The following is a 57,671-nucleotide window of genomic DNA, read 5'->3' as shown; positions in this document are numbered from 1 at the left end:
AGGTCAAATGATTTGCTACATGCCACGTCCTATGCGGCATGTAGCATAAGAATTGTTTACTTTGAACTAACGACCTTAAAAGATTCAACCGGTTCTTGTAACGCAATATCCAGCACATCATCGATCCATTTCACCGGATGGATGGCTAAGTCTTTTTTGACGTTTTCCGGAATTTCTTCCAAATCACGTTCGTTATCTTTTGGAATAACTACCGTCTTTATTCCGCCGCGATGAGCAGCCAATAGCTTCTCTTTTAGTCCACCTATTGCCAGTACTTCCCCTCGTAAGGTGATTTCACCGGTCATTGCCACTTCACAACGAACAGGATTACCTGTCAGCGAGGAAACCAGTGCTGTACACATAGCAATACCAGCACTTGGACCATCTTTAGGTGTAGCACCTTCCGGAACATGTACGTGGATATCACGTTTTTCGTAAAAATCTTCGTTAATGCGAAGCTTCTCTGAACGACTTCGTACCACCGTCATGGCAGTTTGAATAGACTCTTGCATGACATCGCCAAGAGACCCGGTAAAAGTAGTTTTACCTTTTCCGGGTACGGCGGTGGTTTCGATAGTCAATAGATCACCGCCAACCTGCGTCCACGCCAGTCCAGTCACTTGACCGATTTGATTATCTTTGTCTGCCTTGCCGTAGTCGTAGCGCTGCACGCCAAGAAAGTCTTTAAGATTTTCCTGTTTAACCACAACTTTTTCTTTACTCTTATTAATAAGAATATCTTTTACTGCGCGACGACAAATTTTCGAAATTTCTCGTTCTAAACTTCGAACACCTGCTTCTCTGGTGTAGTAACGAATAATACCGATGATAGCTGAATCTGTTATGTCGAGTTCTTTCTTCTTCAGGCCGTTGCGTTCCATCTGCTTGCTAATTAAATGACGGCTAGCAATATTCAACTTTTCATCTTCGGTATAACCAGAAAGACGGATAACCTCCATTCTATCCATTAACGGACCGGGCATGTTCATGCTATTGGAAGTAGCAACAAACATAACGTCTGATAAATCGTAATCTACTTCAAGATAGTGATCGCTAAAGGTGCTATTTTGCTCGGGATCTAACACTTCCAGCAATGCAGACGCCGGATCTCCACGCATATCTGCCGACATTTTGTCTATTTCATCGAGCAAAAAGAGGGGATTCTTTACGCCAACTTTTGCCATCTTTTGAATCAACTTACCTGGCAACGACCCAATATAAGTTCGGCGGTGACCACGGATTTCGGCTTCATCGCGTACACCACCTAGTGCCATACGAACATATTGTCGCCCTGTAGCTTTAGCAATCGACTGACCCAATGAGGTCTTACCTACCCCAGGAGGACCTACTAAACAAAGTATTGGCCCTTTTAATTTTCTCACCCGTTGCTGAACAGCTAAATATTCAATAATGCGTTCTTTTACTTTTTCCAGCCCATAATGATCGGCATCCAGGACTTTTTCTGCTCGGCCCAAATCTCGCTTAACCGCACTACGCTTATTCCAGGGTACATTGGTCAACCATTCAATATAGCTTCGCACAACTGTGGCTTCGGCTGACATTGGAGACATCATTTTCAGCTTTTGAAGCTCTGCTTTTGCTTTGCTTTCGGCTTCTTCAGGCATTTTCGCATCGGCAATCTTTTTACTTAATGCTTCAAACTCATCAGGCGCATCATCTAGTTCACCAAGCTCCTTTTGGATGGCTTTCATCTGTTCATTCAGGTAATACTCGCGCTGGCTTTTTTCCATTTGTTTTTTAACCCGAGTACGAATTTTTTTCTCAACCTGAAGTAAATCGATTTCCCCTTCCATTAACGCCATAAGATACTCAAGCCGTTCATTTATGCTTTTCATCTCGAGCACTTTCTGTTTTTCTTGTAACTTTAATGGCATATGCGCAGCCATTGTGTCAGCGAGACGGGCGGCGTCATCTATCCCATTAAGTGAGGTAAGTACTTCTGGGGGGATTTTTTTATTTAATTTTACGTAGCCTTCAAATTGAGAAACGGCTGAACGAATAAGTACTTCCTGTTCATTTTCTGGAATTTCTTGGTCAACGATTCGTTCCACATCAGCAGAAAAATAGGGTTCGGACTGGGAAAATTCACCGACCTCCCCTCTTACGTTACCTTCAACCAGCACTTTGACTGTCCCGTCTGGGAGCTTCAGCAGTTGCAGAATAGTCGCAATAGTGCCTATCGAAAATAAGTCTTTATCTTCAGGCTCGTCAACACTCGCATCTTTTTGTGCAACCAAAAATATTTGTTTGTCATTTTCCATCGCGGCATCTAAACAACGGATAGATTTTTCGCGACCAACAAATAGGGGTATGACCATATGGGGATACACCACGACGTCTCGTAATGCGAGCACCGGGATTTCACTGCGATTTTCACGCTCAGTTGTCATACGAATTCTCTTCTTGTTAATTGTGACTTTTTATATGGGGATAATGACACAAAGTTCAATTAAAACGAGTTTACTTTTTGTTTAAAAAACTACGTAAATACAATGCATAACCCGTTTTTATTTAGTTGTGAAAGTTTACTATTTTAGCAGTCAGGCCTTTTCAGCATAGCAGCTATTAATAAATAGCGAGGTCGGTGGGCGTAGTTCAAGGTAAGTTTAATTTTGTTTATCTGTGCAGTACATGTATCTATTCGGAATATGTATTCGCGGTTAGGTTAAGGTATTAAACGCCATCTTCGACCAGGGAAGCGCTAATGTGGTCATCTATCCCCCCGCGAAATCAGCATTTATTGCGGAGCCGCTCTATCCACGAGCCTTAAAACTGACCCGCATTAATGATCTTCGGTTCAACGAGTGTGGAATATCGTTAATCGGGGCCCGTCGATAAAGGAGTGCCGTTACCTTACGTAACTTTAACGTAGAGCGGGGACATACTTCGCTTTACTTTAAAGACAGCGTTTCCTTTTTTATCAATACCGACTTATTTTATTAACGCCTACTAAATTTTCCTGAAGTTCGCTTATCAAAAGCAAAAACACGTTGAACAGGAGGCCAATAATATTGCGGACTGGGATTAGAGCATATGGTTATTGTCTGAAAGTTGAGCATTAAAAAAGGCCGGTCGCTTGACCAGCCTTTTTAGCTCAGAAGTTTACTTACTCGGAGGCCGCTTTTTTATCGCTTTTCCCATAGATCAGTATAGGCTTCGACTCTCCTCGAATAACTGTTTCGTCTATGACTACTTTATCTACATTCTCCATCGAAGGTAAATCATACATAGTATCAAGTAAAACAGCCTCAACAATTGACCTTAAGCCACGAGCACCGGTTTTACGCTGCATTGCTTTCTTAGCAATCGCATTTAGCGCATCATCACGGAATTCCAGTTCAGTACCTTCAATAGAAAATAATGCACCGTATTGTTTCGTAATAGCGTTTTTAGGCTCCCGTAAAATTTGGATAAGCGCCTCTTCGTTTAACTCTTCAAGGCTGGTTACAACAGGTAATCGCCCAATAAACTCAGGGATCAATCCGTATTTTACCAGATCTTCCGGTTCAACCTGCTTAAATAACTCACTAATCTGCGTCTTGTTTTCTTTTGACTTAACGTTTGCGCCAAAACCAATTCCCATACCAGTGTGAGCTCGTTGCTCTATTACCTTATCCAGCCCGGCAAATGCACCACCGCATATAAACAAGATTTTAGATGTATCAACCTGTAAAAATTCTTGTTGTGGATGTTTGCGTCCACCTTGGGGCGGCACCGAAGCGACCGTACCTTCAATCAGTTTGAGTAATGCTTGCTGCACGCCTTCCCCGCTTACGTCACGGGTAATCGAAGGATTATCAGACTTGCGCGATATTTTATCGATTTCATCAATGTATACGATACCGCGTTGCGCTTTTTCAACATCATAGTCACATTTCTGGAGAAGTTTTTGAATGATATTTTCAACATCTTCACCCACGTAACCCGCTTCAGTCAGTGTGGTTGCATCTGCCATTGTGAAAGGCACGTCCAGCAATCTTGCAAGCGTTTCTGCCAGCAACGTTTTACCACTACCTGTAGGACCGATAAGCAAAATATTACTTTTACCTAGTTCAACCCCTTCATGCATATCACCACTGCGTAACCGTTTGTAATGGTTATATACAGCCACAGAAAGTACTTTCTTTGCATGTTCCTGACCGATGACGTAATCGTTCAAGTGATCATGGATTTCCTGGGGTTTAGGTAAAGCGTCCTGCTTCTGTTTCGGTGCAATCTCCTTGATTTCTTCGCGGATGATGTCATTACATAACTCGACACATTCGTCACAAATAAAAACCGAAGGACCAGCGATTAGTTTCTTTACTTCGTGTTGGCTTTTACCGCAAAACGAACAGTATAAGAGTTTACTATCACCATCACCGTTCTTTTTGTCACTCATTACTCATTGCCTCTGCCTTTCTCGAACGCTAAAAAAATAAACTACACGCGTTCAGAACTTTTATAACTATACTACTTAGTTGTCGCTGCGTCAGTTCGATTTGTCAAAACCTGATCGATAATACCGTATTCTTTTGCTTCTGTAGCGCTTAAGAAATTATCTCTATCGGTATCACGCGCAATCGTTTCATAATCCTGGTCAGTATGTTGTGCTAGTAAACGATTCAGCTTCTCTTTGGTCGACAAAATTTCTTTTGCATGAATTTCAAAATCGGAAGCCTGCCCTTGAAAACCACCTAAAGGCTGATGAATCATGACGCGGGCGTTAGGAAGACAATAGCGCTTGCCTTTCGCTCCACCCGAAAGCAAGAATGCTCCCATGCTAGCCGCCTGCCCAACACACACTGTGCTGACGTCTGGCTTAATAAAGTTCATCGTATCGTATATCGCCATACCCGCGGTGACCGAGCCGCCAGGGGAATTAATATACAGGAAAATATCTTTCTCTGGGTTTTCAGCTTCAAGAAATAACATCTGAGCGACAATTAAATTCGCCATGTGATCTTCTACTTGACCCACCATAAAGATGACATTCTCTTTTAGTAGCCGAGAGTAAATATCGTAAGAGCGCTCGCCTTTTGAAGTCTGCTCTACCACCATTGGAACTAACGCGTTTTTTATATCAAAATTATTTGTCATAGCGACTCTGGATTCTTCTCTTTAAAAAACAAAAATGCTCGGAAGTATCCGAGCATTTAAGCAGTTGCCGACAGGCAAAGTCAATGAGTGGTTACAAACTTTAAGCTTGTTTGTTCATAACCTCGTCAAAATCTTTATTAACATCGGTGGTTTTCGCATTTTCCAATACCCACTCGATAGCCTGTTCTTCAAGGGCTACATTGCGCATTTGCTGCATAAGCTCTTGATTGTTTTTGTAGTAGTCGATCACTTCTTGTGGATCTTCATACGCTGAAGCAGAAGATTCGATTAATGCTTCAACTTTACTATCATCAACTTTAAGCTCGTTTTGCTTAATAATTTCGCCTAATAGTAAACCAATTGTGACGCGACGCTTAGCATTGTCTTTAAACAAATCAGCTGGTAATTCAGGCATGTTTTGACCACCGCCTTGCTGACTGAAACGCTGTTTAGCTTGATCACGCAATACATCGATCTCTTGATCAATCAATGCTTGAGGTAGATCCATTTCGTTCTTTTCTACCAATTTAGCGATAACATCTTCTTTCACTTTTGCTCGTAGAGTGTGATCGAGTTCACGTTGCATGTTCTTGCGAACTTCAGCTTTAAGCGCTTCTACACCGCCTTCTTCAACACCGAACAGTTTTGCAAATTCGTCATCAACTTTCGGTAGTTTTTGACCTTCTACTTTCTTCACGGTAACCGCAAATACAGCATCTTTACCTTTCAGCGCTTCTGCATGGTAGTCCTCAGGGAAAGTTACTTCGACCTTCACGTCGTCACCTGCTTTAGCACCAACCAATGGATCTTCAAAGCCTGGAATCATGCGGCCTTTACCAAGCTCCAGAGTGAAATCTTCAGCTTTACCACCGTCGAACTCTTCGCCGTCTATCGTGCCAACGAAATCAATTACTAAGCGATCATCTTTCTTTGCTTTACGCTTAACTTCTTTCCATTCAGCATGTTGCTTTTGCAATGTTTCCATCATGTTATCTAAATCAGCATCTGTGATTTCAACCACAGGTTTTTCGATTTCGATTTCATCAATGCCTTGAACTTCAACTTCCGGATATACTTCAAAAGCTGCGACGAACTCAAGATCTTCACCATGCGCATCTTTGGTTAATTCAAACTTTGGCATCCCAGCAGGGTTGATTTTTTCCTGCACGATAGCTTGATAGAAGTTTTGTTGCATAACGTCACCAGCGACTTCCTGGCGAACAGCTTGACCATAACGTTTTTGAATAACGCTGACTGGCACCTTGCCAGGACGGAAACCGTTTATACGCTGCGTTTTTGCTAATTGCTGTAGGCGTGCCTTAACTGCAGAATCCACTGTATCTGCCGGAACAGTAATAGTAAGACGACGTTCTAAACCCTGGGGCGTCTCGACTGTAACTTGCATTATTTTACCTCAACTGTACGCCTATGATGACGTTTACTTTCCACCCTCTCACCCGAATCGTCAGTACACTATAACTCACGTTTTGAGACAGGCCAGAGGTCTCGATAGAGCAGCGAAATAATCAACCGCCCATACTCATTGGTTAAAAAAAGACGCGGTAGTATACAGCCAGGTGTAATGAGAGTCGAGAGTAAATGCAGGATTTGTATTAAAACAAAACTGGGTAAACGAGGAATCAATGGTTTATCCCACTTATACGCCCTTAAATTACAATCAGCGCATGGGGTTAATCGGATATTCTTAGCTTTTTGGTTGAAATAGCACAGCTCCTATTATTTTCAGTAGGAGGCGTAATGCTTACTATCGTTTACCTTTCCGTTCGCTATTAAGCGATACCCTTTCATACTGCCTTAGCGGTATCACAATTGACTATTATTTTGTTGATGAAATCTTCATCAACCTGATAGTGATTCTCCCACTTCCCCTTGACGACGGGTAAGTTATATCAAAGAGAAGCCAGACAATATTGAGTATTACCACGCGATGAACAAAGCATACAATGCCTATGCAATTGGACCAGAAAATTTTTTACGTTATACGAGGATAAGCTTATACGCTGGTCAATCTCGGGAAAAAGGCTGGGATCAACCGTTTTGCGTTTCCAAAAATATAAGGCTGGAATGGTCGGTGAGACAGGATTTGAACCTGCGACCCCTTGTACCCAAAACAAGTGCGCTACCAAGCTGCGCCACTCACCGAAGAGAAATCCAGAAAATAATGGTGCGGAAGGAGAGACTTGAACTCTCACGCCGTGAAGCACTGGAACCTAAATCCAGCGTGTCTACCAATTCCACCACTTCCGCATAAAGTGGGGTGGACGATGGGACTTGAACCCACGACAACCGGAATCACAATCCGGGGCTCTACCAACTGAGCTACGCCCACCATAGAGGTGCTGTGAAGTATACATTAATGTATCTCTTTCACAATTACTATCTCGCAATCACATCCGGTTGCTTTTGCCATTTAGAATGGCGCGTCCGGCAGGATTCGAACCTGCGACCCACGGCTTAGAAGGCCGTTGCTCTATCCAGCTGAGCTACGGACGCCCGGCGAATCTTCGCGTGCGAAATAGTGGTCGGTGAGACAGGATTTGAACCTGCGACCCCTTGTACCCAAAACAAGTGCGCTACCAAGCTGCGCCACTCACCGATTGTAGGGGTGTGAACTTCACTACCGCTACGGGGGGCGCATATTACCGACTTGACCTACCCTCGTCAAACACTTTTTTAAACAAAAAAACCATCCGCTCATTTCGTCGTCAAATTGATGTTTTTTTGACTGCCGTAGCCAGCCTTTTTTTTACAGATTTATTCAGGGAGTTTTGGCATGATAACGAAAGTTATGAAACAATAAGGACTGACTCCTTTCCATTTGAATTCAAAAAAAATCAACTATGACTGCCCATTTAATTGACGGTAAATTAATTGCCAAACAAGTTCGGGAAGATGTTGCTTCCTACGTAGATTCATTAAAAAAAGCCAATAAACGACAACCCGGCCTGGCAGTAGTTTTAGTGGGGCGGGATGCCGCCTCGCAAGTTTATGTTGCGAACAAACGTAAGGCCTGCGAGGAAGTAGGCTTTGTTTCCCGTTCATTTGACTTGCCTTCGGATACGTCGCAACAAGCGCTACTTTCACTCATAGACGATTTAAACGCAGACAAAGAGATTGATGGGATTCTGGTTCAGTTACCCTTACCTGCTGGTTTTAATGCCGAGCAGGTTTTAGAACGTATTCAGCCACATAAAGACGTGGATGGTTTCCACCCCTATAATATTGGCCGACTTGCTCAGCGTATACCCGCGCTTAGACCTTGTACCCCCAAAGGCATTATGACCATGATAGAAGCCACGAAACGTCCTATCAAAGGATTGGATGCAGTTATCGTTGGCGCTTCTAATATTGTTGGTCGTCCTATGGGGCTAGAATTACTTTTGGCGGGCTGTACCGTGACCACATGCCATAAGTTTACCCAGGATTTGCGCAGCCATGTATCGCGCGCAGATCTATTGGTCGTTGCCGTCGGTAAGCCTAACTTTATTCCCGGAGATTGGATTAAACCGGGTGCCATCGTCATAGATGTGGGTATCAACAGACTTACAGATGGGTCCTTAGTTGGGGATGTTGAGTTTGAAAAAGCCAAAGACAACGCAGGTTGGATCACTCCGGTTCCCGGGGGCGTAGGCCCCATGACGGTAGCCAGTTTGATTGAAAATACATTGGAAGCTTACGTCAAATATCACTCATGAGTATTAATGCCGTAAAGCAATGGCTTGACGAAATTGTGATAGGGCAAAATTTTTGCCCTTTTGCCCGTTTTGTTCGCGACAACGAACAAATCCGTTTCATTGAAAGTTCTTCTAACGTAATAGAAGATGCGCTGTTAACGTTGCATAAAGAAATTCACTTTTTGGAGAATAATCCCCATAGCGCTACGACACTTATCGTGTTTGCGAATGGCTTTGATGATTTTGATGACTATCTCGACCTTCTGGACCTGTCAAACGCATTAATAGAACAGTGGGGGTATGCCGGTCAGTACCAGCTCGCCAGTTTCCATCCTGACTATGAGTTTGAAGGCGAACCAGCCCACTCTGCCAGTCACTTTACTAATCGTGCTCCCTATCCAATTTTACATCTATTAAGAGAAAGGGATATTGAATCTGTCTTAGCGCACTACCCTCATCCGGAATCAATCTATGAAAATAATAAACTAAGAAGCCAGGAATTGGGGATATTATGGTTTAAGCAAAAGCTAGCTTCCTATCGAAAATAGACAACGCTTCATTTTTGTATCACTTTCCATAAATATGCAGCTAGCTTTGCGGGAGTCGAATGTGTCTACGTAAGGCATGCCAATGAAGGGATGCCGTGGCCTTACATATCGATGTACCGGTGAGTGAAAGTGTTCTTTATTCTATCGGGGAACGCTGCTTTTTAAACCTTTACACAGCTTCAATCCAGCCCGGTCTAACCTTATCAAATCTATGCCACCAGTATTGTCAAAAGTCGAAAATCTCTCGTGCGGAATGCACACATTACTGATTTTGGGCATTACGAAGGCAGATCTATTCGTTTTATCTATATGCGCTCTTTCCAAATACATTCGAGCCAAATTAAAACACATGAAACTGAACAACCGAGGTAAATTACGAACAGGAGTGGCGTGAAAGCCCACCACAAAAACCCATTAGTTTGGCTCTAACATAAAACGTTGATCACCAATTTTTTGCTACGTCAAAAAACTGTTCGAGCCATTAATGCGGTCTTTTTACAATAGTTCCTACCCTGCATACATGCATAACAACCCGCTGCAAATCACACAACGAAGGTAAACCTTTGCTATTTAACGCCAAATTTAGTCGTCACCAGATTCGGCGGGTTTGACGATATCGGTTCTACCCGTCATGTAACTTTTGGTCGTAAATTCAGATAATAAAAATACCCAATCACTTACCCAGCTAGGGTTATCAGGCATGCTAAACCATACCTTGTGACTGCCTTGATCATTTGCCTGGGTCATATAAGCAAAGACCTGGCTATGATCCGCTAGGGTAAAAGTAATATCGCCGATCAAGCGTTCCTCTTCCCACTGATTCTCTACATATGGAATAACACTATCATATTTTAACGAAGTCAGATCTGCTACTGTCTGGCTTATCACGCCGGGATAAATAAGCTTTTCATTGTCTTGCAAATCAGTTAACTGCCAGGTTACTTCTTCCGGACCAGGCCCTTTTACAAACTGAACGGGTTGATTATCTCGATACCTTACGACCACTTTTACCACATCCTCTTTTGTGAAGGGCAATATCCGTTTAGATAACCAGTCGGTTGGACCTGATGGTAAATTGAAGGTTTGATCAACTAGCAAGCTAGTTTTATTTCCGGCAGTCCGAACGTATGTTCCTAATCCATTAGACGCTTCGTTGCCGATAATCACTCTCCAGCTATGCTTGCCACCCTTTAGTAAAAGGCGAGTTGACTGGGCATCTTGTTTGGTTATCTCTTCCACGCCAAGACGGTGATAGTACTCTGGATTAGCGGTTTTCCTTTCTACCACTTTGGCCTGACTTAGTGACATCATAAGTGCCGCTAAGGCGTCTTTGTCAACTGGAAAACCAAGCCTCGGATCTAAATGCGTCGCCAGCCATTTTTCCTTTTTTTGATGCGCTTTGAATACGGTGCCAGTAGAATTTACGACTTCGATTTCGTCAACAGATCCCCCCTGCTCACCAAGGTTATCTAACCACAATGACTGCACTGTTTGATCTGGTTGTTCTGAGTAAAAGTGAAGCCAATATACCGTAGCCGATGTTACCACGACCAAAGAAATCAATATTACCAGGCGAATATTCATTGGCGACCCGCCGTCCACTGTTTACCTGCGCGTCGGCGCAATGCGGAGGCTGCAAGATATAGCAAGCAAACCAACACAACTGGTGCGGCGGCGGTATTAGTAAACTTTAAGAAATTACCCAAGGCATCAATATCTCGTTCAAGCTCATAGCGCACCTCTCTTAATTTTTTTCGAATTTCTACCCGTTGTTGGACAAACTCATCTATGGTGTCTTGCTGCTCACTGGTCATCACCAGAGATCCAGACTGATCTTGCTGCCCTTGCAACTGTGCAAGTCTTTCTTCCGTTTGCAGTAATTGCTGTTGTAAAAGTTCTTCCTGCTCCCTAAACCGCTTTTCAGCTTTAAGCTCTAAATCATTAACAGTAGTAAATGGTCTAACAAATGAACCACGGCTACGGATACTAATTAGGGCGTTACTGCCTGCCATGTTTTCTACCAGATTAGTAATAAAATCACCATTATTTGCAAAAGGTGTGTAAACAGGCTGGCCAAAAAAGTTGCTTTGCTGAACCCAGTAGCGATCCGCTAACAAGTCAGAATCTGCCACTACTACCAGCTTCATTCCGTTAGTGTTGGCAATGTGTTTGTGTTCGGTTTCTTCCGGCGCGAGGGAATAAGCAGAATTAGCTTTACCTGTTATCTTACCGGCGACTATATAGGTGTTCGAAGCGTTTCCTGTCAATCTTTGTAGTGCTTCTGGTGAAGCTTGTTCTAAATACAATAGCGCATCAACTTCAGTGGCATTTGTAGACGTCTTAATTATGGGTTGCAACGATAATTCTGTCTCATTTGACAACGAAATTGCGCCCACTGAAGCGCCATTTATTACTTCTAGGTTTGCCGTTGTGACATCTTCGCGATCAAGATTACCCGCACCCAATCCAAGGATACCTGGGTGCTTAACAACTCCTCCCGATTGTGAGCGAATGTCTAAGCCAATCTTAGGATCTAAAATAATATTATTCGACACCCTCACGCCCCATTTCTGGAGTAACGCCGTCGACGAACGATTAGGCTCTATTGCCCCCATCATTGCCATAGGATCTGACTCATAATGGGGATCGACAAAGGCGATAATTCTGCCGTTATTCATAGCAAATTGGTCTACTGCATAGGAAAGTGAGGGTGACAAGTCTTTGGCGTGGGCTAGTATCACCACATCGGTTTGTTCTGGTAGGGTTGTAGCGCTTCCAGCAATCACCTCTGTATAAAATAACTGCGATAGCTGCTCATAAAAGACCATTGGCCCGGTATACTCACCAGTCATTGGATTCTGACCACCACTTACAGGTAAGTCTGTGATCAGAGAAACCTTAACCGGCTCGGGATCACTAAGCTGATAGATGAGTTTGGCAATGTCGTATTCGAGAAACTGTTCTTTTAGAGGGTCAAAGAAACTGATGGAAAACTGGTCATCAAATGCATTCGTACCGGCCAATCCAAAATAAACAGACTCGCCTACCGCACCTATGCTAGCAGCCGTCAGCCCGAATTTGCTGGCTTGATCTTCCGCTTCAGAAAACGGTTCAGGGTCTATGACTTTAAGTACCACCTTGCCATTCGCAGACTGAGCAAACTCCTTTAACAAGCTTTCCACTCGGTCCGCATAATTACGTAAGCTTGTCATGCCCTTACTGGTAGTATCTGAAAAAAAGAAGTACAAAGTCACGGGTTCATCTAAGTCTGAAAGCACAGCTTTGCTCCCTTCAGAGAGGGAATAAACTTGGTTTTCAGTTAAATCAACTCTGAATCGCCCCAATAGTTGATTATTGACTATGACCAAACCGACGAATAGAAAGGTCAACAAGGTTAAACTAGCAATTGCTGATACTCTGTTCATTTTGTTAGTCTGCCTTTTTCTGCTCAATAATAATTAGACAAGCGTACAACCACAGTACCGTCAAAATAGCAAAATACCCGACATCGTTTAATGCCAGCACACCTTTTGCCATAGCTTCGAAATGTGTTAAAAAGCTGAATGACGCGATAGTATCAATAATCAGATTTCCCGCCCAATGTTGAAAGGCGTCCAGCACGATACTGGAACCGCATACGACAAATAGGAAGCAAATGACAATCGCCAGAATAAATGCCACAACCTGGTTTTTCGTTATCGCTGACATGCACATGCTAATAGCTAAAAAAGCGCCAGACATGATCCAACTTCCAATATAGGCCGCAATGATAATACCGTTGTCTGGATCACCAAGGTAATTCACTGTTATCCATAAAGGAAACGTTAAACTTAGTGATAGCCCTAACACTCCCCATGCAGCCACAAACTTTCCAATCACAGCTTCAGTAGCGGTAATGGGTAGGGTCATTAACAATTCAATTGTGCCGGACCTGCGCTCTTCTGCCCAGCTTCTCATTCCTATTGCAGGCACTAAAAACAAGTACAACCAAGGATGAAAGTTAAAGAAGGGCAACAAATCTGCCTGACCGCGATCATAAAAATTACCTACAAAAAACGTAAAGACACTGCTCAGCATTAAAAAAATTGCAATAAATACATACGCAACGGGGGACGCAAAAAAACTACTGAATTCACGTTTAGCAACTAACCAACTGTTTCTCATGCTACTTCCCCACTGGTTATTCTTCTAAACACTTCATCTACCCTGCCCTGTTCTACAAATAATGCATCAACTGGCAACTTACGGTGATGAATGTAGTCAGTTACCGGCCCTAATATATATTTATCAGGTTCGGGAAAAAGTGTTACTTGCCCGGTAGTACGATTAACTTCCATATCTGCTACACCTTCAAGTTCTGCGAGCCCAGAAATATCGGCCGCATAACTTAATGTCAGGCTAATGGCGTGATAGTAACGAGATTTTTGTTGTAATTCTGTGGGCGTGCCATCGAAACGTAACTGACCTTTTGCAATAATCATCACCCTATTACAAACAGAGGTGACTTCTTCGAGAATATGTGTAGAAATGATAACCAGCTTTTCCTGGGACAGCCGTCTGATTAATTCTCTGACTTGATGTTTTTGATTAGGATCTAAACCATCTGTCGGTTCATCCAATATCAATATCTGGGGATCATGTATGATAGCCTGAGCAAGGCCCACTCTTCGTTTAAACCCCTTAGATAAATTATCCATTGAACGATTGAGAACCGTTTTTAACTCAAGTTGCTCAACCACTTCAACGATGCGTGATTTTTTTATTTTCCCTTTCAGCTCTCTGACATCAGCAATAAAATGCAAAAACTGGAAAACAGTCATATCTCCATAAACGGGGGATCCTTCTGGCAAATAGCCTATTTTCTTCTGCAATAACTTGGCATTTTGGTCCATTGGCAAGTTATCTATTTTCACCTGACCATTTGACGGGGATAGAAAACCTGTCAGCATTTTCATGGTGGTAGACTTGCCTGCACCATTTGGGCCTAAGAATCCCACTATATCACCTGGGGCAATCTCAAATGACAAATCATCAACTGCGGTGAAGTGATCAAACGTGCGAGTCAAATGCTTAACCGAAATCATAGGTAAACTTTTCCATTTATCTGTCGCAAAAACACTATGTTTTGTGTGAACTCGAGTACGACACTCAAGAACTGATAATTAAGTCGCATATTGTGGCATAGACGATAATTTCAATCATCTGAAATCCAATGTTTATTAATTGTGTGAAAAAATTGGCTAGGGGATGTAGATAACACGCTTCAAAAGTGGGTTGGTAAGTGTATTATTGGAACACAAAGCATATTGCAGCGTTAGTCTGATAAAGGTCTACAACTAACATACTTATATTTTCTGATAATAATATGACAAACTTTACTAATTGCTTTTTGATTTCCCATTGAATATGCACCATCACCACATTACGCCTATTGGCGAAATTCATACGCCTTTCCAACAGAAGTTTGCGATCCCCCGGCAGCCCAACCTGGCGAATGCGCTAGGCCAGATAACGTTTAACGCCGAGATTTTTCACCCCGAGATGTTAAGAGGAATAGAGCAGTTTTCGCATTTGTGGTTAGTGTTTATCTTTCATCAGACACTCGATAGAGGGTTTAAACCTTTGGTGAAAGCGCCTCGACTAGGGGGTAATAGGAAAACGGGTGTTTTTGCAAGCAGAAGTACACATCGACCAAACAACCTGGGGTTATCCGTCGTCAAAAATGCAGGTATAGCCACGATTAATGGTGAAACAGTCCTCCACGTTCGGGGGGTGGATATTTTGCATGGAACGCCTCTTGTTGATATCAAACCTTATCTTCCTTACGCAGATTGTATAAGTGAAGCTCGCGAACAATTGACATTAGCCGCCGATATCCCGAGTCGTAATGTCCAGTTTTCTGAAGGAGCCACAAATACATTAGCTAAATTCGTGGGTAGATATCCTGACTTACATGAGTTGATTGTGGACGTTTTAAAGCAAGACCCACGCCCGGCGTACAAGCAAAAAGAACATAGCGATCCGAAAATATACAAAGTTCAACTGTATCATTTTGATATTCACTGGATGGTAACTGATGCAGAAGTAGTCGTAACCGACATCGTTGAGTTATCTTCTCAACCATAAATCTATTTTTATGCTTATCTGATACTGCTAGAATAAATAAAACTACTATTACCAACAGGATGATACGCGGGAATGCGCACTAGCCAATATTTATTGTCAACGCAAAAAGAGACGCCGGCAGATGCTGAAGTCGTTAGTCACCAACTTATGCTTCGAGCGGGAATGGTAAGAAAACTAGCCTCTGGTTTGTACACCTGGTTACCCACTGGGCTTAGGGTGTTAAACAAAGTATCTGAAATTGTTCGCGACGAAATGAATAAGGCAGGCGCATTAGAAGTCTTAATGCCCGTAGTTCAACCTGCTGACTTATGGCAAGAGTCGGGGCGCTGGGACGAATACGGCCCTGAGTTATTGCGCATTCAGGATAGACAGCAACGGGATTTTGTACTTGGCCCGACTCATGAAGAAGTTATCACCGCATTGGTTCGTAACGAAGTTAGTAGCTACAAACAGTTGCCACTAAACCTGTATCAAATTCAGACTAAATTTCGCGATGAAATCCGTCCCCGTTTCGGTATTATGCGCGGACGTGAATTTACCATGAAAGATGCCTACAGCTTCCATCTAGAGGAAGAGTGTTTAGATAAAACTTATCAAAACATGTACCAGGCTTATTCAAATATATTCACTCGTATGGGTTTAGACTTTAGGGCAGTTATTGCTGACTCAGGCGCAATTGGTGGCAGTGTGTCCCACGAGTTTCATGTGCTGGCTAAATCGGGTGAAGATGCGATTGCATTTTCTAATGAATCCGATTATGCCGCTAACGTTGAAATGGCGCAGGCGATTAAACCACAGTCACCATCAAGCGGACAGATAGACGCGACTGAAACGGTGACAAAATCAAACCAGCAATCACTGGAAGAATTTTACCAAGCGCAGGGGAAAACGTCGGCCAATGCACTGAAAGTCTTAATTGTGAAAGCAGCATCTGAGTCCGATGAAGAAAACGACAATTGGATAATGTTGGTGCTGCGAGCCGACCATAAATTAAACGAAATCAAATTGGAAAAAACGGGTAAAGTTGCTATTCCTGTGACCTTTGCCAGTGAAGAAAAGGCCACAGCATTAGTGGGTTGTAGTCCCACGTCAGCTAACCCTATGTCAGCCAAACTACCGACTATTGTAGATCACAGTGCTGCTGCGTTACGCAATTTCATTTGTGGTAGCAACCAGCCGGACACGTATTTTACTAACGCTAACTGGGAAGCTGAACCTGATTCCGTTGACATCCGCGATGTAGTAAGTGGTGATCCCTCACCGGACGGAAAAGGAACACTAGAAATAAAACGGGGAATTGAAGTCGGTCATATTTTCCAATTGGGTACAAAGTATTCGGAAGCCATGAACTGTGGTGTGCTAAGTGAAACAGGAAAACACCAAACGTTAATGATGGGCTGTTATGGTATTGGTGTTTCTCGAATTGTCGCAGCAGCTATAGAACAAAACCATGATAAATTTGGCATTATGTGGCCAGACACTATCGCGCCGTTTAAACTCGCTATCATCCCAATGAACATGCACAAATCCCATCGGATTATGGAAGTAGCAGAATCACTTTACGAACAATTAAAGCTGCGTGGTATTGATGTTTTATTTGACGATCGTAAAGAGCGCCCAGGTGTAATGTTTAATGACATGGAATTAATTGGTATACCTCATTCCATTGTTATTGGTGAAAGAAATTTAGATAATCAGCAAGTTGAATATAAAAATCGTCGCACTGGCGAAAAGTCATTATTGGATTTGGATACCATCGAATCCTTTGTCGCGACATTGTAAAACATAAGTAGCAAATCAGCGCTTGAATTAAGCGACTGGGAGGACACATGCAGTTAACCTTTTATGGCGTAAGAGGTTCGATCCCAACTCCGGGTGGAGAGTATGTACGCTATGGAGGTAACACTGCATGTGTTCATATCTGTCTTGAAGATGAGACTGATCTCATCATTGACGCAGGGACAGGTATTAGAAAGTTGGGTAACGAACTAATTAAGAAGCAGTCACCAATTTATATTTTGTTAACCCACAACCATTGGGACCATATTCAAGGTTTTCCGTTTTTTTCACCTATCTATCAAAAAGGTCGTGAAATAAATATTACGCCGGGACAAACTTCTCCATACGAACCCGATCAGATTTTAAAGCAAATGCAGGGTTCTGTGTTCCCCGTGCCTTCAGATGCATTAGCGTCGAATATAACCCTTAAAGAATTACCTGAGAGTACAAATAGTTGGGTACTAGGCTCCGCTAAGATTTCTCGTCTAATGATTAATCATCCAGGTAAGGGCAATGCATTTAGTATTGTCGATAAGGGGAGAAAAATTGTTTATATGACTGACAATGAACTTTATCCGCCTTATAAAAAAGATACAGAATTTTTGACCTTTGTGAAATTTTGTGAGGATGCTGATCTGCTGATTCACGATGCGCAGTATATGCTTTCAGATATGCCTGCAAAATTGGGTTGGGGGCACTCGGTTGCAGAAGAAGCTGTTAAGCTTGCTATTGCCGCCAACGCAAAGCAACTAGCTCTTTACAGTCATGACCCTGACAGAACAGATGAAAAAATTGATGCTTTAGTTGAACACTGCAATCAATACATCAAAGTGGCAAAATCTGATCTAACACTGTTTGCTGCATATGAAGGACAGGTATTGAAGTTTTGAAGCTACGGCTATAGCTACACGAAAGACGGGGCCTCTAGGTGCCTGAAGCTGTATATCGACATCTTCTATCTATTCTACTTTTTACTACTTTTTACTACTTTTTTACTTTTTACCTCATCTGAAGCAGTCTATGCGGAATCAATTTAACGCAAAGGGAAATTGAAAAGTAAAACGTTAGATTCTCCATAGCTCTCGAGTCACCGGAATATTATTAAAACAATAATCGTAAACTTCAGAGTAATAATCTTTAACTAAAGAATCTTCTAAAGTCGCCTCAACTGAATTACGAGTTTTATTCACCCGTACTTGTGCATATTCATAATTTGGATCTATACCTAAAAACTCGGATAATCTTGCTATTTCTTGGGCCGTGAACATATTTTCATAAACACCCACGTAAATGTTAGTATCTGAGAACACTTTCTGCGCTTCTGAAATAATGTGATTGTAACGGGTTCGAAGTTCGCAGTGTTCACTATGATAGTACTCTTTTAAAGCCTGATTAAAATCAGTCACTCCAGAACTAATCCCCTCTTTATAATTAGATTTATCTAAATTAAAGCGGACCGCGCTTTTGGCTCTTGAAAGTGGCTCTCGTAACAGAATGACAACTTTCAGTTCGATTTCTCGTACGGCAAATCTTTCTTTTATCTGTGATAACCGTTCAGAAGTTAGACCACTGTAAGACGGTGTGATGTCTGCCGCCAACCACTTTTCTTTTGAATACAAAGATGCAAAATAATCAAAATAGTAATCGGGATTATGTTGCATGTTGTAGCGATAAGAGTCACGCGTTGCTGCTTTCTCAAAACCAAATGAAAAAAACGGTTTCTTCACTTTCCACTGGTCAAGCGCATCCAAATCGAGCGCATCCCAAATATGATATTCCTTCGTAAAACCTTCCTGAAAATAAGGAGATTCACTAAGGTACTTGTAAAGCCAGGTTGTCCCGCATTTCTGATGTCCTAATCCCAAAACGAATGTTTTTTTTCTATCTCTCATAAACCTACTCCCTATATGCAGTTTGAGAAACTGACACTTACGCTACTTTCTGTCTTTTTATAATCAACTTAGCAGAGGAATGTTAATGATTAAAGAACAACCCTTTAAAAATATGTTAATTTCGTGATTCTCTTAAACAGTCTATATGGGTCGAAGGGGATAAAATAACGTTATACCGACGATCGGGACGTACAAGCCATACTATGAACGCATAAATACTATACCCTCGTAAAACAACGCGTTTGTACAATTTTGCTTTTTCATGAACATCTTCAGGATAGTTCAAATCATTAACAGATTTATCGGCAATTCAGGCTACTATTGGCATTCGTTACCCATTTTCACACGCCAAAAATGCCATCTGCACCGATTTTTTCATTCTTAAATTTAAACTGTCACCATTGAGAGTGTTATTCAAAAAGCATTCAATAATGACCAAATACAATACTGAGGTATGAGCTAATAACCTTCAGAAAATAGAAATTTCCAATTTATACAATTTATTCAGTCCATCGACCTCTTCGAAGAAAAGCTTAAGCATATACTTACCATTATCAATTTCTAATATGTCATCGAAAAAGAAACCCCTGTTCTCTACTATCGTATTCACTTCTTCTTCAGACTGTCCTGAAGCGAATGGCCCCATTTCCCACCCTGATGATTCAGCGCTTTTAGAAAGACCTGGATCCACCACTATCTTCTTTATATATTCGCCAACTGATTCAACCAAAATAAGTGGACTGAGTAAGTAAACTTGTTCTTCTTTGTATTTACTCATTTGCGCTAAGGGATCGAAATCAAATTGCGATAATCCCAAGCTTTGCGGTTCATCTAGCGACGTAACCAAATTGAAAATAGACGCTAGTATTTTAGTGTTATTAGTCTCATCAGAACGTCCAACCTTTGAGGGAGAATAATCTGTCGAGAACAAACTAAAACCTGTTACTTGCGATTGCGAATATTTCTGATTATTTCTAAGGTAGGTTGTGGTGTGGATAGTTAACGCCCCTTTTTCACCTTTGTAATGGAGCTGGTTCTTATCCTCATCATGTATTTCGAGTAACGTATTTTTATAAAGTGACTCGGAAATTTTCCAACGCCTGTCGGTAAATCGGTCGTCAAACGGAATATAATTTTTGAGTGTATTTGATACTTGCGTGTTCGGGTACTCCACTTTTTTCAATTTACCATTTTGAAATGTTAACCAATGATTACGACCATAACTCAACAGCGTTGAGTCATCTGCTAACATCATTTCAAATGAGGGGGTACCAAATCGTTCTTTTACTTCGTTAATGCGGCTTTGCAATGGAATTCCGTATATTCCTTCATTCACACTGACGGTGAAATTGTCACCTAACTCGGGCTGTTCGAAGGACTTTTCATTCTCAATTTCGATAACTATTGGCTCTATTTCGAAACTAGACGTTAGCTCATTCTGTAACTTCCCCATTTTATTGAAAGGGGCGATTTTCTCATCCATCTGGTCAGAGAGGACACACTCATCCAAAGCCTCTGCTGTAAGATAAATATAATGCCTTCCGCTATTCTCCTCCTTAATTTTTTTGTCGGTAATTACAATGTATTTAGCATTTACGTCTCTACCCTGTCTATTGAGCTCTACGAGAAGTTCGTTCATGGATTCTGCATAGCGATTTCTCAAGCTTACTTTTAGATGAAGGTTAATATAGCTTTTAGCAGATAGATTTTTAATTATTGTGTAGTCACAGGCAGGGTAATAATCCACTATCAGGGAAGGTGATGTTGTCCTGGCATCAACGTGAAATATGATGAGTAATAGTGTGATAAAAAGGCTAAGTTTATGTTTCAATACCATTTGTTCATACAATTATTCCATTTGAAGAAACATTAAGCGAAAATAAACAACCAAGCAAATAGTTAATTGATATTTTTCCCCATACGCTTACTTCGAGAGTTCTTCTTTTATTAGTCGATATTCCTTAATTCAATAAAATGCGGCGTATTGCGTTGTATAAATCATCAGATCTTTCTTGGACAGGATCCTAGACGAACGGCACAAACGAACGTTTATTGTCACCTTTCCGTCTCGTAACTTTACTGTCAATTTCTGATGTATCGTAAGTTGCACTGATATTTTTTCAGTAAGAGGCTGTTGAGGGATGTAGTGCGCGGGCTAGCCACTAAACGACATTTTGAATATGTTGTATCACCATGCGGGTTTATTTCAGTCTTATAAGCCGTGTCGCGCTACAAATTGGTTCAATCGGTTCCAATAAAGCTCAAGCGATAAATTATGTCAGGCATGCTACTTTAAACTTACATGCGTCCACATTGATGCTTAAATAGTGCTCGGCCCTGCGTCGTATACCCAGGCGCCGTGAAAAACCTTCAGTTTTCCAACAAAGCACGTTACCAAACGTCATACATGCGTTTTACCATCACTAATTAAATGAGTCTGGAATAAATTCAAATTAAGTAGTGGGTCCTTTAATTTGATCATCAAACATTATTTCCTACTTCATCAAATTATAGGGTGGATCTACTCGTTAAATGTTGTTACTAACTAACTTATAACGTTAAACCCACCACAATTATAAGAAGGGCCGGAACTATTCCCATTCAATCGTTGCTGGTGGCTTACCGGATATATCGTAGACAACCCGAGAAATACCATCGATTTCATTAATAATTCGATTTGAAACCGTGCCTAAAAAGTCATAGGGTAAATGCGCCCAATGTGCAGTCATAAAATCGATTGTTTCTACTGCGCGTAACGAAACTACCCAATCATATTTGCGAGCATCCCCCATCACCCCTACAGAGCGTACAGGCAAAAACACAGTAAAAGCTTGTGATACCTTATGATAAAGATCGGCTTTGTGAAGTTCTTCGATAAAAATAGCATCGGCACGGCGAAGTAAATCGCAGTATTCTTTCTTTATTGCGCCTAACACGCGAACGCCTAACCCTGGCCCTGGAAATGGATGACGATAAAGCATATCGTAAGGTAAGCCCAACTCGAGGCCGATTTTACGCACTTCATCTTTAAACAATTCACGTAATGGCTCTACCAGCCCCATTTTCATTTCTTCCGGTAAACCGCCTACGTTGTGGTGCGATTTGATAACATGGGCTTTTCCTGTGGCCGAGCCAGCAGACTCGATTACATCAGGATAGATAGTGCCTTGAGCCAGCCATTTTGCGTTAGTCAGTTTGGATGCTTCTTCGTCAAAAACTTTTACGAATTCTCTACCAATGATCTTACGCTTGGCTTCTGGATCAGCTTCGTCGGCCAGCGCTGCCAGAAAGCGCTCTTCTGCATCAACTTTAATGATGTTGAGACCAAAGTGATCGCCAAACATATCCATGACTTGCTGACCTTCATCGAGCCGTAACAAGCCATTATCGACAAATACACAAGTAAGCTTATCGCCGATAGCCTGATGGATTAGCATCGCAGTCACGGACGAGTCTACCCCACCCGATAAACCTAAAATAACTTCATCGTCACCTACCTGCTCTTTAATACGGGTGATAGCATCATCAATTATGGCACCTGGGGTCCATAGTTTCTCACATCCACAAATTTCCATTACAAAGTGAGACAATATCCGCATACCCTGGCGAGTATGGGTCACTTCAGGATGGAATTGCACACCAAAGAACTGTTTCTCCAGATTTTGCATAACAGCGTGTGGACAAGAAGGTGTTTGTGCAACGGTTTCGAAGCCTTCAGGTATAGATTCCACCTTATCCCCATGGCTCATCCACACGTCCAAGGTGGCATTACCGTTTTCACCAATATGATCTTCTATATTAGTTAATAAAGGAGAGGGCTTAATCACTTCAACCTGAGCGTATCCAAATTCGCGTATATTTGACCCCAAAACACCTCCGCCAAGCTGTTCTGACATGGTTTGCATTCCATAACAGACTCCTAGCACGGGTACACCAGCTTTGAACACATATTCAGGAGCGCGAGGAGAGTCCAATACGGTTACCGACTCAGGCCCGCCAGAAAGAATAATGCCCTGGGGATTGAATTCTTTTATCTGCTCTTCGCTAACATCCCACGCCCACATTTCGCAATACACCCCAATTTCCCTTACGCGTCTAGCGATAAGCTGGCTGTATTGAGAACCAAAATCGAGAATTAAGATTCGCTGGTCATGAATATTTGCGGTCATGTTTTCTACCTGAAGTATGTAAAAGAGACAGGCTGGTGATATACCAGCCTGTTATTAGTTTAGTGTCGTTATAGTTACCCCAAACGATAGTTGGGTGCTTCTTTGGTTATGCTTACATCATGCACGTGGGATTCTCCCATACCCGCCGAAGTCACCTTCACGAACGTCGCTTTGGTGCGCAAATCGTCAATGGTAGGACACCCGGTTAATCCCATTGCCGAGCGCAAACCGCCCATTTGTTGATGTATAATATTTGCTATTGGACCTTTATACGCCACACGACCTTCAATGCCTTCGGGAACTAATTTTTCTGCACTATTCGGATCTTGAAAATAACGATCAGAAGAACCATGACTTTGGTTCATCGCCCCCAACGAACCCATACCACGATAAGATTTGTAATAACGACCTTGATAAAGTTCCACTTCGCCTGGGGCCTCTTCAGTTCCAGCCAGCATACTGCCAACCATGACCGAGCTGGCTCCCGCAGCTAATGCTTTGGCTATATCACCGGAGAAACGAATACCGCCATCAGCAATAACTGGAATGCCAGTGTCTTTTAGCGCCTCAACTGCATCTGCTACAGCAGTGATTTGTGGTACACCACATCCCGTCACAATCCGGGTAGTACAAATAGAACCAGGACCAATACCTACTTTCACTGCATCGACGCCAGCCTCTGCCAGTGCTTTAGCGCCGGCAGCAGTTGCTACGTTGCCAGCAATAAGCTGAAGGTCTGGATAAGATTTTCGCACTTTTTTAACTCGTTCGATCACCCCCTCAGAGTGACCATGGGACGTATCGATAAGCAATACATCAACACCTGCTTCGACCAATAATTTGATACGCTCGTCTGTTCCTGGGCCCACACCCACTGCTGCACCTACACGCAGGCGTCCTAGTGAATCCTTGCAGGCGTTGGGTTTGTTTTCAGCTTTCTGGAAATCTTTAACCGTGATTAGCCCTTTAAGTTTGAAGCCATCGTCCACTACGAGAATTTTTTCAATACGATTTGCATGCATTAATTCAAGAACCTGCTCAGAATCAGCACCTTCTTTAACCGTTACTAGCTTATCTTTTGGTGTCATTACATCGCTAATTGGTGCATCATGGCGTGTTTCGAAACGCAGATCACGTCCCGTCACTATGCCGATCAGGTTATTGCTATCGTCGGTAACAGGAAACCCAGAATAGCCTAGCCGTTTACTGAGTACATTGACCTCCCCTACTGTCGCATTTTGTTTAACAGTAACTGGGTCCGATACGACTCCGCTTTCGTATTTTTTTACCTCACGAACATGGTTTGCTTGCTGCTCAGGTGTCATATTCTTGTGTACGAAACCCAATCCACCTTCTTGTGCTAACGCTATAGCTAAATTGGCTTCGGTTACCGTATCCATGGCCGCTGAGACCAGGGGTATATTTAAATCAACACCACGCGTAAGTCGCGTTTTCAAATTGGCAGTATGAGGGAGAACGGAAGAGTGCCCTGGCACCAGTAACACATCATCAAATGTGAGAGCTTCTTGAACGATTCTGAGCATGCAACAACACCTATGCGGTAAAGGGTTAATTGCGGCGCAATTGTAGTGTTTTTTAATTATCAGGTAAACTCTATTTGTCTTTAATTATGTGGTTTTTTCTATGCAGCAGGCTAACACCCCAACTTCTCAGGGAATTTTGTCCGTTTCTCGCTTGAACAGAATGGCGAAACGTTTACTAGAAAGTGAAATCGGTACGGTTTGGCTTTCCGCCGAAGTGTCTAATTTTGTCAGCGCAGCTTCAGGACATTGGTATTTTACGTTAAAGGATGAACGCGCGCAGGTGAAAGCCGCAATGTTTAAAAGTACTAACCGCTATTTACGCCAGCGCCCTAAAGAAGGGGATAAAATTTTAGTCCGAGCGTCAGTGGGTTTGTATGAACCCCGCGGGGATTATCAGTTAATTGTTGAGCATATGGAGAGTGACGGTGAAGGTCAGCTCAAAAGGGCTTTTGATACGCTTAAGGAAAAACTTAACGCTTTGGGGTTGTTCGACAGCGCGGTTAAACGGCCTCTCCCCTCCAGTATAAGACGCGTGGGTATAATTACCTCGTCTTCAGGTGCGGCATTACACGATGCTTTAACGGTGTTCAAAAGAAGAAGCCCTGCCACTCACATAATTATTTACCCTACCATGGTTCAAGGTGTCGATGCCCCGAGGCAAATTATTAACGCCATTAAGTCTGCCAATAACAGAAAAGAAGTAGATGTGCTTTTACTTACCCGTGGTGGAGGGTCATTAGAGGATTTATGGTGTTTCAATGACGAACAATTAGCACACTGTATCCGAGACTCTTCCATCCCTATTGTTAGCGCGGTGGGACATGAAGTGGATTTCACCATCGCTGACTTTGTCGCAGATTTACGTGCCCCAACGCCCTCGGCGGGAGCCGAATTACTCAGTCAAGACATTAATGTAATGTTGGAGGCTTTACGTAGCTGTGAGACGCGAATGAAGCAATCGTTAACAGCGTTACAACATCGTTTAACTAATAAAATGCAGTTGTTACAACACCGCTTAGCATCACAACACCCAAAAGTGCGTATTCAAACACAGCAGCAATCGTTGGACAGATTACAGATACGATTGGTTCACTCTATTGAGCAAAGGGTCAGTCAACTTAATAAACAGCATGCGCAAAAGGTTCAGCGACTATGGCGACAAGACCCCAGTTCAAAGGTAGAACAAGCGAAACTGACCCTGAGTCAGTTTAAAAAAGGGCTCAATAGAAGTATGTTACTTTTACTTGAAGACAAAAAACGAACGCTGGCCTATCACAGTCAGTCATTGAACGCCGTCAGTCCGCTCGCCACCCTTGCGCGTGGATACAGTATTACTTTCGATGAAAACGAGCGAGCTCTCACAGAGGTAAGCAAAATCGAGATTGGACAGGCTATTAGAACAAAACTTAGAGATGGGGAGATTTTAAGCAAAGTTGACGCACTTTTGCCAGCAGATAACCCAAAAAAATGATTGTGTAGACAAGTGAGATCATTCAGACTTGGTGACGAATTGTTAACAGGTTGTTTTTATGAAGTTACTTAGTGCTTGGCTAGCTGTAATTTTATGCGTGAGTAGTTGTCAGATGAATGACAGCACTAAGCATACTGTAGCGCCTGCAAACGCACAAGAAACAGAACTCAGTAACGACTTTCACATTGCTGCACCCGTGAGTGTTTTTTCAACCTACGTTAGTGAGGAAAGCAGGGCGAAATGTAAATTGATTACTGCTGAAAGAAAAGCATGTATTGACGATGCTATTGAAGCCTCGTACTTCTTCAGGGCCTTAAAAAACAGCGGTGCATTTCCTAACGCGCTGGCCGCCTCAGAAGAATCCGATTATCAGATTTTAGTTGCGAATCAGGCAGCAACTATTGCTAGCCCTAGCTGGTGGAACAAAAGTTTTCACACGTTAACGGGGGCTACTGCGCCACTCACAGATGAGCGAGTGCACTTTACTGAATTAACGGTACAATGGAGAGGACTGGAAATTGATAGTCTACTCATTGAAACGCATTTGTCGATGACCGACGTTCACACTCCTAAGACAGTTGCGGAAACCGTAATCGCGAGTTGGTGGTCGCATGCCCTGAAAAAAGGGCTTTTCACTGCCCAGTACTTGTTTAAAGCCCTTAATGCCAGCGACTATCTTAATGAAATGAGAGTGCCGGAGACAATCGAAACATTTACTCGTTTTGATACACAACTATTTCATGATCCGTTTCAAGGTGCCATAACTCGCTACACCCATAATGAATTTGAAGATGCGCTTTTAGACATTAGTGTCTTTCCCCTTACAGGTAATCTTGATGCCTCAATTGAAGCAACATTGATTAGTGTGCTTGAAAAAGAGCAATCAGACGCTCAGATTGTAGCGCAAGCAAGAAACCTCTCATTATTGGTAGACCAACCAATTGCTGAATTTACAAAAGGGAAGGAACTGATTTCTGACAAAGTATATATGCTTGCGTTACACGCAGACGGTGAACGTACTGAGCCTATTTTTGCGACGACCTATGTGTTTCGCCAGCAGGATAAAATTGTAAAGGTTAGTACGACATTTCCCCCGCGTATAGCCGACCCTTTGGTAAAGCAAGCTCTTCCTTCAATTAAAGTACCGTCAGAATCACCATTAATGTCTGCACTAAGAGAAATGGCTAAAGCCCGCAATACGGTTAATTAGCCAAGACGCGGTCTATAAGCTCGATTATTTCACGGTTTCCAAAGTACGTAATCATAGGATAATGAGCAGCTAGTTCGAGGCAACGACGCCCCCTCGTCACCCCGAGCTCCCACTCGTCATCCCGTGCCTCCACTCGTCATCCCGTGCCCCCTCTCGTCATCCCGAGCCCCCCTCGTCATCCCGATGAAAATCGGGACCTCGTTACCTGTTACCGTGAACGCAAATAGTCAACACTCCCCAGGCAGGCAAGGAAATTTCAACCTTCGTCCTGTACACAGGAGATCGTGATTTTCATCACGATGACGAGTGTTCTTCGATGTGAAAACAGATTTTCATCACGATGACGAGTGTTCTTCGATGTGAAAACAGATTTTCATCACGATGAGGAAGTTACAAAATATGAAATCGACTTCAAGGCCATAAAAACTAGGCCCTATCAAACTTCCTATACCATCTATTGACTGACCAAATGCCCGCGCTGATGTAAGGTATCCCACCCAACACCCACATAATAAGGCCAGCAAGTTGCTGGTCAGTCAGCCCCCTCGCCTCACCGTAAAAAGGCTCATTGGCAAAGGTTAAGAGAGCGCCTAAAAAGCCTGTATGCATAAGGGTGAATAATAGTGCTAATAAAGCCAAATGAACTTTGTGGGAAAAAGTATGCAAGCAAGCCCACCAAAACCAAATAGCAGTAATCAGAAAACATGCGTGCTCCACAATATGCACCCAAGGATTATCAACTGCTAGCATGTAAAACGTCGGGACATGCCAGAACCAGATCATTACTGCATGTAAATAAGCGCATACCATAGGATACTGTGTAATTTGGAACGCCAATTGCCAAAAGCGCTTTCCATACTGCCCCCACACTTTGTAGTACTGGGGTAAGGGTCGAGCTAGCGCGAACGCTGGCGCAATAATCACCATCATAAACATATGTTGCGTCATGTGGGCTGCGGCGCTGTCTTCCGCCCACTTATCTAGGGGTCCAAGAATTGTGAACAATGTAAGTAAAGCAGTTATATGGAATAACCAACGTCGCCAGGGAGTGGGTGACGCACGGCGCGCACCTACTTCATAAAGTAACCATAAAAGCATGACGATAACTGCTGTAATACCGGCGGCTATGCCTTCTTCTCCTGGACTACTAAATGGGTCATGCGCTAAAGCCGTTGGTGACAAAACCACTAAAAACAAAGCAAAACATTGGGTTAAACGCATAGCACTACTTGAAACATTGATTAGCCTTTTACTATAGCTTCTACTATTACAAATGAACTACCTGGAACGCTCTAAATTAGGTTCAGCGTAATGGTTGATTGTGCACTATGTTGGAGACGTGCAAACTCAAACGTATTTGCGATTTCAAAACAACTCACTACCTTGTCAGTCAGATCGCGTTATTGTTTTTGCTCTTTTATCTGCAAAATTTGCGAAACCTCAGGCTTTTTGATGTCATAAAAAATAAATGGACTACCCCTCCTACCTATTTGGGTAACGATAGCCGCATTGGGAACAGCAAATTCATCAATAACTTCGCCTGAATTGATGGAAATCCGCGAAAGCATTAGTCCCTCGGTTAGTCTTCGAATGAAGTAAAGCCATCCGTCAATGATTTCTACAGCTCCTGGTGCCGGTATCGCCCCTGTTTGGCTGAGATCGACTATTTGCTCAATATCGCCATTTGCACTCTTTTGGGCCAGCGCCCCCTTTTCGAGGTCAATGAAATATACGCCATTACTTTGGGGATCATCAAACGCTGCCACACCAGCATTTTCGGCAACGAGAGATATAGTCTGTACCCCTGGTTTATAAGCTAATATCGAATATGACCCTGTATCATTGCTGCTTAAATACAAGGTACTATTATCTTTAGACCAATTAAGCGGAATGACGCGTGCAGAAAATGTATATTGTTCAATTACCTTCTTTTTCATCACATCAACGATGTAAAGGACATTTTCATTAACTTTCTTACTGATAATGGCAACTTTAGTTTGGTCGAACGAGATAAGTGGACGACCTAAACTTGTGGCGTTTAGCTGAGTGATTTGTTCACTGCTATCAGCTGACTGCCTCCACAGTTCAAAACCGCCAGTTCGGTTAGATACGAAATAGACAAAATCAGTTATCCCATTGGAAACGCTCGCGTTCAAATTGATGACGGTTTTGTTTACATTTTCCAACCAAGAAATTTCTGGAAGTCCAATTTTCTCAACATGACGAACGGCTCTCCATTTTTTCAAAATAAGCGCGGATTGCACGCCTGAGGTATTTAGTTCAGAGTGAATGTAATTACCCAGCTCACTTATGGTTATAACACTTTGTTTTGTAGCGACATTAAAGTCCCATATATGAAACTTACCGTTCTTTTTGGCTGAAACCCATAGCTTATTCTTGGCTTTATTCGCTACGCTTAAGATTGAGTAAAATTCGTCGGATAATAACATCGACTTACCTTCCTCAATCTCATACTGATAAAGTTTAGATGTTTTACCGATATCTCTTGCACTGTAAAAAATACGTTTATCGTCTACATCAAATATAGGTGATGAAACAATACTTTCGTTCAACGGTATTTCCTTCGCCACGTCTGACGTCAAATCGAACAAATACAGTGACCTACCTGCGCCCGTTTCCGACGTATAAATAAGTTGATTTTCTTTTGAAGACACATCGAAAGAAACTATGTAAGCATCGGTTTTATGCAAAACACTCAGCTTATTACTATCAATATCTACATATTTGAGCTCACATGCTAAATCAGTGCACGACGCAAAATACACTTGGTTTTCATTTCGACTCCAGTGCGGAAATCTGATTTCATTCCGGGATGAGAGTAAAATCTTTTTTCGATTAGACTCGATATCAAAGAGTATTAACTGGTAATCCCCATTTTCGTTAAGGGGGGAGTCGACCCACAACGCTTTATCCTGATTGAAATTAATCGCGGGCATACCGGAACGTGTATCTTCGAAGGTGAGTAATCGAGACGTATATTTATGCTCCACATCTATATGGGAAGCCTCATCTTTAGAATTTTTAAAAAAGAATATATAGAGCGTGAAAGTCGCAATCAGAGCCAAAAGAATGGCTGCGACTACGATGTAGACTGATCGAGTTATTCTAGAGGGTTTCGTATGACTCTCTAAGCTTGGCTTATTCACCAAAAGTACTGGGCAAATAAAGCAATAACCCTTTCTGGAAATGGTTTCAATAAATTCAGGTGTTTTTGCGGAATCTTTGAAAACTTTTCGAAGCTCAAAAATTGTTCTGGTGATTACATCGTAACTGACTACCGAATTAGGCCACAACGATTCAGCAATTAACTCTCTGCTGACGACCTGACCTCTGTTCTCCACCAGAAAACACAATACCTGCATAACTTTGGGTTCAATTGTGACAGTTTGCCCCTTCAGTTCAATTTTATTGTATGCCGGATACACGTAAAAATTCTGAATTTGAAATCCATTTTGCAATTCTTTAGCAGATATATAAGCCATTGTTTTATTTTAATAATTATTAAATTGAAGGCGCGGAATAAAAAAATCATATTTTCTATATCCCTCCATCATGGAGTTTACAACTCGTTGAGAGTAACAAATTAAGGGACAAAACTACTACAAAAAGGAATGAAAAATGGCGAAATGTTTTTCGGTATGTAAAGGGGGCTTTTTATTCACATTTACTCTTGTTTTTCATAATACATTAGCCTCAACAATAGATATTGATATTGAAGGAGACGGCAGCGTATTGGTTGTCGATGAAACCGAAACACTGTGTGATGAAAACTGTGTTGTGGAAACCGTTTCAGATTTTATTACCTTGCAACCTCAAGCAAGTTCTAATGCTACATTTAAGCAATGGGATGGTCAGCAGTGTGATTTTGGGTATAAAGTCATTCATGGTTCAGCGAGAACGGGAGTAAAAACGGTTGGTGGTGGCGCTAAAACGTTAAAAAGCGCAGATATAAATGGCGATGGTATTGCAGATTTAGCGGCTATTAGCTTGTTTGACGGCAAAGTATTCTCATTGATCAACGATGGCAATGGGAAATTTAGCGATACAGTAGTTGTCGACTCAATGCGCTATCCCTCTGCCTTGGATCTATATGACTGGGATGGAGATGCTGATCAAGACCTATTAGTAATCGATTATCCAAAAAGGGAAATTCAGCTATATACGAATGACGGCAATGGCAACTTTACCTTCAGTAAAGCTATTGTTATACCGGATATTGCGCCCTACGCTCTCAGTGTAATGGATGTGAACGCAGATGATGCACCCGATCTAATTATTTCTTCGTTTAATGCAGATATTAGCGGTGATTTATTCGACTTAGTGGAAAGTATTGCTAACGCGTCGACTGATATATACACCAACCTAAACGGCTCATTCGAGCTATATCAAAATCTATCGTCTTCAGCGGCAATAACCGTAGATGCTTATAAACCCAACTCTTCTGACGCTATAGTCATTGCGACGGCGGAAATAGCGGATAACAGAGTCGTTGTTTATAGCGACGGCGAAGCCACCACTGTGGATAGTGGCTCCAGGCCATATGGCGTCAATTTTAATGATATAGACGACAATGGAACACAAGATTTACTAGTCGCCTACTATCGACCATCACAATTGGCTATTTTATACCAATTACAAAGCAATTCGTTTACTGCCCCAAACCAGATATTGACGCCATCAGAGGGCTTAACCGCTACCTCTATGGAAGATTTCAACAATGACGACATAGTCGATATCGCTTCAGGTGAATTTAATGCCAATAGTTTTTTCTATGTCCCTTCGATAAGTTATGTTGATTGTGGCCTGAGTACTGATTCTGACCGTTCTATAATTGCCATATTTAGTGAGAGTGAGCAGGCCCCGGAGAATCCGGCAGTACCCGTTAGTCAGCCAGATAATAATAGCTCGTCTGGTGGCGGAAGCTTTGGAATGGGAATGCTCCTATTAAGTGCTGTAGCAGTCTTCCGAAAATATTTTAAGTTAACGCTAAAAGCATAGAAGATAGTACTTTAATACATTGATTCGTCATGTCCTTTTAGTATTAAAAAAGGATATGGCGTTCGCCCCACTATTATTAAATGCAAGGCACGATTAATAGCAACGACAGGCCAATAGCAAGCGTTCCTAGAGCGGCAAAAATATACACGGCAGTGGCTATTTGCAACGTAAATTTGGCTTCTAATGATGATACCCGCAACAAAGTCCAACTTTTCACCGCACACCAGACAAGATAACCGACAACTATCAGAGTAAGCGTTAGCGAGCTAACAGTTATCCAATTAATCAAACCTTGCTCTGGGTCAGGCGCAGCAATTTGACAAGCTACCGAAAGCCCCCCATAGGCAATGACAAACCAAACAGCCCAAATAACCCATCCAGCTACATACTGCCAAGGATGCTGATTAATTAGTTTCATGTCGTGTTACCATATTTTCGGCACGAGTAAAAAACTGCCAAAACTGACCCAAAAAATACTTAGTGTAAATAACCAGAAAGGGTTAAGTACTGCCGGTTCATAGGGAAGTATTTGACTGATATAGCCTTTGCGTACTCGCAATACCTGTAAGCCGGTAGTAATGGTGGCAATTGCACTATGAAAGATTTGAAATATCAACATCACGAACAGTGCAGCATCATGAGCATTTGCTTTAAATGAAAGGTCACTAGCAGTCGTTAGATAAAGTAGCGACGATAGGTGAAGTAAGCCGAGTGCGAAAACTAACGAGAATTGCCTGCTTAGGTTTTGTACTATTTGTGCCCTCAAGCGTTTAACAATTCTTCGATACAACAAGACTGCTGTAGTAAGGAATGCACCGCTTATCGCCATCATACTGATTGAAACGGATGAGACATCTGGCACTTTACCTGCAGGTGCCACCGTCCATAAATATAGCCAGCCAAATAACAATGACAAGTATAGTGACCCATCACTAAGCAACGTCACTACCATGCCCCAAACACCCGGCCCACTCATGGTGCGTGAATGGAGTTTTGGCTCTCCCCGTTGATCTTCTTCCTCAGTCACCGGGGCTATAATTTTGTGGGCACCGTTCACCCATACCCAGCGAAACAAAAATATGGTTGCAATAACGGTTATAGCGATAGCCACTTCATAGGCTCGAGACAACAAACTTATACATAGTCCCGCTAAAACAAGTGCAGATAATAATGGTAACCAAGAGTGGCTTGGAATATGAATTACTTCCAGTAATTTGCCGGTCACCGCATCTGTACCATATAACTCGCGTCGACCATGGTAGATACTTCGTAAACCATGTGCACCATCGCTGATGGTTGACCGTAACTCCGGCTCTTCCCACAGGGGATGACGTGTATTCACAGTAGGTAAACTCAAAAAATTGTATGATGTGGGAGGCGTACCAGTGGCCCACTCAAGTGTATCCGCCTGCCAGGGGTTAAACTTAGCCTTTTGCCCGTAACGAAAATGCAAAATGATATCCAGCATTAACATGCCAAAACCACATGCCATGATAAAACTACCAAATGACGAAAGCATATTAAGCCAGTCCCATCCAAGACCCGATTCATAGGTGACAATTCGGCGCGGCATACCTAACAATCCCGTTAGATGCATCATCAAAAATGTGGCATTAAAGCCAATAAAGATAAGCCAAAACGCCCACTTCCCCATATGCATAGTAGGCATACGACCAGAGAGATGCGGTAGCCAGTAATAAACTCCGCCAATTAAAGGGAACAGCATTCCGCCAATTAAAACATAGTGAAAATGTGCGACGACAAAATGTGTATCGTGCACCTGCCAATCAAACGGAACGAGTGCCAACATGACGCCCGTGAGACCGCCACATACAAATATAAACAAAAAACCAAACATCCATAACATAGGCAACTCGAAGCGTACCCGGCCCGTCCACAAAGTGGCTATCCATACGAAAACTTGAATCGAGGTCGGTATAGCTACTAACATGCTGGCAATAGAGAAGAAAGCCTGCGCCAGTTGTGGAATGCCTACTGTAAACATATGGTGAACCCACAGTCCAAAACTGATAAAACCCATGGTAATAATAGCCAGTACAATCCATCGATAACCTACCAACGGCCGTCCAGAAAAGACGGGGATAATGGTAGATACAATACCTGCCGCAGGTAGAAAGATAATATAGACCTCTGGATGACCGAACAACCAGAACAGGTGCTGCCAAAGAATAGGATCACCACCCGCTGCCGGGTTGAAAAATGGCATTCCTGCGGCGCGTTCGAGCTCAAGCAAAATACTGGCGAGAATGAGTGGAGGAAAACCAAAAACTATCATTAGCGCCATCGCTAAAATATACCAACAGAAAATTGGCATTTTACTTAACGACATACCTGGGGCGCGTGTGCGTAATATTGAAACGGTTAGTTCCACGCCAGCCGACACCGCGGATATTTCAACAAATGTGATACCAAGTAACCAGAAGTCTGAACCCGGGCCTGATGAGAATTCAGCGCTGGATAAAGGTGTATACATAAACCAGCCCGAATCAGGTGCAATCCCTAACAACAAGCTGGTCATGATAATTATGCCGCCAAATAAATAGCAGTAATATCCCAGCGCACTCAAGCGAGGAAATACCAAATCGCGCGTGCCAATCATTTTGGGGATAAGATACATGGCTGCGCCTTCCAAGATGGGTATGGCAAATAAAAACATCATTATCGTGCCATGCATAGTGAAAAGCTGTGCGTATAAGTCTGGAGAAATAAGCTCTTGCTCGGGTAACGCTAATTGGGTGCGGATGAGCATCCCCAATACACCACCTATGGTAAAAAAAACCGTCCCGGTTAACATAAAGCGACGGGCGATAGAGGTATGATTGACTGCTGCCAATTGCCCCCAACCGGGCAAGTTGTCCCATACTTTGGCAAATTGGGCGTGTAATGATAAATCGTTATTCATTATTCGCGCGCTCCCTTTTTCATTCCATGTTGGGTTACCCAATTTTCGTACTCGTTCTCAGGCATAACATTTACTTCAAATTTCATCTTAGTGTGAGCCAAACCACAATATTCCGCACACTGTCCGCCGTAGGAACCGGGCTTATCACCTTGTAGCCTCAATATATTTGTTCTACCAGGAATAGCATCTATTTTTCCGCTCAATCGTGGAACCCAAAAGCTGTGGATCACGTCTTCACTCGTAACATGAATATCAACAGGAACACCAGCAGGTATAAAAATTTCATCGGTAAGCTGTATTCCCTGGTTTGGGTAGCTGACTTCCCAAAACCATTGTCTAGCATGTACGTTAACAATAATAACTTTTTCATTTGGCCAAGGAAGCATGCTGTGTCCTGCCGGTATGCCGAAGGCTAGAAGCGCAGTTATACACACCACGGGCAACCCTATTCCACCGATGACGACGAGTCGGTTAGTCACACGCTTGCTTTCATTCTCGGTATAATTCTTATGCGATTTTCTAATTGCATACCACCATAGTGAACAGACACCTATAAGCACTATTGTGCCTACTGTAAACATGCCCCACCAAATCCACATAATCGCCTCTGCATGTGGGCCAGCAGGATCCAAAATCGAATATCGTCCGTTACAACCTACTAACGATAGGACGATCGCAAATAGCGATAACTTACGTAAGCGATTGACCATATCTGTTTCCATTTGTTTGAGGATGTAAGATTCTATGTTGCGTGAAGAGAAAATTGACAGCCGTTCGCTGATTAAGGGGCATCCTCTGCATCCCGCCTTGATACATTTTCCGGTGGCTACCCTCTTGTTGTTGGTTATTACCGATATTTGTTACGTTATCAGCATCGATCCGTTTTGGGGCAAAGCCGGATTTTACTTGTCGACAACAGGTTTGCTGTTCGGTGTGCTTGGCAGTTTGCCAGGTGCTATTGACGTGTTTACGGTTAAACGGATCCGTAGAATTGTCTCGGCTTGGGCTCACGGCTTGCTGGCAGTAATGACATTGTCGCTGGCGACGCTTAATGTCATGTTGCGTTTGGGTGATGATCCGGCCGAGCAAATCATGCCGTGGGGGCTGTACGTTAGTGTGCTCACAGGCGTAATGATTAATATAACAGGTTCGTTGGGGGCAAGACTGGTGTATGAATACGGTATCGGAGTAGATGTGGTGCAAAAAGATGAACATCTCGTTGACCCTTAAAGTGTCCATGGCAATATCGAAGGCTCGGCAGGCTTCATTAACACCACACCAAGGATAATCAACATACATACCGCTAAAGCAGCAAATAACATCCAGCTATACATAATCAAATTACAGGTTTCATTCTTTTCCATGCGCGTTATAAGCAGGCCCAGACATGCATGAAAAACAACCAGAAAGCTAACAAGCGTTAACTTAACCAGCAGCCAGAAAATAAGAATATCACCCACCACGAACGTCAACGTACCGGCTATTATTGATATGACAGCAGCGGGAGAGGAAATATGAGTAAACACCAACCGTGCCACCGACCCCATTCCGGCAGGATGCTGCATAAATTGACTATTTTTTTGCATTTGCACAGCAACTAATACTGGAACATATAGCGCTGACGCAGTCCAGATAATAAGAGAGACAATATGCAACGCGAGTAACCAAAGCACGACGACTTTCACAAACCAATTGAATTATAAACGAATAGTTTATACTGCAGCGAATAATCAGTTGATCAGCATTGCTTTCAGATAATTACAGAAATATATTTTGCACCATTCGCAATTAAACCATTAACAGTACTCTAACAGTTCGTTACAATTGAGTCGTAAACGTAAGCATTTTTCACGTTATTATGTGAAGTAAATGCACCAACGAGAAGTAGTTAATGATGAAATGGATTAAAATTGTTCTACCAGTTGCTATATTTGCAGTCGGCTTCGGTGGTATGCAGGCGATTATGGCCACGGCCTCCGACGATAAAGTTCAAGAAAAAGTCGACACACGCCCATCTGTTACCGTTGATAAACTCGATACCGATTCTTACACCGTGGAAATTACTGCCTATGGTGAAGTATCCCCTCTTGAAATTACTAAATTGGCTGCTCAGGTATCAGGTGAGATAGTTTCCTGGAATAAACACTTCGTCAATGGTGGCTTAGTGAAGCGTGGTGAAACGTTATTCACTATTGAAAAAGATGCGTATGAAGCCGCATTATTATTAGCAGAAGCTAATGTCACTTCTGCTAAGGCTCAATTAATTCAGGAAGAAGCGCAAGCGCAGGTTGCAAAAGAAGAAGCGGCTAAACTGACCAAGGGAAAAGTAAGCGATTTGTACCTGCGAAAGCCGCAATTATTAAGTGCCCAAGCGGCCTTAAAGTCTGCAAAAGCACAACTTAAAATTGCCCAAAGGGATTTAGATAATTGTGAAGTCAAGGCACCGTATGACGCATTGGTAGTATCCCGCGATATCGGCGTGGGGGACTTCGTAAGCACAGGTATGATTACGGCAACCCTTTATAGTATTGAAACAGCGGAAGTCACCTTCCCAGTGGCTGGTTTTGATCAAGCTTTCTTACCCGACCAAATCACACAACGTAAAGCTACCGTCAATTCGGGTAGCAGTAAACAGACTGAACGTTCAGCTTGGTTGCACCGCGATACCGGAATAGTAGACCAAGCTACGCGTATGGCCCACCTTGTCGCCAGAATTGACGACCCGTACGGAATTCGTTCTCAGCAACGGCCAATTAAATTTGGCAGTTACGTGAAGGTGAACTTTTCCGGCAAAACGGTTGATAATGTATACCGCATCCCACAGGAATTAGTCACCAATAAAAAGCTCTGGACGTTAGATAAAGAAGACAAATTGATCTCTAACGAGGTAGATGTCGTTCGCGAAGATGGGGGTTATTTTTTGATCAGAGGCGATTTCGATCAGAACCGCGTAGTTAAAACTCTGCCCGAGTATCCGCAAGAAGGAATAGCAGTAAAAGTCATTCCAACCGACGCTAAAGTTGCGATGATCAACGCAGCCAAACGTTAAGGACGCGCCAAATGAACGAAAATTACGATACCCATAAGGGCATCATTGCCTGGTTTGCTCGCAATTCGGTTGCGGCCAATTTGCTCATGGCTTTCTTAATCATAATGGGCATATTTGGTTATAACACTATCCAACGACAAATGTTCCCTAATATTGAGATCAATTACATCGAGATAAATGCTCAATACCCTGGGGCCTCTCCACAGGAAATTGAAGAAAGTATTCTGATAAAAATTGAGGAATCCGTCAAAGATATCACCGAAATTGAGAAAACCATTTCGCGGGCGTTTAGAAACAGTGGACGCATCGTATTTGAAGTGGATACGGGTGAAGAATTAAAAGACGTTATGGATAAGGTCAAATTGCGAGTAGACAGTATCGCCACCTTTCCTGCTGGTATGGAGCCAGTCACCGTTTCTCAGATTGAATTTAAACAAGATGTTATCGAAATGCCGCTTGTCGGTGATCTTCCGCTTGATGAACTAAAAGAACTTGCCAAAGAAGTGGAAGACGAATTGCTTCAGTTAGGTACGGTGTCCTTGGTCGATATGGGGGCACCGGGAGACGAGATTGCCGTGGAAGTATTGCCCGAAATGCTTCGTCGCTATAATCTTACAATTGATGATGTTAGTCGTGCTATTCGTAACTACTCAACGAATTTATCCGCTGGTCAAATAAAAACTCAAGCCGGTCTAATATCCGTCAGGGTGGAGAATCAGTTCTATGATGGGAAAGATTTTGGCTCTATACCTGTCAAAATTGGCGCAAATGGTTCTCGAGTATTGCTTTCTGACATCGCCACGATTAAAGATGGCTTTACGGAAGGTGAACGCTACTTCAAATACAACGGGAAGAACGCCATTTATATGTCTGTTATGGCGACTAAAACGCAAAACACCATCCCCGTTGCGGAAAATGTTAAAGCTTACATAGAAGAGAAAAACAAAACGCTACCTGCTGGAGTCAGCTTAGAAGTATTAGTCGACATGACGTATTACCTTAATGCCCGTCTCGATATGATGCTCAAAAACTTGCTTCAGGGATCTATCCTGGTAGCGCTGATGCTTACGCTGTTTTTACGTTTCCGCTTAGCATTTTGGGTAATGATTGGATTACCAATATGTTTTTTAGGCGCCGTAATGCTTATGCCTGTATTTGGCGTCACCATTAATATCCTTTCGCTTTTTGCCTTTATCATGGTATTAGGCATTGTGGTGGATGACGCTATCGTCATCGGAGAAAGCGCCTATACCGAGATTGAACATAAAGGTGGCGGTATCGATAACGTAATCCGCGGCGCAAAGCGTGTCGCTACACCTGCGACATTTGGTGTACTGACCACCATCGCGGTGTTTGCCCCCTTCACATTAAGCAGTGGGCCAGAAGGCGCGTTTTTCTACAATATCTCTGTCGTTGTCATATTGTGCTTATTCTTCAGTTTAATTGAGTCAAAACTCATATTGCCTGCCCACATCGCGCACATCAATTTCAAGCCGATTAAAGCCAATAGCTGGCGAGCAAAGTTTAATACGCGTTTTAACAACCTTGTAAATGGACCCTATCGTCGGACAGTTGAAAAAGCACTCGAATGGCGTTGGGCTGTATTAATGATTTTTATCGCGATGCTGTTAGTGAGTTTGGGATTAATGGCTGCCAATTACGTGCGTTTTGTCCCCGAACCTAAAGTACCGCATGACTTTCCAAGTGTAAGAATTGAGATGAATAGTAACGTGTCAGACACGGCTGTTATCGATGCTTTGCGTACCATCGAAAACGTGATTAACAAAGAAGAAGAGAAGATTAAACAAGAATACGGTCGTGGAATGATCAGAGATGTTCTAGCCTTTAATCAGGAAAGAACAGAAGGCCGTATTGTTGCTCCTTTGGTTCACGAAGACGAGCGTCCTTTTGATACGTTTGAGTTAGCTCGTCGTTGGCGCGAAGCTATCCCTGAAATCCCGGGGATGAAATCGTTTATGGTACAAGACGATGTGAACGGTGGTGGCGATGATGGAGAATTTGGCTATCTGCTATACGGGCCCGACATTCAAACTCTCAATGCTGCTGGTAGGCACTTTATTAACATGCTCCAACAACTACCAGGCTTGTTCGATATCAGCTCAACTATTGATCCTGAAAGTAAAGAAGTGCAAATGACGCTGCTGCCCGTAGCTTACGATTTAGGGATTAATCTATCTACTATTGCTAGTCAGGTTGGCGCCGGCTTCTACGGCGGCGAGGCTCAACGTGTTATACGTGATGGTGAAGAAGTACGCGTTATGGTGCGTTACCCTGAAATGACGCGTGCCCGCTTTGCGGATCTTAAATACACTGTTATCACTACCCCAACGGGAAAAGAAGTTATGTTAGGGGACGTGGTTAAGTTAGAAGAAAAACCTGGGATTAGCTACATTCGCCGCGAGGGAGGCTACCGTAGTGTTTATGTTTGGGGCTCAATAGATGAAATTGCTATTGAACCTAACGAAGTGGTTGAGCAGATTGACGAAAAGCTCCTTCCACAATTAAAAGAAAAGTTCCCTTCCGTTATGACAGAGTTGGGTGGCGATATTGAAGAGCAACAGGCTCAACAGAATGAGCAGATAATGTTCTTCGTCGCAGCTATGATTTTAGTCTACATTCTGTTGGCTGTTCCATTAAAAAGCTATGGCCAGCCCTTAATCATTATGTCGGTCATTCCTTTTAGTTTGACCGGCGCGATATGGGGCCATTTTCTGTTTGGAATGGACTTAAGCATGATGTCGACGTTTGGTCTAATAGCAGCGGCCGGTGTCGTCATCAATGACTCCCTGGTTATGACCGATTATATAAACCAGCGACGAAAACAAGGTTATGCCATTCGTGAGGCGGTTGCTGAAGCCGGCGGTGCACGATTTAGAGCTATCACCTTGACCTCGATCACGACCTTTGTTGGCGTATTGCCGATTATGTTTGAAACCAGTCTTCAGGCCGCATTCGTCATACCAATGGCTATCGCCTTAGGTTTTTCGGTGCTTTATGCCACACTGGTTACGCTTATACTGGTTCCATGCCTCTACCTAATTTTAATTGACTTGGGTAAACCGTTTAGATGGGCAATCAATAAAGTTCGTACAAAGCCAGCCGAGCCCGAAGCTCAAATAACTCATTCATAATCATTCGATGGGGGCGGTAAGCCCCTATTCTCTTAGGACATTACATGACGTTATCAATCCGCCCCGCAAATACTAACGATGCACATTTAGTACACCAATTTGTGACAGAATTAGCCATTTTCGAAAAAGCAGAAAACGAAGTTGAGGCCACTGTCGATGATATTAAGTCGTCTTTATTCTCTGATACCGCGACCGCGCACTGTGTAATTTGTGAAGACGATGGCGTACCAGTAGGATTTGCCGTTTACTTCTATAACTACTCTACTTGGCAAGGTAAGAACGGCGTCTATCTGGAAGACTTATATGTCACTCCAGATGCTCGTGGAAAAGGCGCTGGGAAAGCTTTGTTAAAGTACTTAGCAAAGCACGCAGTAGATAATGATTGTGGTCGTTTCGAATGGAGCGTACTTGATTGGAACAAACCTGCCATCGATTTTTATGAGTCGTTCGGGGCCAAAGCAAAAAGTGAATGGCTCGGATACAGGCTGTCTGGTGAAGCGCTTAACGCCTTTGCTAAAAGCTAATAAAGAGGCGGCGTCATCTCTTGCCCTTTTTGCAGAAGCTTGAGCTGTGTCTTCGCGCCGCCTGGCTTTATCATGTTGAAGATCCGCCTGGCTAGTAACTCATAGTATTTACCGGTCGGAAAAGGATTTACATGTGCTATTGATGATTAACTGTGCAGGCGAAGAATTGAAAGTCGTCACTTCAGGTGTAGACCGGACAGTTTTAAACCAGTTTTAATGTCTCCATAGCTTTAGGCGCTCTGCCTTTTATTGCTGATTAGCATGGCAGAGCGAATAATCTCTTCACTTCTCCTTTACATCTTCAGGCATCTTCAAGGCTACTTTTTCAATACCGTGAGACGGAGTCCACGTTTTATAATGTTGAAAGCCATGCTTCTCATACAATGCTATGGCGGGCGTGTTTACTGCTGCGGTTTCTACTACCGCTTCTGTGTATCTAAAATGGTTCGTTACAAAGCTAATCAATTTATCCGCTATGCCTCTTCTAAAAAAGTGCGGATGAACAGCTAAACTGTCTATAGATAGGCGCCTACCATCTACCTCAACTTCAATAACACCAGCAAGATTATTGCGCTCGAAGAAGCCATAAAACAGTGTTGATGCGTCTTTAATTTTATCTACTGAACGTAACAAAGGGGGGAACTCATCAACCCCGATAAGTTCAGCTTCAATTATGTATGATTTTTGGAATACAGAATAAACTTGCTCTGCAACCACATCATCGGAATGGTCTAGTTTCGATATCATAAACGTGTGAATATGTAAAAAGTAAAAAGGGGTCGGAGTCATTTAAATAAATGATTCCGACCCCTTTTCCCCTTTTCCCCTTTTTCCTCTTTTTTAACTCATCCCTCGAAGTGACTTAGCTGGCACCATTCTCAATACCCAATGCATCCAAGCCCAAGGCCAGGTTGGCACATAGCTATTGGCCTTTTCTTTCTCAATAGACTTCACCAGCGCTTTACAACCTGTTTTCGTATCAACAATGAAAGGGACTTTTTTGACTTTCTCGTTAATCTCGCTGCGGATGAATCCGGGGTGTACACAACTGACTTTGATCGGTGTACCCATCACGTCAATGCGAATACCTTCACTCATCGATGTTAACGCGGCTTTGGTGGCGGCGTACACTGTCATGGCTCGGCGAAATCCACGCACTGCGCTGATGGATGAAATGGTCACCAAATGCCCTGAATTTTGTTCACGGAATATCTCCATAGCAGCTTCAGCCTGTGCCAGTGCAGCAACAAAGTTGGTTTCAGCAGTCTGTTTATTGGCGTGAAAATAGCCTGTTCCAACCGAAGCCCCCTTGCCCATGCCTGCATTGATGATAACGCGATCAAGCTGTCCCATTTCTTCTCGAAAAGCTTTAAACACCGTAAACACATCGTCGTGTTGGTTCACATCAAGCGATTTAATAAGCACAGTAATGTTGGGGTTGATGGCAAGCAGTTCGTTTTTTAACGCTTCAAGGCGTTCGACACGGCGGGCACATAACGCTAAATTTCTTCCCTTTTTGGCAAACTCTATGGCCATCCCTTTACCTAATCCTGAGCTTGCGCCTGTGATAAGTATATTTTTTCTCGTCATTATTTGCCCAATTATGTGTATGTGATAAATCGCTTGTCGGCGGTGTTAGCAAAAACGCTATGTTCGTTGAGGCTGGAAAGAGACAGTTTACGATCTTTCCCCCGTACAATAAGTTTGGTAATTCCACCGTTAACCAGCATCCAGTTAATTTTCATTAAATCAGTGAGGGGCAGGCCTAGTAATTTGCAGGTAATCAGGCTAATAGGCCCACCTGATGTATACACTACTGATGCATTGTGACCCGCTTTACGCACTACATCTAATCCATCGAACACACGCGCATTAAATTGCTCCCAGCTTTCTGAATAATTAGCGTCGTGTGCACCACTCATCCATTTGGCCATTGCTTTCATGATTGCGTTTTTAAGGGCGTCCATTGGATGAGGGTGACTACCCAGTAACTCTTTAGTGGAAGCCGGAGTGGCAAGTCTTTCGTCATAGCGGGCAAGAATCTCTCTATGATCGTACTCATTCCACTGAGGCAACTCGTGAACGTCTAACCCTTCTCCAAACTGAGGTAAACTATGCTCGGCGGTTTCTTTGTGGCGTAACAAACTTCCACGATATACTGCATCAGGCACCACTTTTTGATAGGCCATTGCACGCCCTACAAACGCAGCTTGCTCAATCCCCAATTCAGATAGCTTGTCGTAGTCTTCGGCATGAAAACTCGCTTGACCATGCCTGATTAAATAGATGGCTGCCATTATTTTCCTCTGCGTTTTATCGCTTTCTTACTACGCCACAATAAATAGTGCACAAACACCCAAAAACGTTTAAATGCAGGATTGGTGGTTTGTCCATGATGATAACGATAGTAAATTTGCTGAACAATAGCCGCTAAACGAAACAGGCCATACACTTCATAGAAAGTAAAATCATCACACTCCAATTTATTTTGCGACAAATAATAATCAACCACTTCTTTACGCCTGAACATGCCGGGTAAGTGAGTAGGCTGTCTGCGTGTGGATTGCGCTAGAAAATCATCGTCCGCTTCTACCCAATACGCTAGCGAATTACCTAAATCCATTAAGGGATCGCCAAGTGTCGCCAGTTCCCAGTCTAATACGCCCGTAACCTGAGTGTAGTCATGTGGGTCGAGTACTAAATTGTCGAAACGAAAATCATTGTGCGTCAGGCAAATCGTTTCTTTGGCGGGCATGTTCTGTTCCAGCCAGCGCATGACGTATTTCGCAGAGGGTACGTTCCAGGTTTTGGCGTTCTGATACCGCTGGCTCCAGCCTGAAATCTGACGTTCGACATATCCTTCTCCTTTTGCCAGTTTCGACAAGCCTGTCTTTTGGATATCGACCTGATGGAGCTGAATAAGGCAGTCGATGACATTTTTACACCATTGGCTGGTACGCTCTGGCGTTAACGCTACGCCTTTGGGCATATGTTTACGCGGAATAATACCTACCAGCTTTTCCATCACGTAAAAATCAGTTCCGAGAACTGCATCATCTTCGCAAAATGTAAGCATTTCAGGCACATAAGGATAAACAGGCTTGAGTGCTTTTTGTAGTTCGTATTCCCGCTTCATATTATGCGCGCCTTTGGCTTTCGTGCCTGCTGGAGCGCGGCGTAAAATCAGTGAAGTGTTGTCGTATTCCAGACAGTACGTCCAATTCGATGCACCGCCGCTGTATTGAGTAATATTTGGTTTGCCGTGAATGTTGTCTATGTTCTGCTTCAACCAAGTGTGAAGTGCAATAACATCAAGTTCCTCTCCACTTCTGACCGCGCCAGCTTTATCGGTTACATCATCCATTCTCACCCTGCCCTTCCCTTGCTCTTAACACCATCTTTTTGGTGGCTTTGATAATCTTGTTCAGATACCAGTCAATGGGCAGCCACTTTTTCATATAATAGGCGGCTTTGCCACTCTTATGGGTAAGCATAAGAAAATTACGCTTTTGCGCCTGTTGCCATACTTTTTCTGCTACTTCTTCTGCGGTCATATCCGCTTTATTAAACTGGCGTTTAATACTTTCACGCATAACCTGTTCACTGGTGCGCATGGATTCATCAAGATTAGTTTTGAAAAAACTGGGACACACCACACTTACATCGATATTTTCAGGTGCCAACTCTGTCTTCATGGTCTCTGAAAATGACACCACCGCTGCTTTTACCGCGTTGTAACTTCCCATCAAGGGTATAGGGGTTACCCCAGCCTGAGAGGCGACATTGATAAAATAGCCCTGTCCCTGTTTTCTGAAAACATCCACAAAAGCTTGTGAAACCTTTACCATCCCAAACAGGTTAATGTTAAAAACCCATTCCCATTGCTCGAGTGACTCGCCGTTGAGTGACCCGCCTGTGGCAACCCCCGCATTATTAATGACAATATCCACTCCCTGCCATCGTTCCTGGATAATATCCCGGGTGGCAGCAATGTCTGCTTCGACCGTAATATCGCATTGGCTATAAAATGCTTCTGCACCCAACTTTTTTAATTCAGCTACAGTTTCTTCCCCGCGTTGCTGGTGAATATCGGCAATGCACACTTTAATTGCTGTGTCTTGCTGTGCGTGTTTAACCCAGCACAACGCCATGGCTTTACCAAAGCCAGTAGCGCCACCGGTGATCAATAATCGGATAGTTTTCATCGCTTATCCTGTTGATATTTCGCCAGCTCCAAACGGGAAACCATACCCATGTGCACTTCGTCTGGGCCATCTGCTAATCGCAGCACTCTGGCTGCTGCGTTAAACCCGGCCAACGGAAAATCTCCCGACACGCCTGCGCCACCGTGCATTTGAATGGCCATGTCACTCACATCCTGAAGCACATTTGGTACCACCACTTTGATAGCAGAGATCTCTGTCATAGCCTGTTTAACGCCGACCGTATCTATTTTCCAGGCTGCATTTAGCGTTAACAGACGCGCTTGATCAATGGCCATACGGGCTTTGGCTATTCGTTCTAAATTTCCACCCAGTTTAATAATAGGTTTGCCAAACGCTTCGCGTTTAGATCCGCGTTTTATCATAAGCTCCAGACAGCGTTCGGCAGCACCTATGGCACGCATACAATGGTGGATCCTGCCCGGACCTAAACGCCCCTGGGCAATAGCAAACCCTTTCCCCATCCCCATGATGATATTCGCTTTGGGTACTCTGACATTCGTTAGCTGCATTTCGCCATGGCCATAGGGTGCATCGTAATCCTGACTGGCAGTGAGCATGCGCTTAACTTCTAGCCCATTACTATCTAGTGGCACCAACACCATAGCATGGCGGGCGTGTTTTTCGTTTTCAGGGTTGGAAAGCCCCATAAAAATAGCGACTTTCGCGTCGGGATGGCCTATTCCGGTTGTCCACCATTTTGTCCCATTTAACACCAGCTCGTCGCCATCTTCTTCAATCGAGGCCTGCATATTTGTGGCATCGGACGATGCCACATCAGGTTCGGTCATAGCAAATACCGAACGAATTTCACCTGCGAGTAACGGCGTTAGCCATGTTTTCTTTTGCTGCTCGTTACCGAAGTGATAAAGCACTTCCATATTGCCCGTGTCCGGAGCGTTGCAATTAAAAATTTCCGGCGCAAAGTGAATCTTGCCCATTTCTTCTGCAAGCGGAGCATACTCAAGACAACTCAGCCCGTGCCCGAGCTCATCATCAGGCAAAAACAAATTCCATAGCCCCGCGTCGCGTGCTTTTTGCTTTAACGAGGCTATCTGATTAGGCACCTTCCAGCTACGCCAATCTCCGTGATAATTCAGGCGATGATTCTCAGCTATGATATCTTTCTCAAGGGGAAAGACATGCTCTTGCATAAAAGATGTTAGCTTCGTCAAATAAGCCTGGCTTTTCGCACTAGGTTGAAAGTCCACAATACTCTCCGAAATATTTATTTTATTCTTGGTATAAACTTATTCCAGCTTACTTCATGAATGAAGTGAAAAATATTGCTACCATGCTATGAACGACATTCACAGAATGAAAACATTGTGTTGGCAGACAAGCAATTACAGCAACTGGATTTAAATTTACTCAAAGTATTTGAAGTTTTGTACCAGGAAAGAAATATGACTTCAGCCAGTAAGGTTCTATTTATCAGCCCTTCTGCTGTCAGTCATGCCGTTAAGAGATTGCGAATGGCACTGGATGATGAGCTATTCATTCGCAAAGGTCAGCAATTAGAACCCACCGCCGCCTGCAAACAAATTGCCCCCACTGTGATAGATCTGCTCGCCCGCCTTCGTAAGACACTCCAGCAATGTGGTCAGTTTGAGCTTGCAAAAACACAACAAACGTTTGTGTTGGCGATTCATGATGCGCTTGAACCCCTAGTGCTTCCTTCTTTGCAAAAATGGTTAAACCAGCATACGCCACTAGCAGGTTTAAAAAGTGTAAAGCTGGACCGCGACATTGTCGCCAGGCAACTCAATAATCGGCAGGTGGACGTTGTTATTGATGTGGCACGTGCAATCCAATCACCGATCAAACACCACCCATTGAGTAGTGATGAATTTGCTGTATTAATGTCACGTAATCATCCGCTGGCAAAAGCGTTTACGCAAGCAGCGTATTTATCCGCTGAACATATTGCGGTGTCTAATCGCAGCGATGGGCATGTGGTTGAAGATATCAGTCTGTTGCAAATGGGAATGAACCGTCAGATAAAAATTCGCTGTCAGAACTATCATTCAGCAAAAGCCATCGTGAAAGAAACACATTATCTGCTTACTCTGCCTTCTTTAATTGCCACCAAGTTGTTAGATAAACAACTCATCGCTCACCCGCTTCCCATTTTGATGCCAGCGCTTTCTACCCATTTATATTGGCATCAGGATACTGAGCAAGATGAATCGATTAATTGGCTGCGTAAGGCAATTGTGGACACTTTTAGCTAGTCACCTTGTGCGTTGCTCAACGATATATAAGCCGTTTCCTAAATTAGGCGTCAGCGAAATCGCCAGGGTTCGCTATAGATACAATTTTGCTGCGGTCAATATAGCCTGTAAAAGCGACATATTATTGATCCTGCCTCACAGCTATGGAAATAGGTTACTAAATCAACCTTAGGGTGTGATAACCACGTTACTTATCAAAGGGTCAGCACTTTATACCACTCGTATGGGCATGACAGGCTGACAATGATCTGGCGAAAAGGTCGAGCACAGAGAAATCGATGAGCTGTGCATTTCACCCCTCCCCTAAGTAATTTAATTAAGCACCATTTACCCAAAACGGAATGTTCGCGTAAGCTGCTTTACCGTTGGCATTGGTGACATACACAAATAAGCGGTAGGCACCGGGCGTGGCGGGTGCATCAAGGGTGACTTTCCCCTTACCATTACTTGTCACATTTAAACCCTTCACAGGTTGCGGGCGTGATTCTGGGTCTCCTCCTGCTTTGATATCGGTACTCTCGGGTAGCACCTCCCATTGAATGGCAGGTGAATTGTCTTGCGAAGAAGTGAATATAACCTCTGCACTGATGCGTTGTTCTGCTTGCACTTTTATATTGTCAAAGCGCGACTTACGTTCTAACGTTATCCTTTCAATTGACGGGGCCCGTTCATCCGGCCATTTTCCCGTCCAGTTGTAAGTTAGCGTATCTACCGCTTCTGTTGGGTTACCAGATTCGGTAAAAACGCCATACCAGGTTGGGGTAGTTTCCTGTTTTTGTCCCCATAAAAATGCAAATGAGCCTAACGCTTTTCCTTTAGCATTCACGATTCCTTGCTCATAACGTTGCTGGTAAGAAGCTGCTTTTTCACTGCTTGTTTGTTCAATAGGTGCTTCCCAATTTGTTTTTCTTACCTGCCAGTGTCCAGTCGGCCCCCACTCAGTGATCACAAAGGGGCCTGCGTAGCCCATGTCCAGTAAATCCTGTGGAAGCGATGATAGCCCCCCATAAATATTAATACTTAAAAAGTCCAGGCTGGGTACACGCTTTTGGATAAGGTTAAGTTTTTCCTTATCAATGCCGGCGGTAACCGTGGTGACAAGATGGTACTCGTCAACCTGTTGAATAAAGCTGGCTATTTGCTCAACCGCATACCAAACATCTGGGTTCGTATAAAACAAGTCCACTTCGTTGCCAATGGCCCACGCTAACAACGCGGGGTGATCTTTATACTCCAGCACTTCATCCTGAACCCGTTCGAACTGCTTTTGCACGGCTTGTTTATCGCTGTAATCAAAACCATGCCTTTCATGCCCAAGACTAATTCCGAGCATTACTACCAGTCCGTTTCGATGTGCTTCATCCAATAATTGTTTAGCATTGTAGGTCGACCAGGTACGAAAAGCATTCCCGCCCGCGTCCGCTAGCGCCAATAAGTGACTAGAACCGCCGGCCCCTTTTATAAAGAACGGTTTACCACCACGATAGATTTGATAATGGCCATTGTCATTTCTCACCTCAACCGGAACGGGAGTAGAAAATGAGCTTGGCTGGCCATCTTGTGGGGGGGGAGTGTTATTGTTCAGATTGCTACACCCCAAACACAACAGCAGAACAATAAAAATGAACGAACGATGAAGTTGTTGCATTGGGCGCCCTTTTATAAACTTCCGTAGGTTATTGAGCTAGGTACGTAAATTGCCTGCTCTACGATCCACTAAGTAGTAAATTGACCAAGTGAAGAGCGCAACGCTTTTGAAATCTCAGCAACTTGTTTACCTGTTTCAGCTGCATCAGTTGATAAAGTTAATGTTTCGTTTGTCAATTCGCCAACTCGCCCTGCGCGTTGGTTTACTTCAGCAGCAATATGCATTTGTTTTTCTGCAGCTGCTGCAATAGTTTGACTACTGCATAAAATAGCTTGAAAGACGTCCTCAACTTTATTTAACACTTCTCCAGCGTTTCGCGCTGTATCGACACTGGTCCCGGCACTACCTTTTCCTTTCGACATGATGTCAGCAGCAGATAATGTGCCCTGTTGCAGCTTTTGAATAATTTCCTGAATTTCCTGTGTCGAAACCGCAGTCCTACTAGCCAACTGACGAACTTCGTCTGCCACCACCGCAAACCCACGTCCTTACCCGCCAGCGCGTGCAACTTCTATAGAGGCATTGGGCGCCAGCAAATTGGTTTGCTCTGCAATGTCTTTTATCACATCGAGAACACCACCAATGCTTTCGTTGTCTTCCTTAAGGATTTATATTGATGCTACCGCTGAAGACACTTCAGTGGACAAGTTTTCAATACTATCAATGGTCACTCGAACGGATGCCCCGCCTTCTTTAGCAACTACATCTGCATTCACGATAGCTTTCTCTTCGTCCCTTACATCACGACGCACCATTGAAGCTCAATGATTAATCTGTTCTATAGCGTTGACCATGGTAGTAATTTCAGCATGCTGTTGTTCTATTCGTTGGACAGTTTTATTATTCACATCAAGCATCTTGTGTGACACTGACTGCGCGCTTACCCACCTGTTGTAAATGATTAATCAATTCACCAATGGTTTCCATCATACGATCAAAACGACGGCCCATATCTCCAAATTCGTCATTACTTTTCAGGTTAGTGCGCAAGGTTAGATTACGAGACTTTTCAATATCGGTAACAGTATTTAGCATTACCGTTAACGGGCTACGAATGCCACGATATAGCCAGAATCCCATTGCTCCCAATGCCAATGTCATAACGAGTAAAATTATAAATACAGTCACTTGCGCTTTAGAGGCTATTCGTTCTGCGACCGAAGCTGACCCCTGCGCCGGCTCGCTTTGAATAACGATGAGCTGCTTCACTAAATTCTGTATTGGCTCTAAAGCGGGATACAACTGCAAATCGACAAAGCTTCCTATGCTATAAGAAGACTGCTCATCAATAAAACTTTCCAATTTACTTATTGCTTGTTCGGCCGATTTAAATGCAGTTTTATTCTGTTGCAGTAACGCTGATTCTTCCGACGATAAATCACGGTTACGATAGCTTGCCCATGCTTTAGAAAGTTTCTGTCGTGTTTCCGCCAGCTGCGCGTCGGCTTCCTTCCACAATAGCATTTGCGATATACTTTTGTGCGCTAAATCGACTACGCCATTGCTGTAGAGACGCATGATTTTATCAAGGTTTCGCAACGGCTGTAAGCGTTCAGTATTAACCGTTTGCACAGTATTACTAACCGCGCCTAAACGCTGACTTGCATATAGAGCCAGTATGGCATTTAAAATAATGGGGATGGTGATAAGAACAAGTAATTTGGATCTAACAGATTCAGCTTGAAGCATGAGAAACCTTTAAAATAAGATAAAAAGCTAAAAAAGCATACGATTTATTGCAAATAGCTTGTCTTTAATTTCGGTTAATCAGACGACACTTTTATGCCAGTGGGCTATGTTCGGTGTTTAAAGTTAGGTAACGTTGGGGAAGAAGCTTGAAAAAAGAAACTTTGTCTATATCAATACGTTCTTCTCATCTTGCCTGTGAAGGTCATGAAAAAACTTACCCATATTTTCTTTGTTCTTATAATGCTGGTTGTCAGTAGCCAACCAGTACTTGCCAGGCAAAACGAAATAATACTGTCAGAAAATGAAGTTCGCGAAATTGTGCTCAATACGGTAGACGTTCTTGAGCATGACTATTTGTTCCCGGATAAAGCCAAAGACGTGGCGCAGGATTTGTTACATAAATTGGACATTGGCGCTTTCGATCAGTCTTATCCATTCGGTATGTTTAAACAAATTCTCGAAAATATTTTAATCAAAGCGACCAACGACTCGGGGTTTGAGCTGGTTGAGCGTGAAATTCACAACCCGCTGAAGAATAAATTAACCAGACAAGAGTCAAACGCGATTCAAGTCGACATGCTGGAAAATGACATAGGTTATATACGATTTGATGGTGATTTTTTGTTTTCTTCAGCCCAGAACGAACTTGATTCAGCAATGGCATACCTGGCCGAATCTCGTGCGTTAATTATCGATTTACGAATCACTGGATTGGGAACGCTACCGCTCGCACAGCAGCTTATCAGTTTCTTTGTTGCGCCTGACACGGTGATTGCCGATGTTTTTCTGAACCCTGAAGAAGCACCCGCAAAAATAATTATTCAAGACAATTTTATAAACGCTCAACGGTTTTACGATACCCCTGTGTATGTTTTAAACTCAGGGTTTGTGGTCGGCCCGTGGGAATTTGTTGGTTATACCCTGAAATATCACCATGCTGCAGTGATAGTCGGTGAAGACACCATGGGCGTGGCGCTTATGAAAAAAACTTTGCCGGTCAGTCAGCATGCAAATTTAATCCTGACTTATGCGCAAACTCACCACCCGAAAACAAACGAAAACTGGCAAGACTATGGTGTTATCGCAGACTATCAAGTTTCAGCGCAAGAAAGCCTAAAGACTGCAATTAACCTGGCAACCACTGAGATATCGAGATAAAGAACAAAAATGAGTTTCACTGAACTTAACCTGGATACATGGGACAGAAAAGCCCACTTCCACTTTTTCAAAACCTATGAAGAGCCTTTTTTCGGTGTCTCTGTAGACATTGATTGCACACTTGCTTTTCAATCAGCCAAACGTGCAGGCGTGTCATTTTTTCTCGTCTACTTGCACAAAGCACTGATTGCCGCCAATAACGTTGAGCCATTCCGCTATCGTATAGTGGACGATAAAGTGATTGTCCATAATAAGGTAAACGCCGCATCAACTATCAACAGACCAAACGGTACCTTTGGCTTCTCCAATATTGAATTCCAGAAATCTTTTGATCAGTTCGAAAAGGATGCTCAAGTCGCTATTGAACAAGTCAGGAACAGTCACGATTTAAACCCATCAGGCGCCAGCGATAATGTTATCCATTTTTCCGCCCTGCCTTGGATAAAATTCACTTCAGTATCCCATGCCAGAAATTTTTCGTTGCCCGATAGCTGTCCCAAAATCTCAATCGGAAGAGTAACCGACATTGATGGAAAGAAGATCATGCCGTTTTCCGTTCACGTTCATCATGCGCTTATGGATGGTTACCACGTCGGTTTATTTATTGACGAATTTCAGCAGTTGATGGATTTGAATTAGGTGAAAATAGATAACCTTCTATTGTGATTTTCTCCCCTTTTTACCCTGCTCGCTGGTTTTCGTTTTAAGTTGGCGGAACCGTTCTAGTGATACGTGATGGAATAAGGGTAAAACGCGCTGCCGTTGACCTCGCACTTTCACTACTTGCTGATTTGCAATTAGTAAAGTGCGAATTCTGCGTTCTAAGCTGTGCCCACTTTGTTAAGCTTTAATTTTAACAAATTTCAATGTCATGCGGTCTGACTCACCTATTTCCAGATAATGCGTTCTATTTTCATCTTTCATAGCCAAAGAAGGCGGTAGCGTCCAAACGCCTTTTTCATAGTCGGCCGTATCTTTAGGGTTTGCGTTTATCTCGGATTTTTCGACAAGCTTGAACCCCTGTTCTTCGACTAGCGCTATTAGATCTGACTCGACAAATCGCCCCTTCTTCGCTGCATCTTCACGCGTTCCTTTATAACTATCAGCCATTCTATGCTGCACTATTGCCAATACACCTTTGGGCTTTAAAATTTGCCAACTTTGCTGCAACCCTTCTTCTATTCGCCCCTGATTTTGCCAATTGTGCAATGTACGCGAAATGAATACAACATCGACAGACGCTTGCTCTACAGGTAGCTTCCCTGTGATAGGTATCCATGAACCTACCGCTTTCGATCCGTATAATTCGGGCTCTTCTTTAAGCCGCTCAGGGTAACTGCGTAACCGGTCCGCCCACTCTTTGTTGTCTGGAAAACGTTTGGCGTAGAAGTCGGGATCATGGTTTAAGCCAATATATTTGCCTTCATCTTTCACCAAAGGAGCCAGTATACGGGTATACCAACCCGTTCCCGGTGCTACTTCCGCAACGACAGAATTATTTTGAATATTAAAAAACTTCAGTACCGCTTCAGGGTGACGATACCTGTCTCGTTGCTTATCGTCTTGGGTACGATGTGAGTTATCATGAACTGCACGCCATACTGCATCATTTGTATGTTCATCCGCAGACAGTAGCGGTGAAAGTGAACTTAAAATTAACGCAGCAATCGCTAGTGATTTCTTTTTCATTTGTCCTCGCAAAATTTTTGGTTGGTTTTGATACGAGCGACTTTGCAGTTTCAAAGCAAAGAACAACGCACTCGCCTTTAAATCATGCAGGACTAATGAAAAAGTCGATGTAACTGCTTGTCCCTGCAAGAAATTACGCTATGTTAGAAATAGCTTGATGTCAATTAGACTAACCATGCTGAAGGCTGAAATAAGGTGATTGGGGTGATTTTAAAGACGAAATGAGGCGTTGAAGTACCACGCCCATTTCGCCTTTACTATCCGTTTTCTAAATTAGCGTTTTCACGATTATTCGGTAAGTTATCGGTAGACAAATTACTTGGACTCTCATAAACGCGAGCTTCGATTTAATCTCCTCTCCATAACCATGCCGTCAGCCTCACTCCCCCTGCTACCTACTTTACATTGCGATCACCACTTCACTTTACGTTATGAGCGGTGAAATACATTACCTAATAATTGACTAGCAGCTAACGCATACAAGAACCTAATCACAGTTTAAACTGCATGGTTTTACCGATATTGAACAATTTTTACATCATATTGGGTCGTTTCCACCCATTCATCAAAAGAGATAAGCAGCCCGTATCGCCCTGTAAGTTGCCTGGTTTCTTTCGCCACATAAAGCGGACCTGAATCTGATACTTCATTAAAATCTAATCCCACATCAAACTTAGTCACTTTTGCTAACAGTGAAGGGGAAAATGGGTGGGGAGCAAAAATACGCATACTCGTAAAAATCGGCATATCCTTACGCACAGTCACTTCGGTTACCAATTGTTGGTTAAGTTTCTCATTGGCATGCGACAAATCAACTTGGGTATCCGTTTGCGCCTGCACAGGTGAAGGTATTTTATACTTCCAACTGGTGTCGTTTTCTCTAACAAAGATTGCGTCATGAATAGTTTGAAGTGGTAACGTAACCAAAACAAAGCCATTCCAATTTATACTACGGTTTTGATCTATGTCTCCTTCAGATTCAATCAATACAGCATCTATTTGCTCTTTATTTCGACGATGTACACGGGTTATAGAGTAATCCCCTTCCTTATTTTGCTCCTGTTTCGAGTAACTCAACACATAGTCACTGGGGAGTTGCCTATTGCAACGCTGTAAATCATTTAACGCTTGTTCAAGCGCTTTAAATGCTTTCTCATCATTAGATTGATTTGCATTTGCAGCGCTAAAGCAACACGTGATTAGAAACAACAGACAACAAAGCGAATAATTCATTATCACTTTTGACATCTAACTCACCTACACTGATGCTGAACATCTATTATCACGCCAGTATCGACGAATACCCAAATGCCCTGGTAGCACGCCGATGACGAATATAAATGCCACCAAACCGAGTAGCGTTAGACTGCTAGTGGGTGTGTCAACAAAGTTGGGATTGAAATAGGCGTTAATATTGGCAACAGCATTTATAAACCCATGAACGAATACAGCAGGCCAAATACTGCGCGTGTAGATAACCGCTCCTGCGAAACCAAATCCAATGAAGGTGGCATAGAAAACCTGGGCGACGACTTCTACTGCAAAACCATTTATCAAATTAAGTAAATGTACAGCGCCAAAAATTAGCGCCTGAGCAAGCGCCGCTTTATAAACGCCAGCTCGCGTATTTCCCCATGCCTTCAGCAAGATACAAAATACAAGTGCCCGCATCATGGTTTCTTCAAAAACACCTGTGCTGGCGTTATCAATTAACCAAAACCAGAATGTGCCAACATCGAATTGAAGCGTCTGCCAGTTGACACCAAAGAAGTTAACTAAGCCAAGGCTTGCTAAAGGAAGCATGAACAATAACCAGCCCTTCCCCCAGTGCTTTACAGGTGTAGAAATAAATCCATCTTTCAGCCAGGATAAGCGAAACATCAATGCAATGACGAAAACACCACTAAGCATCCTTAAAAGAGTTGCAAAGTAGTCTCGTCCTATTTCTGCAAACAGACTTCCGAGAATTAACGCACCAACTTGCGTAAAAAGAATTAAAAACAATACAGATAATGTTGCACTGATTAAGGGGTAGTGATTAAAAAAGCGTTCTAATGACAGCATAAATTTTTCGCCTCAAAAATTGAATTAAGTAACACACACATAAGTTGATGGGTCACGCTGAAATTGAGACTCTCATTTAACCGATAAAACGCCACTGAAACGTTCTGAAAAAACCTGAAACCACTCATCCTCCCTACTCAATGCATTGAATTTATTCGCATTTTTAAAAACCGATATTTGTTACTGATATACTAGAAAATTACTGTAAAATCGTATTCAGAAGTTTGTTATCAAGCGTTTTAACCGTGCAAAACTGTTTTACTACCGTTGATCGTTTAGTCTATCCCCACCGCGGACAAATTCTCCACGGCGATACTGTAATCATGGTCCGACCAAAGACCATGCAACTTCTAACACTTCTATTGGAAAATGTGGGGGATACTGTCTCTAAAGGGCATATCCTGGAAACTGTTTGGGATGATGTAGTAGTTGATGATCAAGTAATTTTTCAGTCAATAAAGGAACTGCGAAAAATCTTCTGTGGTGAAGAGGTTATAAAAACCATACCGCGTAAAGGTTACATCTGGTTGCAGCCTGTAGAGCAGGTATCAAACGTTGCAGATAAAACGGCTAACAGCAAGTTACATAACAGAAAGTTTAGTAAGTCATTTGCTGTAATATGCTTCGCTATATTTACCATGGCTATAGCCCTGATTACGCTTTCGAAAGATTCCCCAAGTGATCCCCCTATCAGTGGCTCCCTTGTTGTTTTACCTGTGAATAATCAAATCAATGACGCCGATCACAAATGGGTAAGATATGGCG

At 43.0% G+C, this 57,671-nt stretch carries 46 protein-coding genes, 5 tRNA genes and 1 pseudogene (1 of these 52 only partly in view); 16 read left to right on the top strand and 36 right to left on the bottom strand.

Annotated features, from left to right (window positions below):
- Positions 1-56 precede the first annotated feature (56 nt).
- The 9 genes from lon to OPS28_RS06920 all read right to left on the bottom strand — a co-directional run bounded on the left by lon (position 57) and on the right by OPS28_RS06920 (position 7,717).
- A complete protein-coding gene (gene lon, locus OPS28_RS06960) occupies positions 57-2,411 on the bottom strand; it encodes an endopeptidase La (protein WP_265608728.1) in 2,355 nt (784 codons plus the stop codon).
- Between the two features lie 716 nt (positions 2,412-3,127).
- A complete protein-coding gene (gene clpX / locus OPS28_RS06955) occupies positions 3,128-4,402 on the bottom strand; it encodes an ATP-dependent protease ATP-binding subunit ClpX (RefSeq protein ID WP_265608727.1) in 1,275 nt (424 codons plus the stop codon).
- A 71-nt stretch (positions 4,403-4,473) separates the two neighbouring features.
- Positions 4,474-5,100: an ATP-dependent Clp endopeptidase proteolytic subunit ClpP gene (gene clpP / locus OPS28_RS06950; protein WP_265608726.1), complete on the bottom strand. Its 627-nt coding sequence runs from the start codon at positions 5,098-5,100 to the stop codon at positions 4,474-4,476.
- A gap of 100 nt (positions 5,101-5,200) precedes the next feature.
- Positions 5,201-6,505 carry a trigger factor gene (tig, locus tag OPS28_RS06945; protein WP_265608725.1) on the bottom strand — a complete coding sequence of 435 codons (1,305 nt, stop codon included), beginning with the start codon at positions 6,503-6,505 and terminating at the stop codon, positions 5,201-5,203.
- Positions 6,506-7,186: 681 nt separating this feature from the next.
- Positions 7,187-7,263 (bottom strand) — tRNA-Pro (locus OPS28_RS06940).
- A gap of 20 nt (positions 7,264-7,283) precedes the next feature.
- Positions 7,284-7,368, bottom strand: a tRNA-Leu gene (locus OPS28_RS06935).
- Between the two features lie 6 nt (positions 7,369-7,374).
- Positions 7,375-7,450: transfer RNA gene (locus tag OPS28_RS06930), tRNA-His, on the bottom strand.
- An 87-nt stretch (positions 7,451-7,537) separates the two neighbouring features.
- Positions 7,538-7,614, bottom strand: a tRNA-Arg gene (locus OPS28_RS06925).
- Between the two features lie 26 nt (positions 7,615-7,640).
- A tRNA-Pro gene (locus OPS28_RS06920) sits at positions 7,641-7,717 on the bottom strand.
- 244 nt (positions 7,718-7,961) lie between these two features.
- Here OPS28_RS06920 and folD point away from each other — a divergent pair.
- Positions 7,962-8,816 (top strand): bifunctional methylenetetrahydrofolate dehydrogenase/methenyltetrahydrofolate cyclohydrolase FolD, encoded by an 855-nt coding sequence (gene folD, locus OPS28_RS06915; protein ID WP_265608724.1) that lies wholly within the window; start codon positions 7,962-7,964, stop codon positions 8,814-8,816.
- On the top strand, positions 8,813-9,343 hold the full coding sequence (locus OPS28_RS06910) for a DUF1415 domain-containing protein (RefSeq protein ID WP_265608723.1): 531 nt from the start codon (positions 8,813-8,815) through the stop codon (positions 9,341-9,343). Before folD ends, OPS28_RS06910 begins: the two co-directional genes overlap by 4 nt.
- 582 nt (positions 9,344-9,925) lie before the next feature.
- Here OPS28_RS06910 and OPS28_RS06905 read toward each other — a convergent pair.
- From OPS28_RS06905 to OPS28_RS06890, 4 genes are read right to left on the bottom strand one after another with little or no spacing between them, the layout of a single operon-like run.
- Positions 9,926-10,927, bottom strand: a complete 1,002-nt coding sequence (locus OPS28_RS06905) for a DUF4340 domain-containing protein (protein WP_265608722.1) — start codon at positions 10,925-10,927, stop codon at positions 9,926-9,928.
- Entirely contained in the window at positions 10,924-12,768 is a 1,845-nt protein-coding gene (locus tag OPS28_RS06900) for a GldG family protein (protein WP_265608721.1), read from the bottom strand. Before OPS28_RS06900 ends, OPS28_RS06905 begins: the two co-directional genes overlap by 4 nt.
- Before the next feature lie 4 nt (positions 12,769-12,772).
- Entirely contained in the window at positions 12,773-13,507 is a 735-nt protein-coding gene (locus OPS28_RS06895; protein WP_265608720.1) for an ABC transporter permease subunit, read from the bottom strand.
- Positions 13,504-14,427: an ABC transporter ATP-binding protein gene (locus OPS28_RS06890; RefSeq protein ID WP_265608719.1), complete on the bottom strand. Its 924-nt coding sequence runs from the start codon at positions 14,425-14,427 to the stop codon at positions 13,504-13,506. The genes OPS28_RS06895 and OPS28_RS06890 overlap by 4 nt, the downstream gene beginning before the upstream one ends.
- A 322-nt stretch (positions 14,428-14,749) precedes the next feature.
- Between OPS28_RS06890 and tsaA the strand changes: the two genes are divergently transcribed.
- The 3 genes from tsaA (at position 14,750) to OPS28_RS06875 (ending at position 18,138) form a co-directional block, all read left to right on the top strand.
- Entirely contained in the window at positions 14,750-15,469 is a 720-nt protein-coding gene (gene tsaA, locus OPS28_RS06885; RefSeq protein ID WP_265608736.1) for a tRNA (N6-threonylcarbamoyladenosine(37)-N6)-methyltransferase TrmO, read from the top strand.
- Positions 15,470-15,541: 72 nt separating this feature from the next.
- Positions 15,542-17,251 carry a proline--tRNA ligase gene (locus OPS28_RS06880; protein WP_265608718.1) on the top strand — a complete coding sequence of 570 codons (1,710 nt, stop codon included), beginning with the start codon at positions 15,542-15,544 and terminating at the stop codon, positions 17,249-17,251.
- A 47-nt stretch (positions 17,252-17,298) separates the two neighbouring features.
- The gene (locus OPS28_RS06875; protein ID WP_265608717.1) at positions 17,299-18,138 is read left to right on the top strand and encodes an MBL fold metallo-hydrolase; all 840 of its coding nucleotides are present in this window, start codon (positions 17,299-17,301) and stop codon (positions 18,136-18,138) included.
- Between the two features lie 174 nt (positions 18,139-18,312).
- Here the strand turns inward: OPS28_RS06875 and OPS28_RS06870 are convergent, their stop codons facing one another.
- The 4 genes from OPS28_RS06870 to guaB all read right to left on the bottom strand — a co-directional run bounded on the left by OPS28_RS06870 (position 18,313) and on the right by guaB (position 24,853).
- A complete protein-coding gene (locus OPS28_RS06870) occupies positions 18,313-19,140 on the bottom strand; it encodes a sulfotransferase domain-containing protein (RefSeq protein ID WP_265608716.1) in 828 nt (275 codons plus the stop codon).
- A gap of 469 nt (positions 19,141-19,609) precedes the next feature.
- Positions 19,610-20,779, bottom strand: a complete 1,170-nt coding sequence (locus tag OPS28_RS06865) for a hypothetical protein (RefSeq protein ID WP_265608715.1) — start codon at positions 20,777-20,779, stop codon at positions 19,610-19,612.
- A gap of 952 nt (positions 20,780-21,731) precedes the next feature.
- The gene (guaA, locus tag OPS28_RS06860; RefSeq protein WP_265608714.1) at positions 21,732-23,309 is read right to left on the bottom strand and encodes a glutamine-hydrolyzing GMP synthase; all 1,578 of its coding nucleotides are present in this window, start codon (positions 23,307-23,309) and stop codon (positions 21,732-21,734) included.
- A gap of 74 nt (positions 23,310-23,383) precedes the next feature.
- Positions 23,384-24,853, bottom strand: coding sequence for an IMP dehydrogenase (gene guaB, locus OPS28_RS06855; RefSeq protein WP_265608713.1), 1,470 nt, complete (start codon positions 24,851-24,853; stop codon positions 23,384-23,386).
- A gap of 100 nt (positions 24,854-24,953) precedes the next feature.
- Here guaB and xseA point away from each other — a divergent pair, with 100 nt between their 5' ends.
- Positions 24,954-26,324: an exodeoxyribonuclease VII large subunit gene (gene xseA / locus OPS28_RS06850; RefSeq protein WP_265608712.1), complete on the top strand. Its 1,371-nt coding sequence runs from the start codon at positions 24,954-24,956 to the stop codon at positions 26,322-26,324.
- A gap of 58 nt (positions 26,325-26,382) precedes the next feature.
- On the top strand, positions 26,383-27,534 hold the full coding sequence (locus OPS28_RS06845; protein WP_265608711.1) for a hypothetical protein: 1,152 nt from the start codon (positions 26,383-26,385) through the stop codon (positions 27,532-27,534).
- A gap of 426 nt (positions 27,535-27,960) precedes the next feature.
- Here the strand turns inward: OPS28_RS06845 and OPS28_RS06840 are convergent, their stop codons facing one another.
- Together OPS28_RS06840 and OPS28_RS06835 are read right to left on the bottom strand one after the other, a co-directional pair.
- Positions 27,961-28,755 carry a cytochrome c oxidase assembly protein gene (locus OPS28_RS06840; RefSeq protein ID WP_265608710.1) on the bottom strand — a complete coding sequence of 265 codons (795 nt, stop codon included), beginning with the start codon at positions 28,753-28,755 and terminating at the stop codon, positions 27,961-27,963.
- A 179-nt stretch (positions 28,756-28,934) separates the two neighbouring features.
- Complete coding sequence (locus OPS28_RS06835) at positions 28,935-31,037, bottom strand: winged helix-turn-helix domain-containing protein (RefSeq protein WP_265608709.1); 2,103 nt, start codon at positions 31,035-31,037, stop codon at positions 28,935-28,937.
- Between the two features lie 136 nt (positions 31,038-31,173).
- Here OPS28_RS06835 and OPS28_RS06830 point away from each other — a divergent pair, with 136 nt between their 5' ends.
- Positions 31,174-32,553, top strand: coding sequence for an FG-GAP repeat domain-containing protein (locus OPS28_RS06830; RefSeq protein WP_265608708.1), 1,380 nt, complete (start codon positions 31,174-31,176; stop codon positions 32,551-32,553).
- A 76-nt stretch (positions 32,554-32,629) separates the two neighbouring features.
- Here the strand turns inward: OPS28_RS06830 and OPS28_RS06825 are convergent, their stop codons facing one another.
- Genes OPS28_RS06825 through coxB form a run of 3 tightly spaced genes read right to left on the bottom strand, consistent with a single transcriptional unit; the run spans position 32,630 to position 36,186 of the window.
- Complete coding sequence (locus tag OPS28_RS06825) at positions 32,630-32,971, bottom strand: hypothetical protein (protein WP_265608707.1); 342 nt, start codon at positions 32,969-32,971, stop codon at positions 32,630-32,632.
- 6 nt (positions 32,972-32,977) lie between these two features.
- Positions 32,978-35,476 (bottom strand): cytochrome c oxidase subunit I, encoded by a 2,499-nt coding sequence (ctaD, locus tag OPS28_RS06820; protein WP_265608706.1) that lies wholly within the window; start codon positions 35,474-35,476, stop codon positions 32,978-32,980.
- The gene (gene coxB, locus OPS28_RS06815) at positions 35,476-36,186 is read right to left on the bottom strand and encodes a cytochrome c oxidase subunit II (protein ID WP_265608705.1); all 711 of its coding nucleotides are present in this window, start codon (positions 36,184-36,186) and stop codon (positions 35,476-35,478) included. Before coxB ends, ctaD begins: the two co-directional genes overlap by 1 nt.
- A gap of 34 nt (positions 36,187-36,220) precedes the next feature.
- Here coxB and OPS28_RS06810 point away from each other — a divergent pair, with 34 nt between their 5' ends.
- Positions 36,221-36,706, top strand: a complete 486-nt coding sequence (locus tag OPS28_RS06810) for a DUF2231 domain-containing protein (protein ID WP_265608704.1) — start codon at positions 36,221-36,223, stop codon at positions 36,704-36,706.
- Here OPS28_RS06810 and OPS28_RS06805 read toward each other — a convergent pair.
- A complete protein-coding gene (locus OPS28_RS06805) occupies positions 36,703-37,149 on the bottom strand; it encodes a CopD family protein (RefSeq protein ID WP_265608703.1) in 447 nt (148 codons plus the stop codon). The two genes, OPS28_RS06810 and OPS28_RS06805, sit on opposite strands and share 4 nt — an antisense overlap.
- Before the next feature lie 221 nt (positions 37,150-37,370).
- On the opposite strand from OPS28_RS06805, the gene OPS28_RS06800 reads away from it, so the two are divergent.
- From OPS28_RS06800 to OPS28_RS06790, 3 genes are read left to right on the top strand one after another with little or no spacing between them, the layout of a single operon-like run.
- Positions 37,371-38,525: an efflux RND transporter periplasmic adaptor subunit gene (locus OPS28_RS06800; RefSeq protein ID WP_265608735.1), complete on the top strand. Its 1,155-nt coding sequence runs from the start codon at positions 37,371-37,373 to the stop codon at positions 38,523-38,525.
- 11 nt (positions 38,526-38,536) lie between these two features.
- Complete coding sequence (locus OPS28_RS06795) at positions 38,537-41,677, top strand: efflux RND transporter permease subunit (RefSeq protein WP_265608702.1); 3,141 nt, start codon at positions 38,537-38,539, stop codon at positions 41,675-41,677.
- A 44-nt stretch (positions 41,678-41,721) separates the two neighbouring features.
- Positions 41,722-42,201, top strand: coding sequence for a GNAT family N-acetyltransferase (locus tag OPS28_RS06790; RefSeq protein WP_265608701.1), 480 nt, complete (start codon positions 41,722-41,724; stop codon positions 42,199-42,201).
- A gap of 282 nt (positions 42,202-42,483) precedes the next feature.
- Here OPS28_RS06790 and OPS28_RS06785 read toward each other — a convergent pair whose 3' ends face one another.
- From OPS28_RS06785 to OPS28_RS06760, 6 genes are read right to left on the bottom strand one after another with little or no spacing between them, the layout of a single operon-like run.
- Complete coding sequence (locus OPS28_RS06785) at positions 42,484-42,990, bottom strand: GNAT family N-acetyltransferase (protein ID WP_265608700.1); 507 nt, start codon at positions 42,988-42,990, stop codon at positions 42,484-42,486.
- Positions 42,991-43,041: 51 nt separating this feature from the next.
- Positions 43,042-43,791, bottom strand: a complete 750-nt coding sequence (locus OPS28_RS06780; protein WP_265608699.1) for an SDR family oxidoreductase — start codon at positions 43,789-43,791, stop codon at positions 43,042-43,044.
- Positions 43,792-43,802: 11 nt separating this feature from the next.
- On the bottom strand, positions 43,803-44,498 hold the full coding sequence (locus tag OPS28_RS06775) for a histidine phosphatase family protein (protein ID WP_265608698.1): 696 nt from the start codon (positions 44,496-44,498) through the stop codon (positions 43,803-43,805).
- Positions 44,498-45,565 carry a phosphotransferase family protein gene (locus tag OPS28_RS06770; protein ID WP_265608697.1) on the bottom strand — a complete coding sequence of 356 codons (1,068 nt, stop codon included), beginning with the start codon at positions 45,563-45,565 and terminating at the stop codon, positions 44,498-44,500. The genes OPS28_RS06775 and OPS28_RS06770 overlap by 1 nt, the downstream gene beginning before the upstream one ends.
- Complete coding sequence (locus OPS28_RS06765) at positions 45,558-46,406, bottom strand: SDR family oxidoreductase (RefSeq protein ID WP_265608696.1); 849 nt, start codon at positions 46,404-46,406, stop codon at positions 45,558-45,560. The genes OPS28_RS06770 and OPS28_RS06765 overlap by 8 nt, the downstream gene beginning before the upstream one ends.
- Positions 46,403-47,635 (bottom strand): acyl-CoA dehydrogenase family protein, encoded by a 1,233-nt coding sequence (locus OPS28_RS06760; protein WP_265608695.1) that lies wholly within the window; start codon positions 47,633-47,635, stop codon positions 46,403-46,405. The genes OPS28_RS06765 and OPS28_RS06760 overlap by 4 nt, the downstream gene beginning before the upstream one ends.
- A 117-nt stretch (positions 47,636-47,752) precedes the next feature.
- Here OPS28_RS06760 and OPS28_RS06755 point away from each other — a divergent pair, with 117 nt between their 5' ends.
- Positions 47,753-48,658, top strand: coding sequence for a LysR family transcriptional regulator (locus tag OPS28_RS06755; protein WP_265608694.1), 906 nt, complete (start codon positions 47,753-47,755; stop codon positions 48,656-48,658).
- A 316-nt stretch (positions 48,659-48,974) separates the two neighbouring features.
- Here OPS28_RS06755 and OPS28_RS06750 read toward each other — a convergent pair whose 3' ends face one another.
- The 4 genes and pseudogenes from OPS28_RS06750 to OPS28_RS06735 form a co-directional block, all read right to left on the bottom strand.
- Entirely contained in the window at positions 48,975-50,306 is a 1,332-nt protein-coding gene (locus tag OPS28_RS06750) for a glycoside hydrolase family 2 TIM barrel-domain containing protein (protein WP_265608693.1), read from the bottom strand.
- A 68-nt stretch (positions 50,307-50,374) separates the two neighbouring features.
- Positions 50,375-50,872: pseudogene (locus OPS28_RS06745) on the bottom strand (methyl-accepting chemotaxis protein).
- A 42-nt stretch (positions 50,873-50,914) separates the two neighbouring features.
- On the bottom strand, positions 50,915-51,061 hold the full coding sequence (locus OPS28_RS06740; RefSeq protein WP_265608737.1) for a hypothetical protein: 147 nt from the start codon (positions 51,059-51,061) through the stop codon (positions 50,915-50,917).
- 94 nt (positions 51,062-51,155) lie between these two features.
- Positions 51,156-51,995 carry an MCP four helix bundle domain-containing protein gene (locus tag OPS28_RS06735; RefSeq protein WP_265608692.1) on the bottom strand — a complete coding sequence of 280 codons (840 nt, stop codon included), beginning with the start codon at positions 51,993-51,995 and terminating at the stop codon, positions 51,156-51,158.
- Between the two features lie 204 nt (positions 51,996-52,199).
- Between OPS28_RS06735 and OPS28_RS06730 the strand changes: the two genes are divergently transcribed.
- On the top strand, positions 52,200-53,153 hold the full coding sequence (locus tag OPS28_RS06730) for a S41 family peptidase (RefSeq protein WP_265608691.1): 954 nt from the start codon (positions 52,200-52,202) through the stop codon (positions 53,151-53,153).
- Positions 53,154-53,162: 9 nt separating this feature from the next.
- Positions 53,163-53,792, top strand: a complete 630-nt coding sequence (locus tag OPS28_RS06725; protein WP_265608690.1) for a chloramphenicol acetyltransferase — start codon at positions 53,163-53,165, stop codon at positions 53,790-53,792.
- A gap of 201 nt (positions 53,793-53,993) precedes the next feature.
- Here OPS28_RS06725 and OPS28_RS06720 read toward each other — a convergent pair whose 3' ends face one another.
- The 3 genes from OPS28_RS06720 to OPS28_RS06710 all read right to left on the bottom strand — a co-directional run bounded on the left by OPS28_RS06720 (position 53,994) and on the right by OPS28_RS06710 (position 56,906).
- Positions 53,994-54,842, bottom strand: a complete 849-nt coding sequence (locus OPS28_RS06720; RefSeq protein ID WP_265608689.1) for a class I SAM-dependent methyltransferase — start codon at positions 54,840-54,842, stop codon at positions 53,994-53,996.
- 513 nt (positions 54,843-55,355) lie between these two features.
- Positions 55,356-56,090 (bottom strand): hypothetical protein, encoded by a 735-nt coding sequence (locus OPS28_RS06715; protein WP_265608688.1) that lies wholly within the window; start codon positions 56,088-56,090, stop codon positions 55,356-55,358.
- Between the two features lie 9 nt (positions 56,091-56,099).
- Positions 56,100-56,906, bottom strand: a complete 807-nt coding sequence (locus tag OPS28_RS06710) for a CPBP family intramembrane glutamic endopeptidase (RefSeq protein WP_265608687.1) — start codon at positions 56,904-56,906, stop codon at positions 56,100-56,102.
- Between the two features lie 323 nt (positions 56,907-57,229).
- On the opposite strand from OPS28_RS06710, the gene OPS28_RS06705 reads away from it, so the two are divergent.
- On the top strand, positions 57,230-57,671 hold the 5' portion of the coding sequence (locus OPS28_RS06705; RefSeq protein WP_265608686.1) for a winged helix-turn-helix domain-containing protein. 992 nt of this gene lie beyond the right edge of the window; only the first 442 of its 1,434 coding nucleotides appear in the window; the start codon lies at positions 57,230-57,232; its stop codon lies beyond the right edge, outside the window.

It is taken from the genome of Alteromonas sp. ASW11-130 (genome assembly GCF_026183735.1).
Classification (GTDB): Bacteria; Pseudomonadota; Gammaproteobacteria; order Enterobacterales; family Alteromonadaceae; genus Alteromonas.
The sequence above is the reverse complement of the archived record's forward strand: the minus strand, read 5'-3'. Positions and strand labels throughout refer to the sequence as shown.

Coding starts and splice junctions, on each gene's coding strand:
- OPS28_RS06790 (WP_265608701.1), top strand. CDS start 41,722: ATGACGTTATCAATCCGCCCCGCAAATACTAACGATGCACATTTAGTA.
- guaA (WP_265608714.1), bottom strand. CDS start 23,309: ATGACCGCAAATATTCATGACCAGCGAATCTTAATTCTCGATTTTGGT.
- OPS28_RS06835 (WP_265608709.1), bottom strand. CDS start 31,037: ATGGCTTATATATCTGCTAAAGAATTGCAAAATGGATTTCAAATTCAG.
- OPS28_RS06830 (WP_265608708.1), top strand. CDS start 31,174: ATGGCGAAATGTTTTTCGGTATGTAAAGGGGGCTTTTTATTCACATTT.
- folD (WP_265608724.1), top strand. CDS start 7,962: ATGACTGCCCATTTAATTGACGGTAAATTAATTGCCAAACAAGTTCGG.
- OPS28_RS06890 (WP_265608719.1), bottom strand. CDS start 14,427: ATGATTTCGGTTAAGCATTTGACTCGCACGTTTGATCACTTCACCGCA.
- OPS28_RS06740 (WP_265608737.1), bottom strand. CDS start 51,061: ATGGTGCGTCGTGATGTAAGGGACGAAGAGAAAGCTATCGTGAATGCA.
- coxB (WP_265608705.1), bottom strand. CDS start 36,186: ATGGTCAATCGCTTACGTAAGTTATCGCTATTTGCGATCGTCCTATCG.
- OPS28_RS06910 (WP_265608723.1), top strand. CDS start 8,813: ATGAGTATTAATGCCGTAAAGCAATGGCTTGACGAAATTGTGATAGGG.
- tsaA (WP_265608736.1), top strand. CDS start 14,750: ATGCACCATCACCACATTACGCCTATTGGCGAAATTCATACGCCTTTC.
- OPS28_RS06845 (WP_265608711.1), top strand. CDS start 26,383: ATGAAGTTACTTAGTGCTTGGCTAGCTGTAATTTTATGCGTGAGTAGT.
- ctaD (WP_265608706.1), bottom strand. CDS start 35,476: ATGAATAACGATTTATCATTACACGCCCAATTTGCCAAAGTATGGGAC.
- OPS28_RS06785 (WP_265608700.1), bottom strand. CDS start 42,990: ATGACTCCGACCCCTTTTTACTTTTTACATATTCACACGTTTATGATA.
- OPS28_RS06725 (WP_265608690.1), top strand. CDS start 53,163: ATGAGTTTCACTGAACTTAACCTGGATACATGGGACAGAAAAGCCCAC.
- OPS28_RS06795 (WP_265608702.1), top strand. CDS start 38,537: ATGAACGAAAATTACGATACCCATAAGGGCATCATTGCCTGGTTTGCT.
- OPS28_RS06810 (WP_265608704.1), top strand. CDS start 36,221: ATGTTGCGTGAAGAGAAAATTGACAGCCGTTCGCTGATTAAGGGGCAT.
- OPS28_RS06865 (WP_265608715.1), bottom strand. CDS start 20,779: ATGAACGAACTTCTCGTAGAGCTCAATAGACAGGGTAGAGACGTAAAT.
- clpP (WP_265608726.1), bottom strand. CDS start 5,100: ATGACAAATAATTTTGATATAAAAAACGCGTTAGTTCCAATGGTGGTA.
- xseA (WP_265608712.1), top strand. CDS start 24,954: ATGCAGCAGGCTAACACCCCAACTTCTCAGGGAATTTTGTCCGTTTCT.
- OPS28_RS06775 (WP_265608698.1), bottom strand. CDS start 44,498: ATGGCAGCCATCTATTTAATCAGGCATGGTCAAGCGAGTTTTCATGCC.
- OPS28_RS06765 (WP_265608696.1), bottom strand. CDS start 46,406: ATGAAAACTATCCGATTATTGATCACCGGTGGCGCTACTGGCTTTGGT.
- tig (WP_265608725.1), bottom strand. CDS start 6,505: ATGCAAGTTACAGTCGAGACGCCCCAGGGTTTAGAACGTCGTCTTACT.
- OPS28_RS06730 (WP_265608691.1), top strand. CDS start 52,200: ATGAAAAAACTTACCCATATTTTCTTTGTTCTTATAATGCTGGTTGTC.
- OPS28_RS06870 (WP_265608716.1), bottom strand. CDS start 19,140: ATGAGAGATAGAAAAAAAACATTCGTTTTGGGATTAGGACATCAGAAA.
- OPS28_RS06905 (WP_265608722.1), bottom strand. CDS start 10,927: ATGAATATTCGCCTGGTAATATTGATTTCTTTGGTCGTGGTAACATCG.
- OPS28_RS06895 (WP_265608720.1), bottom strand. CDS start 13,507: ATGAGAAACAGTTGGTTAGTTGCTAAACGTGAATTCAGTAGTTTTTTT.
- OPS28_RS06750 (WP_265608693.1), bottom strand. CDS start 50,306: ATGCAACAACTTCATCGTTCGTTCATTTTTATTGTTCTGCTGTTGTGT.
- OPS28_RS06770 (WP_265608697.1), bottom strand. CDS start 45,565: ATGGATGATGTAACCGATAAAGCTGGCGCGGTCAGAAGTGGAGAGGAA.
- OPS28_RS06800 (WP_265608735.1), top strand. CDS start 37,371: ATGAAATGGATTAAAATTGTTCTACCAGTTGCTATATTTGCAGTCGGC.
- guaB (WP_265608713.1), bottom strand. CDS start 24,853: ATGCTCAGAATCGTTCAAGAAGCTCTCACATTTGATGATGTGTTACTG.
- OPS28_RS06735 (WP_265608692.1), bottom strand. CDS start 51,995: ATGCTTCAAGCTGAATCTGTTAGATCCAAATTACTTGTTCTTATCACC.
- lon (WP_265608728.1), bottom strand. CDS start 2,411: ATGACAACTGAGCGTGAAAATCGCAGTGAAATCCCGGTGCTCGCATTA.
- OPS28_RS06900 (WP_265608721.1), bottom strand. CDS start 12,768: ATGAACAGAGTATCAGCAATTGCTAGTTTAACCTTGTTGACCTTTCTA.
- OPS28_RS06875 (WP_265608717.1), top strand. CDS start 17,299: ATGCAGTTAACCTTTTATGGCGTAAGAGGTTCGATCCCAACTCCGGGT.
- OPS28_RS06880 (WP_265608718.1), top strand. CDS start 15,542: ATGCGCACTAGCCAATATTTATTGTCAACGCAAAAAGAGACGCCGGCA.
- OPS28_RS06840 (WP_265608710.1), bottom strand. CDS start 28,755: ATGCGTTTAACCCAATGTTTTGCTTTGTTTTTAGTGGTTTTGTCACCA.
- OPS28_RS06825 (WP_265608707.1), bottom strand. CDS start 32,971: ATGAAACTAATTAATCAGCATCCTTGGCAGTATGTAGCTGGATGGGTT.
- OPS28_RS06720 (WP_265608689.1), bottom strand. CDS start 54,842: ATGAAAAAGAAATCACTAGCGATTGCTGCGTTAATTTTAAGTTCACTT.
- OPS28_RS06715 (WP_265608688.1), bottom strand. CDS start 56,090: ATGTCAAAAGTGATAATGAATTATTCGCTTTGTTGTCTGTTGTTTCTA.
- OPS28_RS06710 (WP_265608687.1), bottom strand. CDS start 56,906: ATGCTGTCATTAGAACGCTTTTTTAATCACTACCCCTTAATCAGTGCA.
- clpX (WP_265608727.1), bottom strand. CDS start 4,402: ATGAGTGACAAAAAGAACGGTGATGGTGATAGTAAACTCTTATACTGT.
- OPS28_RS06780 (WP_265608699.1), bottom strand. CDS start 43,791: ATGACGAGAAAAAATATACTTATCACAGGCGCAAGCTCAGGATTAGGT.